Raw genomic sequence first — 56668 nt, 5'->3', positions numbered from 1 at the left:
TCCGCCACCAGATAGGCCATGGGCGTGCGAAGATAGACGTCGAGCCCGGCCTCGCTGTGTACGATGTGAAATACTCGGACGTTCAGGTTCAGCTTGAAATGTGCCCACGCCGCGCCGCTCACGAGCAACGAAAGCAGGGCAAGCGCGGGAATCAGGAGACGTTCCCTATATGACCTCACGTTTTGATCTCCGCACTCAGAATGGTCAGGCCGTCGAGGTACCAGCGATCCTGCTGCCGGGAGACGTCCACAAGCCCGCGATACGTGACCTGACGGCGGTGAAGGTGGCCCCAGTGGCCGCCGCTCACGGACGCGGCCCAGGTAGCAAGGATCTGGCTGCCCGTGCCGTTTTCGGCCGGGTCGATGCGCTCCACCTTCAGGTCCACGATCTCGTCAGTTCGGGCCATCGCCCCTGAGGGCAGGGTGACCGCGAGGCCCCGATGCAATTCCGCGCCGACCTCGGTAATGCGTTCTGCAGGGACGAATTGGGTCAGCGCTTCGGCAAAGGCATCGGATCGGGTCTCCAGCATCGCGGTGCCGGCATTGTTCAGCAGACCGGACATGAGCTGCTGCGCCGCTTCCGCGGTCGGCTCCGGCTGTCCTGGCAGTGAAATACGGGTGCTTACTGGCGCAGCAACAACCGCCGCGCAAAGGGCCATTGCCGCACCTGCCAGCAAGCCGAGTCTCCGACCACCCCGCTGGCGAAACGCTGACCATGCGGCAGCCAAAGCGCCAATGACGAACGCGCCTGCAAGTATCGGCAGGCTGATGATGGTTGCTGTGGACACGGTGACGGGGCGGGCCTGCGGCTCGGTCCAGTCCCTCAGGTAATTGGTCCAGCGCACCACTGGATTGCCGACACGCACCTGTGCCGGAACACCGCCCGCCGGATCGGTGAGGGTGACAGGCACGGAGGTCAGGCTGTCCGGGAATAGCTCCCAGGTCATCTCGACATCCTGGGCGAGGCTCTCACGGGGATAAGACAGGATGACGCCGAGCAGAGTTGTCGCACGATCGGATTGCTGTGCCTCTTCCACCACCCGCAACCCCTCCGCACCGACCGCGACGCGGGACACGCGGATGTCGGCCGGCACCACCCGTTCGCCGTCGATCGCTACCGGATTTCGGTGCCGTAGGAAGTCCGCCGCCCGCGCCTCGACCCCGGCCATCTGCGCCGGCCCGAGGGAGGCGGCGTCGCCAAGGCCGAGGTCGACCCATCCTTCGAGATCCCGCAGGCGCAAGATGATCTCGTGTCTGACTTCTCGTGGCTCCATCGACAGAAACGACATCAGCGGGGATTTGTGGTGGCGAGTCAGATTGGGGTTCTCGAAAGCGCTGAACCAGGGGTCGTCCCAGTCCGGCATCAGCGTTTCGGTGCGGGACAGATAGCGGTAGTCCGTCACAGGCACGCCAAGGTGGTCCACCAGCAGCCCGAGTGACGCCAACGGCATACCGGTGGTATCGAGCGGCGGCGTGAGGGTAATGCGCTCCGGTCGATCGTCGAAAGGAAACTCAAGTTCGGCGAAGACGACGTCAGCGCTGCGCGGTCGCGGCGGCACGATGGCGGTGGCGGCCGTGATACGTGGCTTTCGTGGGCGCAGGTCGACCGTGCGGATCACCGGCACGAGCGGCTGGCCATCGGCCGCGACGGACAGCGTCAAGCCCGTGCGTTCGGAGAGGGGCAGGCCGGTGCCGTCATCGGGCCTCACGAAGAAGGGAAAGTCCGCCGGATCGATTTCCAGCGCGACCCGTACCCGGTCTGGCAACACGGAAACCTCGGCAAAGTCCGGTGCCGTTTCGCCTCCGTAGGGTGAAACCAGATCGGCCCGCGCGACGGCCGTCCACGAGGCTGTGGCGAGGATGGTGACGAACAGGCGAAGCGGGAGGACCATGGCGCGACCTCGGGCAGGGGTGACGCCCCGGCGCAAGAAAACGCCGGGGCAGAGCGGCGTCATTCGTCGCCGGGGTACGGGAAGTCGCGCCCGAGAGCCTCGGAGGCTTCCTTGAAGATTGGGCGTAGAGCGTCGTCGACGTCCCAATACCCACTCTTCGTGAACTCCGAGAAACCAATGTCGGCGATGTCGATGCCCACCTGTTCCGCGAAGGCGGTGCGGTCGTCCAGTGTGGGCGGCTCGGCGGGCGCTCCGAGTGGCGGCGCCCATGTCCGCTCCTCCGTCACGGCCATTCTCACGCGGATGTCTTCCTTCGTAACGTTCCAGGCCATGAAGTCGTCCGCCATGCTAAGCGGACCATCGTAGGTTTTTCGAATGCGTTCGTAGACGGCCGTGCCGGTGTCGAAGTCGTTGAAGAAGTGATAGGCGACGGCCAGTCGCGGCTGGATGTCGCTCATGACCTTGCCGAACGCTTCCGGCGCCGTGTGAACCTGCGTGCCGACCAGAAGCGCAGATTCCGGGCTGAACCGCATCTTGTTGACGAGGTCCGGCACCGCGATGAAGCATTCGTGGATCGCGAGGTCGGCATCCTTCGCGTATTCGATGAACCACTTGTTGGGATACGTGTCTGAACTGAAAACGAACTTCAGATCGTTCCATTCGAGCGCATAGCTGACGGCACCATCGATGGAATGAATGGCCGGAAAAGTTCGGATGACGACGCCATTCTCCTCGTAGATCACCTCGTTCTCGAGTTTGTAGTCGAACTCGTTCACCTCAAGGCGGTAGCCGCGAAAGTCGACGTTTCCAGCGCGCCCTGCCATGTCCCAGGTGAGCATCTGCATCATGCCCTCGAGAGCATGTGCCGTGCCGAGCTCCGGCGTCGCGCCGCTCGGTCCCCAGACTTTCAGCGGAACGTTTCGGCCCATCAGGGCGCCACCTATGAAAATGTCATGAAGCGCGCCGAAATGGTCCGTGTGCAGGTGCCCGATGAAGATCTTGTCCAGAAAATTGTAAGGGATCTGAAGTGACGAGATCCGCTCCGCCGAACCTGAGCCGATGTCGAACAGGAACTTGTCGCCGTTACCAAGTTCCACGAGGAAGCAGGCGGCGGCCTGCGCAGCACGGGTCGTCGGCATGCCGGTGCCGCAGGCGATCACGCGCATCTCGTCGGGGGCAAGGTCCTCGGTGTTGGGATAGTAGGCGTCGCGATTGCGGTCGCGCACCATCGTGGGTGAAACCTCCGCCTCCTGCGCATAAGCCGCGCCCGCAATCGACAGGCTTGGCGTATCCGGCTGTGCCATCCAGGCGCCGAATGCAATGCCGGCCACGAAAGCGGCCGTTCGCCGGATCGCAGTGTCTCGATCTGCCATCTTAGGGTCCTCCCTTGGTGTTGGCTCTCCGGCCCGCGCGCTGCCGGCGTGGCGGCACCAGGTGGCCGGAACGGAATGAGCCTTGCCCAATGGTTCCCGATCAATGCGCCGCATGTAACGGAGTCACGGTGACTCCTTGCGTGACTCACGCGTGAAACAAGGCAAGAATGGGCGGGCAACTTTGCCGAGGCGGGCGACGATGAAAGACGACCGGCCACAATCGGCGATACCGCCGGACGCCAGGAAGTCCGCGCTGGAGCGGATCCTCGCGTCGCCCGGATTCCAGAGCGCGGGCAGGCTCCGCGATTTCCTGACCTATGTCGTGGAGGAGGACCTCGCCGGGCGGGGCGGTGGCATTCGCGGAAAGACCATCGCCCAGGACGTCTATGGCCGGAGCACTGGGAGCGATGGAGACCCCGAAAACATCGTCCGCGTGGATGCGCGCCGCCTGCGTCAGCAACTCGACCAGTATTACGCAACGATCGGTGCATCGGATCCGGTCCAGCTTGTGCTCGACCCGGGCAGCTACCGACCGCGTTTCGAGACGCACGCGGTGCCGCACTCCTCACCCCTGCGAAGCACGACCGCGCGGGCGGCCATCTATGCGGGCCTCTTCGCGCTCGGCACGTTCGTCGGCGTGGGGCTGATGCTGGTCTTTTCTCCGGACCCTTCCAAAAAGGTGGCGTTACTCGACCCCGCCATGATCGGTGGGTCTGGGCAGGCGACATCCAACGGCAAGAAGGCCCAACGTTCGGCCATCTTCGAAAAGTCTCCCGCCGCGCTTGAGGCGATGACCCTCGCCGAGCAAGCGCAGAGCATGATCTTCCCGATCTTCGACCTTCCCCGGCAGACCTTGCTCACGTCCGTCTTCGAGCGTGTCATAGAACTCGATCCGGACTACTACGGCGGCTATGCCGGGCTTTCTTACGTTCTCAGCACCCGCGCGATCCTGTCGCCCGATCCCGAAAGCCGGGCGGCATTGGTCTCGCGGTCGCGGGAGGCGGCCGACACCGCTTTGCGTCTTGCGCCCGCGCAGGCCTGGACCCAGTCCGCACTGGCTTGGACCGCCTTCGCCTCGCGGGATTTCGACGAAGCCATGAGGCTGGCCGCTCTGGCCGAGCAACTGGACTCCGACAACGCTCAGATCCTCGATCTCGTCGGTACCATTGCCCTGTTCACCGGCGACTTCGAGCAGGCCTTGAAGGCCGTGGATGGCGGACAGGCGCGGGTCGGCAGCCATCAGCGTTTTGCGAACCGCAACATCTTCGCGGCGGCGAACTATCATCTTGGCAACTATCGGGTCGCCTACGATGCTTTTGTCGAAGCGGCAGCGATGGGCGATCCCCTGAGCGCGCCCTCGCTGGCGTACCAGGCAGCCTGCCTTTCGGCGCTCGGCGATGACAAGGGAGCGCTCCGTAAACTCAACGAGTTGGACCGGGCCTGGCCGAATGCGCCGGTCGCGTCGATGCTGTATGGAATCCACAGCGAAAAGGCCAATGCCGATGCGGTCCTCGATCGGCTGCGGAGCCTCGGTTGGAGCGGGGGTCAGGCAGAGCAGTGAAGCACGCCGCCGCGCTGCCAGGAGCGCGCACCAGTGGAGGGATCGTTTCCCTCACAGCGGGGCACGCCTGGCACGCAGCGTTCGGTATTGGCGACAGCGCCGCAAAGGTCAGCGTTTCAGCTTCAACCTCTCCAGTTCCGGCGTGATCGGGATGAACTCCGAGTCGTCGCCCGGGGGCAGCTTGAAGGGTCCGTCGGACCAGTTCGCCTCCTTCCAGGCGGCCTTCGCCTCCTCGATCCTGTCCGGAGAAGACGAGACGAAGTTCCACCAGATGTAGCGCGGTCCGTTCAGCGTTTCGCCACCGAGCGCCATGAGGCGCGCGCCCTGTGCCCCCGCGCGAACGGAGATACGGTCCCCGGGGCGGAACACCATCATCCGGCCGGCTTCGAAGGTCTCGCCGGCAATCTCGATCTCACCCTCGGTGACATAAATCCCGCGGTCCTCATGATCGTCGGGCAGCGGGAAATGCGCGCCCGGTGTGAGCGTCACGTCGGCGTAGAAGATCTCGGACTGCATCGTGACGGGCGACCGCTCGCCCCACGCCGACCCCAGGATCAGCCGAGCGCTGGCGCCATTCTCGGAAAGCAGGGGCAGGGCCTCCTGCCGGTGATGCTCGAAGTCGGGCGCCATGTCCTCCCGGTCCTCGGGCAGGGCGACCCATGTCTGAATACCGAACAGCTTGTGACGGGTTGCCCGGGTCTCGGCACTCGTACGTTCCGAATGGGTGACGCCGTTGCCTGCCAGCATCCAGTTGACCTCGCCGGGGTAGATCATCTGATGCGTGCCGAGGCTGTCACGGTGTTCGAACTCGCCCTGGTAGAGGTAAGTCACCGTACCGAGGCCGATATGCGGATGCGGGCGGACGTCGATGCCGCCCTCGGTGATGAACTCTGCCGGACCCACCTGGTCGAAGAAGATGAACGGCCCCACCATCTGCCGCCTGGGTGAGGGCAGGGCGCGGCGCACTTCAAAGCCACCGATATCGCGGGCACGCGGGATGATCGTGGTTTCGATCGCATCCAGGCCCACGCTGTCGGGGCAGTCGGGCGCAAGGGTCGGGTTCCAGCTCATGGCGAAGCCTCCTTAGGCTTGTAGGGGCACAGGCAATCAGCCCATCTCGCGCCCCCACCCCGTCATCCGGAGTTGGGCGCATGTGGTGACGACGTTCCTATCGACTCGCGAGATGATCTACCACGACTACCCGCGAATACCTGTCACCGGACCTTCCCGATATCGGGACTCCCGGCCCCCGATACAACGGCACGATGTCGCGAGGCCCTGTGCGCTTTGTTTGGGGTTTCCGATGCAGGCAAAGGTCCTATGGTTTCGGCATGACTGCAAACGACACACCGCGCGAGTCCAACGTCCTCTGTGACCGCGATATTGCCGACCTGACGGAGTGGCGCCGCGCGCTTCATCGCCGCCCCGACCTGTCCGGCGAAGAGGCCGAGACCGCGCGGCGCGTGGCCGACATGCTGGGCCACACGGAACCGGACCGGGTCATCACGGAACTGGGCGGCCACGGAGTCGCCGCCGTCTTTGAGGGCCGCGCCGATGGTCCTTGCATCCTTCTGCGTTGCGAGTTGGACGGGCTGCCAATTGAGGAGCTTGGCGAGGTTGCCCACCGCTCGAAGGTCGCCGGCAAGGCGCATCTATGCGGTCACGACGGCCACATGGCCATTCTGGCGGGGGTCGGTCGATGGCTGGGTCGGAACCGTCCTGCCAGGGGGCGGGTCGTCCTGCTCTTTCAACCGGCCGAGGAGGATGGGTCGGGGGCGGAACGGGTGATTGCCGATCCGCGTTTCCGTACCCTGTCGCCGGATTTTGCGCTGGCGCTGCACAACATGCCCGGTGTTCCGCTGGGCCATGCGGTGCTGGACGAAGGCATCATGAATTGCGCGTCGCGTGGGATGAAGATCGTGCTGAACGGGCGGACCGCGCATGCGTCCCAGCCAGAAACGGGCCGCTCGCCGGTGCCCGCCGTGGCTCGGCTCATGTCGCTGCTGACTGACCTCGGGACCGGCGGGTCGCAAGCCGATCCCGACTTTTCGCTGGTGACCGTGACGCACGCGCGGGTCGGGGAGCCGGCTTTCGGGGTCGCTCCCGGGAGGGCAGAAATCTGGGCGACGCTGCGCACGCAGCGGGACGCTGGCATGGACGCACTTGTCGCACGCGCGGAGCAGGCGGTTGCCGAGGCTGCGGACGGGGCAGGACTGACGTGGAAGGTCAGCTATCACGACGTGTTCCGCCATTGCGAGAACGCGCCGGCGGCGACGCGCCTGCTAGCCCGCGCCCTTGAGGCGGAAGGGGTTCCCACGGGAAAGGCCGGACTGCCCATGCGCGCCTCGGAGGATTTCGGCCGCTTCGGGGATGGCGCGAACGCGGCCATGATGCTGCTTGGGTCGGGCGTGGATTGCCCCGCGCTGCACAGTCCCGACTACGATTTCCCGGACGCACTCATTGCGACCGGCGCCGGTATTTTCATCCGATGCCTGCGCAGCGAATTGTTCTGACGGCGCGCACCGCAGAATGGGCCACGCTGTCCGTTCCGTCCAGGTTCGGCTGATCTACACCATATATTCGAAAATGTTGTTCTTGACCCGAGGGCAAGAGTCCGGACAACCTGTCGTGGGAGACATTGAGGGAGGAGAACGCGCCAGGGCCCGGGCATCGGCGCGGCGTTGGGAGGAATTCGGCGCACGCGACGGTCACTGGCAAGTCGGACCGGCCAGACGGGCGACGCCCTCGCGAACCGGGTGAGAGGCATCAGCTAAGAATAAAAAGAGCACAGGTCGTCTTCGGCACCAGACGTCGCGCGCGCTTGGCAGTTGCTCATTCGCAGCACGCAGCTCCGGCCGAGAGACCGTTCACAGGGAGGACCGTACGTGCGTGTTTGTGCGCAGCACCGGGCGAAAAGACCGACATTGATCAGATAGGAGACAGCATTCCGATCAGGCACGACATGGGGGCGTGCCGTCGGAAGAAAAGCGGTTCGGCGTCGTTCAAAGCGGCCGAACCCTGGCATCAAGCCCCCCAAGAAACGGAAATTGGCAAGTCATCCAGGGAGGAAACAGATGACGGACACCAAGACTTTCGGCCGCCGGTCGTTTTTGAAGAAATCCGCAATCGCCGGCGGCGCAGTGGCCGGCAGCGCGCTCGCGGCGCCCGCGGTGCTGGCACAGGCCCCCATCGTATTGAAGATGCAAACGTCGTGGTCGGCCTCCAACATCTGGCAGGAATTCGCGCAGGACTACGTGAACCGTGTCGAGGAAATGTCTGGCGGCCGGCTCAAGATCGACCTTCTGCCGGCGGGCGCGGTCGTGGCCGCGTTCCAGGTGATGGACGCCGTCAACGACGGTATTCTAGACGCCGCGCATTCTGTTTCGGCCTACTGGTACGGCAAAAACAAGGCCGCGTCGCTATTCGGCACGGGGCCCGTCTTCGGGGCCTCGTCGACCGCGATGCTCGGCTGGTTCTACGAGGGCGGCGGGGCCGAGCTTTACCGCGAACTGACGCAGGACATCATGGGGCTGGACGTCATCGGCTTCCTCGGCTTCCCGATGTTCGCGCAGCCCTTCGGGTGGTTCAAGGGTGAGGTCAACTCGGTCGCCGACATCGAGGGCTTCAAGTACCGCACGGTGGGCCTCGCGGCGGACCTGTTCCAGTCCATGGGCATGTCCGTGGCGCAGCTCCCCGGCGGCGAGATCGTGCCGGCGATGGAACGCGGCGTGATCGACGCCTTCGAGTTCAACAACCCGTCGTCGGACAAGGATTTCGGCGCGCAGGACGTGGCCAAGAACTACTACCTGTCCTCCTATCACCAGGCGGCGGAGCAGTTCGAATTCCTGTTCAACCGCTTCAGCTTCGAGGATCTTGACCCTGATCTTCAGGCGATCCTGAAGTACGGCGTCGAGGCATCGGCCACGGCAAACACGTCCAAGGCGATGCGGCGGTACTCCGCGGATCTCCAGTGGCTCCAGAACGAAGCCGGGGTCACCGTGCGTCGTACCCCCAAGGAGATCCTCGACGCCCAGATCAACGCCTGGTCGGAACTTCTGCCGGGGCTGGAGGAGGACGACTTCTTCAAGCGCTGCGTGGCAAGCCAGCGCGAATGGGCCGAACAGGTCGCGTTCTACGAGCTGATGAACGCGCCGGACTACGCGCTCGCCTACGAGCACTTCTTCCCGGGCAAGCTGAAGCTCTGAGGTTCAGGCCACTTCGGATGACCCCCGGCGGACCTGCGCCGGGGGCACCGTGATCCTCGAAGGAAATCCCATGATCGGTTTCATCCGGTTCGCGGATAATCTGTCGGCGTGGTTCGGCAAGGCGTTCGCGTGGCTCATCATCCTCATGTCGGTCGGCACCGGCTACGAGGTCTTCGTCCGCTACGTCCTGAATTCGCCAACTGCCTGGGCGCTGGACGTCTCGTTCATCATGTACGGAACGCTGTTCATGATGGGCGGGGCCTACACGCTCTCTCGCGGCGGCCATGTCCGGGGGGACTTTCTCTATCGGCTGTGGAAACCACGCACGCAGGCAAAGGTAGACCTCGTGCTCTACCTGATCTTCTTCTTCCCCGGCGTGACGGCGCTGATCCTGGCCGGGTGGAAATACGCTGCGCGGTCCTGGCAATACGGCGAGGTTTCGGTGAACAGCCCGGCGGGCGTTCCGATCTATCAGTTCAAAACCGTGATCGTCGCCGCCGGCATCCTGCTGTTCATCCAGGGGATCGCGCAGGTCATGCGCTGCATCATCGCCATTCGCACGAACAAATGGATCGAGGCCGAGGAGGACGTCTTCGAAACCGAGGACCTCCTGATGGAACAGGCCAGCCGGGCCGAAAAGGACAGCCACCCATGACGGACCCACAGGTCGCCCTGATGATGCTGGGGCTCTTCATTGTCTTCGTCTTTCTCGGCTTCCCGATCGCCTTCACGCTCATGGCGATGGGGATCGGATTCGGCTATTACGCCTATTTCGACGCGCGTCGCATGTGGCGGGACTTCGACCGGCTCGATGAGGCCGCCGGGACGTGGGATCAATGGTCCACTTGGTTCGAGGGGTTTTTCAACAACCGAATATTCGACCTCTTCGTGAACCAGACGTTCACGGTCATGTCGAACGAGGTGCTGACGGCCGTTCCGCTCTTCCTGTTCATGGGATACATCGTGGAGCGCGCCAACATCGTCGACCGACTGTTCTCGACGCTGAATATCGCGTCGAAGAACGTTCCCGGCTCGCTCGGGGTCGCCGCCCTTATCACCTGCGCGCTGTTCGCGACGGCCACCGGCATTGTCGGCGCCGTGGTGACGCTGATGGGCCTGCTGGCGCTGCCGGCGATGCTGAAGGCGCGCTACAAGCCGTCCTTCGCCAGCGGCATCATCTGCGCGGGCGGGACGCTCGGCATCCTGATCCCGCCGTCGATCATGCTCATCGTCTACGCGGCGGCGTCGAACGTCTCCATCGTGCGGCTCTATGCCGGGGCACTGTTGCCGGGGCTCACGCTTGTCGGGCTCTATCTCGTCTACGTGGTCGGGCGGGCGATCCTGCAGCCATCGTCCGCGCCGCGCCCGTCTGCGGACGAGGTTCCCGACGTGCCGCTTGGCAAGCTGCTGGTGATGATCCTGACGTCGTTCCTGCCGCTCGCCTTCCTGATCCTGTCCGTCCTCGGGTCCATCCTGTTCGGTCTCGCAACCCCGACGGAGGCCGCCTCCATCGGAGCCCTGGGAGGGATGCTGCTGGCATTCCTCTACCGGGCGATGACATGGCAGCGGCTGCGGGAAAGCGTTTACCTGACGGTGCGCACCACGGCGATGGTCTGCTGGCTCTTCGTTGGCTCCTACACGTTTTCGGCCGTGTTCTCCTATCTTGGGGGCGAGCATGTGATCTCAGAATTCGTTCAGGGCATGAACCTGACGCCAATTCAGTTCCTGATCATGGCGCAGTTCATCATCTTCCTGCTGGGCTGGCCGCTGGAGTGGTCGGAGATCATCATCATCTTCGTCCCGATCTTCCTGCCGCTGCTGGCGTACTTCGAGATCGACCCGCTGTTCTTCGGCATCCTCGTGGCGCTCAACCTCCAGACCAGCTTCCTGACGCCGCCAATGGCCATGTCAGCTTATTATCTCAAGGGGATCGCGCCGCCGGAGGTGCGGCTTACGCAGATCTTTGCCGGCGTCATGCCGTTCCTGTTCTGCGTGATCGTCTCTATGGTGTTGATGTACGTCTTCCCTGAAATCGTCTTCTATCTGCCGGAGTTGTTCTATGGAGGCTGATGTCATGAGACCCCGTCGGCGGGAGAGCCAGCCGGCAGACCTCGGCACCGTGGCGCTCCGGGACCGCCTCGCGTCCGGCGCGCTCAAGGCGGCCGAGCTTGCCGAGATCTGCCTCGGCCGGATCGAGGAGCGGGAGGCCGACGTGGGCGCCTGGGCCTGGCTCGATGCGGAGTACGTGCGCGCCCAGGCCAAGCATCTGGACGCCCACCGCGCCTCCGGCCGCCCGATCGGGCCGCTTCACGGTCTGCCCGTGGGCATCAAGGACATCATCGACACCGCCCGCATCCCGACGGAGAACGGCTGCCGGCTCGACGCCGGGCGGGTGCCCCTGAAGGATGCGTATGTGGTCGAACGCCTGCGGCAGGCCGGCGCGATCATCATGGGCAAGACGGTGACGACGGAGCTTGCCTTCATGCACCCCGGAGGGACCCGTAATCCCCACAACCTCGCCCACACGCCCGGGGGATCGTCGTCCGGATCGGCAGCGGCGGTTGCGGACGGGATGGTGCCCCTCGCGGTCGGCACCCAGTCCGGCGGTTCGGTCATCCGCCCGGCGTCTTTCTGCGGCATCGCCGGGTTCAAACCCACCTTCGGCGCCATCCCGCGCCGGGGGGTGCTGATGCAATCGCAGTCCCTCGATACCGTTGGTGTATTCGCTCGCGACCCGGAAGGTGCCGCGCTGATTGCAGAGGTGCTGTTCGGCCACGATCCTGCCGATGCCGCTACGAGCCTCGCCCCGTCGCCACGGTTGGTGGAGACGACCCGCGCCGCGCCCCCGCTGGCGCCCGTCTTTGCCCTGGTCAAGCCGCCGGGATGGGAGGAGGCGGACCCGCAACTGCATGCCGCCTTCGCAGAACTCGCGGCGGCCCTCGGCGAGCAGGTCTTCGAGGTCTCCCTGCCGGCCGTCTTTGCGGAAGCGGCTCCGCAGCGGGCCCGGATCAACCACGCCGAAATGTCCCGGAACTACTATCGCTACGGGAGAGATGGCGCGGACGTGCTTGGCGCCAGAACGCGGGACGCCATCGAGACGGGCAACGGCATATCGGCCCGCGACTACCTCGCGGCGCTGGATTGGCGGAACGTCCTGAATGCGGGGCTGGAGGAGATCTCCCGGCGCTGCGACGCGATCCTATGCCCGGCCGCGCCCGGACCGGCGCCGGAAGGTCTCGGCTCGACGGGCGACTCGATCTTCAACGGCCTCTGGACGCTCTGCGGCACGCCGGCCGTGACCGTTCCGATCCTGACGGCGGAGAATGGCCTGCCGATGGGAGTGCAACTCGTGGCGGCGCGTGGAGAGGACGCGCGGCTTCTGCGGACCGCGAACTGGCTCTTCAGATGGGCCGATCCTTCAGACCCTGACGGGAGCATGACATGAAACGCTTGCTTGCCCTGATCGCCTTCCTCACGCTCGCGGGGTTCATCGGGATTTTGGTCGTCAAGATCCCCAGTCCCGACCTGATCCTCGTCGCCCTGCTGACCGTCGGGCTGGTCGCCTACGATTTTCTGACATCCACCGGCAACTCGGGGGACTGAGCGCCGACCCCTGGTGCCGCCCGAGAGGAAGAGACGCCCCATGCATCCGTCCCACGTTCCCGAAACGGTCTTCCACACGCGGGTCAGAAACGACGCGCTCGGCGGGGCGAACCCGTTCGAGTGGCGGGACCTGTCCTCCGGCACCATATTCGCCAACCGGCGCATCGTGCTGTTCGCTGTGCCGGGCGCCTTTACACCGGCGTGCTCGGAAACCCATCTGCCCGGCTACGAAGCGCTGCACGGTGAATTCCTGTCCCTTGGGGTGGACGAGGTGATCTGCCTCGCGGTCAACGACGCGTTTGTCATGTTCCAATGGGCGCGCCTGCTCGGCGCTGGCAAGGTCTCCATGTTGCCCGATGGCAATGGCGACTTCACGCGCGGCATGGGCATGCTGGTCGCGCGCACGGATCAAGGGATGGGGAGCCGAAGCTGGCGGTATTCCATGGTCGTGGAGGATCGAAAAATCCGCAAGATTTTCGCCGAGGCCGGGATGCGTGACAACCCGCCCGGCGTTCCGGTGAACGTGTCGGGCGCCCCGACGATTCTGGACTACTTGAAATCCACCTGATCCCCATGCGGCGAAGGCCGCTTTGCACGCGCCCCGCGGCGGCCAGCCCCGCGACACGGGCGCGGATTCGGTGTATACTGTCACCGGGAATTGGCATGGCGACGGGGCTGGTCGCACGTCCTCACCAAGAAGGATTTCGCGGCTGGCTTGCACGGGTTGCGAGGGGAGAACGAAGCCATGAAATCCATTCTTCAAACGATGATGCTCGTGGGGGCAGGGGTGTGGGTGGTCTCGGCACAAGCCGAAACAATGACCGAAAGCCTTGGCCGGTTCGAGTTCGTGAACAGCTGCGCCGCCTGCCACGGGCCGGACGGCAAGGGGGAAGGGTCCATCGCGGCCTATCTCAACACGGCCCTGCCGGATCTGACCAAACTTCAAGCCGACAATGAGGGCGTTTTTCCGGTGACGAAGGTCTTCCAGACCATCGAGGGCGGCCCCGAGGTCGGACCGCACGGAACGCGGGACATGCCCGCATGGGGGCTCCGCTACAGGCAACGCGCCGAGCGCGATCCCGACTTCATCGAGGACAGCGCCGCCTACTCGAAGCTGCGGGTTCTGGCTCTGATCGAGTACCTGTCGACCATCCAGGAAGAATGATCCCAATCGCGATCGGGCGGGGGTAAGACCGCCGCCCGATCATGCGCATCACGGGAGAAGCGTGCCGACAAGGGAGAGGCCGGCGGCACCCCGCCGGAGCCGGATCAGCGGACACGCGGCACCGGAGACGAGCCTTCCCACACCAGGGCGCTGTCGCCCGACGCCGGCGGGAACGGAAGTCGCCATGCAAAGCGCCTGCGTGAGGTCGAGGCCGACCTTCTCCACCAGAACATTGACCGCGGTGGTCAGGTCGAGGTCGGCGCCTGCGAGCGTTCCGTCCGCCAGCAAAAGTCGCCCATCCGCCCGTTCGATCGTCCGGCCGTTGAGGGTGAAGCTCCGGTCGTCCGTCCCGGCGGGCGCCATGGAGTCGCTGACCAGGAAGATTTGCCCGGGTCCGGACTTTGCCGCTATGGCGGTGCGCATCGCCGCGGGGTGGACGTGGATGCCGTCTGCGATCAGGCCGCAGTCGAGCCCACCGTCCGCCAGGGCTGCGCCGGCAAGACCCGGCGTGCGGTGCCCCAATTGGCTCATCGCATTGAACAGGTGCGTGACACAACGCGCGCCTGCCGCCGCGTACCGGCGGGCCGTGTCGAAGTCCGTATCGGAATGCCCGAGCGAGACGATGGCCCCGGCCTCCGCCAGGGTGCGAACCTGATCTTCGGTCGCATTTTCCGGCGCCACCGTGACCATGAGCGCCGGTAGGCGACGGGCGGCGTCGCACAGGATATCAAGGTCGCGGTCGGTCATCGAGCGGATCAGGCTTGGATCATGCGCCCCCTTTCGGGCCAGCGACAGGTGCGGCCCTTCCAGGTGCAGGCCCCCGATGCCCTCCACACCCTCGGCGACTGCGGCCTCCACGCCCGCAATGGCAGCAAGGGTCCGGTCGGGTGTGTCCGTGATGAGCGTCGGAAATATAGTCGTGGCCCCGAGGCTGGCATGGGCTTCGGCCATCCGTCGCAGGGCGCTCACCGACTGGTCGTCGTTGAACATCACACCGCCGCCGCCGTTGACCTGCAGATCCACGTATCCGGGGCTGAGGATGTCGCCCTCAAGGTCCGCAACCGTCCCGTCGGGCGCCTCCGCTTCCGGGAGAATATCGGCGACGTGCCCGTCCTCCAGAACCAACACGGAATCCTCGAGCAGCCGGTCGCCGTCGAAGATCGGACCGCCGCGGTAGAGCGTACGAGCGTCTGTCATAGCGTTTCGGTGACCTTGTTGAGATGTCGCGGCATGTCCGGGTTGATCCCCCGCATTTCGGCGACCTTTTCGACCATCGCGTAGAACGACACGATCAAGGCGACCGGGTCGGTCAGCCAATGACCGGTGCGCACGTGTTCGATAACGGTCGCATTCTGCGCCTTGTGGGACGTGACGAAGACGTTTGCCCCCTTGGCGGCGAGGGCATCCGCCACCTCCGACACGGCCTGTTCTGCGGCGTCGGCGGCGGCGAAGGCGATCACCGGAAAGCCGCGGTCGACGATGGAGACCGGGCCATGCATCACCTCGGCCGAGGAGAAGCTTTCGGCATGGAGCTGGCAGGTTTCCTTGAATTTCAGTGCCGCCTCGTTGGACATCGCCCAGCCCGGACCGCGGCCAAGGGTGTAGATCGACCTGTCGCCGATTGCAGCGGTCACGGGCGACCAGTCGGTCGCGACAGCGCGCTCCAGGTCGGCGGGCAGTGCACGGATCGCCGCGAGGAGAGCGTCGTCCCGTTTCATGCTGGCAATCAGCCAGAGCCCTGCGACGGCGGACGTCACGAAAGTCTTTGTGGCGGCCACGCTGAGCTCCGGGCCAGCCTGAATATCGAGCGTGGCATTCGCGGCCTGAGCCAGCGGCGACGCCGTGTCGTTGGTCACCGCGATGGCAAAGGCGCCGCCATCCCTTGCCGACCGGGTCATTTCGACGATATCGGGGCTCTTGCCGGACTGGGAGACCGCAAGGCAAAGCGCGTTCTTCAGCTTCAGTCGCGCGCCGTAGATCGACGCGACTGACGGGCCGACTGAGGCCGTCGGCAGCCCGAGCAGGATCTCACTGGCGTATTTCAGATACGTACAGGCGTGGTCGGACGAGCCGCGTGCGACCGTGACCAGCACCCCCGGATCGAGCGCATTGGCCTGCTGCGCGATCTCGCGCACAGTGGCTTCGCCGGCATGGAGCAGGCGGTCGACGGCGGCGGGGATCTCCTCCACCTCCGCGCGCATCAGCGTTTTCCTCGTCATTGCCGGCGGTCCTCTACATTGGCCAGACGCAGTTCCGCCACGAAGTCGTAGGCGTCTCCGCGATAGGTGGATTGCGTGAATTCGACGACGCGGTCGTTCTCGAGGTACGACGTGCGCCTAATGCTGAGTCCGGCGGCGCCCGGCTCGACACCCAGCAACTCGGCTTCCCGATGCCCGAGATTTACCGCGGTGATCCGCTGGATCGCGCGTACCGGCAAAGTGCCGGAAGCTTCCAGAACCTCGTAGAGAGACGAGGTGACCAGCAGGGGGTTCGGCAGGATGTCCAGCGGCAGGGCCGCGCGTTCCAGGGCCATCGGCTGCCCTTCGGCCTGTCGCAGCCGGTAAAGACGCGCGACGGAGTCGCCGGCCGACAGCCCCAGGGCCACGACCTCCTCGGGGGAGGGCAAGACGACGCCGCGCTCCAGCCAGGTGGAGGTCGTTTCCATCCCGCGTCGCTTCATGTCGTCGGAGAACGAGGTCAGCCGTGACAGGGACTGTTCCACGCGCTGGACCTTGTCGCGCACGAAGGTGCCCGAGCCTTGCCGCTGGATCAGGATGCCGGAATCCACGAGATCATGGATCGCCTTCCGCACGGTCACCCGCGACAGGTCCGTCAGCTCAGCGATCTCGCGTTCCGGGGGCAGGGAGCTGTTCGGCTGCAGGATTCCCTGTTCCACCGCCTGTTCGATGCGGCGGCGGAGCTGGACGTAGCGCGGCCCCGCGCTCTTGCCGAGCCAGTCGCCGGGCTTGAGGAACTCCGTGACGTTCACGGTCGCGCCTCCTCTCGGAAGTCCGCTGCCAGGGCCAGCGCGCCGTCCAGTGCGGAGCCGCGAGGGGGCTTTACGGACGCCACGATCTCCTCCGGCAGGCGACCCCGATAGGCCGCGGTGGCGCCGCCAAGCAAGCAGATCGGCTCGCCCTTGCGCCAGCCGATCGCGTTCAGGATGCGCCGGATGTAGGCCACACCAGCGTCGAGGATCTCGATGCCAAGCGGATCGCCGTTCGCGGCGGTGTCGGCCACCAGAGGCGCAAGGGCCGCAATGTCTCCCGGCGTCGCGGCGATGCTGAAAGCGACGATGCCGCGGGGGGTGCCGCCGAACCGGGTGAGAATGGCATCCGACAGGCCGGTCTGTGGGCGCAGTCCGTCGGTCACGTCCAGAGTTCGCGCCAGCGCCTCGCGCCCGATCCAGAAGCCCGACGCTTCGTCCCCCAGCCGCGAGCCCCAGCCGCCGACGAGCCGGATCGCGCCGTCCGTCTGCCGGCCGAAGAACGAGCCGGTTCCGAGCCCCGCAATCGTGCCGTCCCCGGCACCGAGCGCACCCCGAACGGCCGCGCAGCGGTCGTCCTCGATCCGGACCCGGCGGAGCGGCAATCTGTGGGCGAGACCCTCCGCGTCTTCCGATCCGATCACGCCGGCGAGGCCGAGATAGGCGGGCAGGGCGCACAGGGTGGCGTGGTCCACCCCGGCCTCATGGGCAAGCTGATCGAGGCCCGCTCGGATCGTCTCCGCAGCTCGCGCGATATCGGTGGACACGTTGGCAGACCCCAGAGTGACCGCTTGCACGGCATCGCCCGACTTCAGGGCCAGGCGGCAGGTCGTTCCACCGCCATCGGCGGCCAGCACGGCAGTATCCGGGTCAAATCTCATGTGAAACCTATATAATACCATTTAGCGAACTAAAAGACCTTTGTCATTCCAAATGGCCCATCAGGGCTGTGTCCTCGCGAATTTCAGGAAAGTTTTGAACCAATAGGCGCCGCAGTAGACAAATGGTATTATAAAGGTATGATAATCCGAACCGAGGGGATTCGCATGATTCTGCCGAAAACCGAGATGCTGCACGACGACGCTCGCGGGCTCGATTCCGGGCCGCTTTCCAACGCCGCGCGCGTATTGGCCGATGCCCAGGCCGAGGCCGCCCAGAGCGTGGCGGCGGCGTCGGAGGCGATCTGTGATGGCGCCCGGGCAATGGCGCGGGCAATTGGCGCGGGTGGGCGGCTTGTCTACGCCGCAGCGGGGTCGTCCGGGTTGATGGCGGTGGCCGATGCGCTGGAACTCGGCGGAACCTTCTCGATCAATCCGCAGCAGGTCCGCATCCTGATGGCCGGCGGCATCCCGACCGGCTCCGAAATGCCGGGAAACGTCGAGGACGACACGAGCGGCCTGTCCGGCGACTTGGCCGACCTGACAGCGGCGGATTGCGTGATTGCCCTCTCGGCCAGCGGGACCACGCCTTATGCCCTCGCGGCGGGCGAGGCTGCCCGGTCCATGGGCGCCACGCTCATCGGCATTGCCAACAATCCGGGCACACCACTTTTGGAGATGGCAGACCACCCGATCCTGCTCGCCACCCCGCCCGAGGTTATCGCAGGCTCGACGCGGATGGGAGCCGGCACCGCCCAGAAAATCGCGCTGAACATGCTTTCGACGCTGATGGCGGTGGAACTCGGGCACGTCTACGATGGGATGATGGTCAATTTGGTGGCCGACAACACGAAGCTGCGCGGCCGCGCCGCCCGAATGGTTGCGACGATCGCCGACTGCCCGCCCGAGCGCGCGGAGGCCGCTCTCGAAACAGCGGGCGGGCGGGTGAAGCCCGCCGTGCTGATCGCGGTTTCCGGGGTGACGCTGGAGGCCGCGGAAGAGATACTTGCCGAAGTGCAGGGAAACCTGCGCGCCGCGCTGGCGCGCATCTGACGGCGACGAAAATGTATCGCCGGAATTCCAACAGGAGGACGACAATGAAGAAGACACTGACCGCAGCGACGCTGCTCTCCACAACGCTTCTCGCGCAGGGAGCGCTCGCCCAGGATGTCACGCTGACCATCGAAAGCTGGCGCAACGATGACCTGACCCTGTGGCAGGACCAGATCATCCCGGCGTTCGAAGCCAGTCACCCCGGGATCAAGATCAAGTTTTCGCCCTCCGCCCCGGCGGAGTACAACGCGGTGCTGAACTCCAAACTCGACGCCGGTTCGGCGGGCGACCTCATCACCTGCCGACCGTTCGACGCATCGCTCGCACTTTACGAGGGCGACAAGCTGGCTGACCTGTCGGACCTCGACGCGATGGACAGCTTCGCGGACGTCGCCAAGTCCGCCTGGCAGACCGACGACGGCTCGGCCACGTTCTGCGTGCCGATTGCCAGCGTCATTCACGGATTCATCTACAACAAGGACGCCTTCAACGAACTGGGGATCGAGCCGCCGAAGACCACGGACGAGTTTTATGCCGTGCTCGACAAGATCCAGGAGGATGGCAGCTATATTCCCATGGCGATGGGCACCAACGACCAGTGGGAAGCGGCCACGATGGGCTATCAGAACATCGGCCCGAACTACTGGAAGGGCGAGGAGGGGCGGCAGGCCCTGATCGCGGGCGAGCAGAAGCTGACCGACGAGCAGTGGGTTGCTCCGTTCCGTGAACTGGCCAAGTGGGCGCCATACCTCGGCAACGGGTACGAGGCGCAGACCTATCCGGACAGCCAGAACCTGTTCACGCTGGGACGGGCGGCGATCTATCCGGCCGGGTCCTGGGAGATCTCCGGATTCAACCAGCAGGCCGACTTCGAGATGGGCGCGTTCCCGCCGCCGGTTCCGGCAGAAGGCGACGAGTGCTATATCTCCGACCACACCGACATCGCGATGGGCATGAACGCCGCGACGGAACACCCGGAGGAGGCGAAGGCCTTCCTGGAGTGGGTCGGCTCGGAAGAGTTCGCGACGATCTATTCCAACGCGCTGCCCGGGTTTTTCTCGCTGGCGAGCTTCGACGTCGAGATGTCCGATCCGCTGGCACAGGAATTCGTGAGCTGGCGTCAGTCCTGCAACTCGACGATCCGCTCGACCTACCAGATCCTGTCGCGCGGCACTCCGAACCTGGAGAACGAGACCTGGGGCGCGTCCGCCGCCGCGATCAAGGGCACCTCGACCCCGGAAGAGCTGGCCCAGAAGCTGCAAGACGGTCTTTCGAGCTGGTACGACCCGCAGAAGTAACAGGCCTTCCCAATTTGCGCATAGTCCCGGACGGCCTCTGCCGTCCGGGAGACACGCGAGGACCGCCCAATGCAGAAATCCCGCATCCGCTGGCATATCGCCGTTTTCCTGGCGCCGGCCGTCCTGGTCTACACGGCGGTCATGATCTATCCGCTGTTCAACACCCTGCGGCTCGCGCTCTTCAACGAGGTCGACGATCAGCGCCTGTTTGTCGGGCTGGCCAATTTCCGGACGCTGTTCCTCGATCCCCTCTGGTCGGACGCATTCTGGAATGCGCTCGGCAACAACTTCTGGTTCTTCCTCATCCACATGCTGGTCCAGAACCCCATCGGCATCGCGCTGGCCGCGCTGCTCAGCCACCCGCGCCTGCGCTTCGCCGCGTTCTATCGAACGGCCATCTTCGTGCCGACCATCCTCTCCTTCGTCATCGTCGGATTTGCTTGGAAGCTGATCCTGTCGCCCATCTGGGGCATCGCGCCGTCGCTGCTGGACGCGGTGGGCCTGGGTGGTCTGTTCCAACCCTGGCTCGGCAAGGAGGAATACGCGCTGACGACGCTCGCGCTTGTCTCCGTCTGGCAGTTCGTGGGCATACCGATGATGCTGATCTATGCCGCGCTCCTGTCGATCCCCGAAGAACTACTGGAAGCGGGAGAAATCGACGGCATCACCGGAATGTCCGCCTTCTGGAAGATCAAGCTGCCGCTGATCCTGCCGTCCATCGGGATCATTTCCATCCTGACCTTCGTCGGCAATTTCAACGCCTTCGACCTGATCTATTCGGCGCAAGGCGCGTTGGCCGGCCCGGACTTCGCGACCGACATCCTCGGCACGTTCCTCTACCGGACATTCTTCGGCTTCCAGCTCCAGCTGGGCGATCCCTACATGGGCTCCGCCATCGCCAGCGCGATGTTCGCGATCATCCTGATCGGTGTCTGCATCTACCTCTTCGGCATCCAGACCCGGATGCGCCGCTACCAGCTCTGAGGTGCTTCGACCATGAACCAGGCCCGCAGAAACCCGCTCAACATGGCCGCGATGCACGGCGCGCTGATCCTCTACACCGTCATCGCCCTGTTCCCGGTCTTCGTGATCCTCATCAACAGTCTGAAGACGCGAAAGGGCATCTTCCGCGAACCCCTGAGCCTTCCGGATGCCGAAACCTTCAGCATGATCGGCTACCAGACGGTCCTGCGGCAGGGGGATTTCTTCCTCTACATCCAGAACTCCCTGATCGTCACCGTCGTGTCGCTGTTCCTGATCCTGCTGTTCGGCGCGATGGCCGCCTTCGCGCTGAGCGAGTACCGCTTCCGTGGCAATACCGTCATGGGGCTGTATCTGGCGCTTGGGATCATGATCCCCATCCGGATCGGCACCGTGGCCATCCTGGAGATGATGGTGCAGGCGGGGCTGGTGAACACTCTGTGGTCCCTGATCCTCGTCTACACAGCGCAGGGCCTGCCACTCGCGGTCTTCATCCTCAGCGAGTTCATGCGACAGGTCTCCGACGATCTGAAGAACGCCGGCCGCATCGACGGTTTGTCGGAATACACGATCTTCTTCCGGCTCGTCCTGCCGCTGGTGCGCCCGGCCATGGCCACGGTGGCGGTGTTCAACATGATCCCGATCTGGAACGATCTCTGGTTTCCGCTGATCCTCGCGCCGGCGGAGGAGACGAAGACGCTCACCCTCGGCTCCCAGGTGTTCATCGGCCAGTTCGTCACAGACTGGAACGCGGTTCTCTCGGCCCTGTCCATGGCGATCCTGCCGGTGTTGATCCTCTACGTGATCTTCTCGCGGCAGCTCATTCGGGGCATCACATCTGGAGCAGTGAAATGACGCGCGTTCTCGTCGCAGGACTCGGCAACATGGGGCGTTCCCATGCGCTGGCCCACCACAGCCTCGGCTCTGAGATCATAGGGCTGGTCAACCGGTCTGATGTCGCGCTGCCCGACGCGCTCTCCGAATATCCGCGGCTGGGAAGTTTCGAGGCCGGCTTGGCCGAAAATCCGGATCTTGTGGTCATCGCGACCTACTCAGACAGCCACGCCGACCTGGCGTGCGGGGCGATGGAGCAGGGGGCCCACGTCTTCGTCGAGAAGCCGTTGGCGACGACCGTAGCCGATGCCGAACGCGTGGTCGAAACGGCGAAGCGGACGGGTCGGAAGCTGGTGGTCGGGTATATTTTGCGCCACCACCCGTCCTGGCAACGGCTGATCGCCGAAGCGCGCGCGCTTGGTGGGCCGTACGTGTTCCGGCTGAACCTCAACCAGCAATCCACCGGTGCGGAGTGGGAAACCCACAAGGCATTGATGCAGACCACCTCGCCGATCGTGGACTGCGGTGTGCATTACGTCGACGTCATGTGCCAGATCACCGACGCCGCGCCTGTCCGCGTGAACGGCATGGGACTGCGGCTGTCGGACGAGATCGCGCCGGAGATGTACAACTACGGCCAGCTCCAGGTCACCTTCGCCGACGGCTCCATAGGCTGGTACGAGGCCGGCTGGGGGCCGATGATGTCGGAGACGGCCTTCTTCGTGAAGGACATCGTGAGCCCCAATGGTGCCGTCTCCATCGTGGATGCCGAGAAGGGCGCGTCCTCCGACATCGACGGCCACACGCGTGTGGGCGGTCTGCGGGTGCATACGCTTGAGGGCGACCGCCTGATCGACCTTGCCGACGAGCCCGGCCACCAGGCGCTCTGCGACGCAGAACAATCTTTCATGCTCCGCGCCATCGCCGAGGATATCGACCTGACGCGCCACATGGACGACGCCTTCCAGTCGCTTCGTATCTGTCTTGCCGCCGACGAAAGCATCCGCACCGGCCGCGCCATCGACCTCCGGGAGGACCCCAGATGACTGCCCTGACGCTCAGCCATGTGTACAAATCCTTCGGCAAGGTCGAAGTGCTTAAGGATATCAGCCTCGACGTCGACGTCGGCGAGTTCGTCGTCTTCGTCGGCCCCTCCGGGTGCGGCAAGTCCACCCTGCTGCGGGTCATTGCCGGGCTGGAGGACGCCACGTCCGGCGAGATACGCATCGCCGGCGACGTCGTGAACCGGACCCCGCCAGCAAAACGCGGCATCGCCATGGTGTTCCAGTCCTACGCGCTCTATCCGCACCTGACCGTGCGCGACAACATGGCGCTCGCGCTGAAGCAGGAACGGCAACCGAAGGACGTGATCGCCGACCGCGTCGCCGAAGCCGCGCGCATGCTCAATCTGGGTGACTACCTGGACCGCCGGCCGGCGGAGCTGTCCGGCGGGCAGCGCCAGCGGGTCGCCATTGGCCGGGCCATCGTGCGCCAGCCTAAGCTGTTCCTGTTCGACGAGCCGTTGTCGAACCTCGACGCCGCGCTTCGCATGAACACCCGGATCGAGATTGCGAACCTTCACAAGACGCTCGGCGCCACGATGATCTATGTCACCCACGACCAGACGGAGGCGATGACGCTGGCCGACAAGATCGTCGTGCTGCGCGACGGGCGGATTGAGCAGGTCGGCAGCCCGATGGATCTCTACAACAATCCCGCCAACCAGTTCGTCGCCGGGTTCCTTGGCGCGCCGTCGATGAATTTCCTTCCTGCTGACCGCGTTGGCCGCGACGGTGGCCGCACCTTCGGCATCCGTCCCGAACACCTGACGATCGACCCTGCCGGCCCTCTGTCGGGCGAGGTGACTCACGTGGAGAAACTGGGGGGCGACACCAACGCCATCGTCGATCTGGGGGGCGGGGAGGCTGTGACCCTGCGCTTGTTCGGCCAGCATCCCATCAGGGCCAACGAGCGGGTGACGCTGGGCTTCGACCCGGACCGCGCCTACTTCTTCGAGCCGGACGGGAGCCGATCCCGGGCGGCGTGATCCGCCACCGCCGCGTTTGGCCTGCGGGCCGCCTGCCCGCGGCTTGATCCGGCTGAAATTGTCTGCTTAATGGATGCCGCAACAGAATGGGCGCTGAGCGCGGTCCGCTTCGGGCAACCGCGGCGCTTCGGCCCCTTTCGTGTTTGACGTTGCCGCGAGTCTGCAGGGCCGACATGAGGAGCCCTGAGATGAAGACAATCATCGAACCCTTCCGCATCAAATCGGTCGAGCCGATCCGCATGACGACGCGCGAGGAGCGTCGGGAGCTGATCGAGAAGGCCCATTTCAACCTGTTCGGGTTGCACTCCGACGATGTGCTGATCGACCTTCTGACCGATTCCGGCACCGGCGCCATGAGTTCCGCCCAGTGGGCCGCCGTAATGCGCGGCGACGAGAGCTATGCCGGCTCGCCGTCGTTCTACAGGTTCGAAGCGGCCGTGAAGGACCTGATGCCCTTCACCCATGTCATTCCAACCCACCAAGGACGGGCCGCCGAGGCGATCCTGTTCTCCATGTTCGGCGGGCCGGGCCGGCATATCCCGAGCAACACGCACTTCGATACCACGCGCGGCAACATCGAAGCCTCCGGCGCCAGAGGCGACGATCTCGTGATTGCCGAAGGGCGCGACCCGGCCAGCGACCACCCGTTCAAGGGCAACATGGATCTGGACAGGCTTGAGGCCTACCTGGAGAACCACGGCGATGCCGTGCCTTGCGTGATGCTGACCATCACCAACAATGCGGGCGGGGGGCAGCCGGTCAGCCTCGACAACATCCGCGGCACGGCGGCGCTCGCGCGACGGTTCGGCAAGCCGTTCTTCATCGACGGGTGCCGGTTCGCGGAGAATGCCTGGTTCATCAAGCAACGCGAATCGGGGCAGGGCGACCGGTCCATCCCCGACATCGTCCGCGATTGCTTTGCCGAGGCCGACGGTATGACAATGAGTGCCAAGAAGGACGCCTTCGGCAACATCGGCGGCTGGTTGGCGCTGAACGACGACGCACTGGCCGAGCGAGCGCGGAACCACCTGATCCGCACGGAGGGGTTCCCCACGTACGGCGGCCTCGCCGGGCGCGATCTGGAGGCGCTGGCGCAAGGCCTGAGCGAGATCGTGGACGAGGACTACCTGCGGTACCGGGTCCGGACCATGAGCTACATCATCGAGCATCTCGACCGGCTCGGCGTGCCGGTGGTGAAGCCAGCGGGCGGGCACGCGGTCTTTGTCGATGCGCGGAGCTGGCTGCCGCAGATTCCGCCGCTCGAATACCCGGGGCAGGCGCTCGCGGTGGCACTCTACGAACTCGGCGGGATCCGGAGTTGTGAGATCGGGACGGTTATGTTCGGCATGCAGCCCGATGGCACAGAGCAGCCTGCGGCAATGGATCTGGTCCGGCTTGCCATCCCCCGGCGCACCTACACCCAGAGCCACATCGACTACGTTCTTGAAGTCTTCGAAGAAGTGGCCAGCATGAAGGACAGCCTGACGGGCTTCGGCATCACACGACAGCCGGAGTTGATGCGTCACTTCACATGTTGCTTCGAAGGTATTGAAAAGTAGCTTGGATCAGCGCCCCTCGGGCAAATCGAGGGGCGCTGTCTCGGCGTCTCCAAAAGATCGCCTTGCGCCGAGTCCGTGTCGCATCAGCATATTGATATAAAGCCCCGGTCCACTTGAATAAATTCTCCAACCGGCCTCCACGGGGATCGTCCCGCGCTTGACACGATCCCATTCCGCGCTGGCTTGGTACCGATCTGCGAAGGCCGCATCGCTGCTGCTGAAATACGCATTGCGCTGGCGCAGCGCTGCGTGCTCCAGCCGTTCCGTCACCAGGATCGGGTTGATGACCGCGAGCGCGTCCCAGAAACCGGCCGCGTCGTCCAACTCTGACAGCATCTCCGCGTAGCGCAGGTGGGCGTGGACGTACATCAGCCCGATCTCGCGCCCGAAGAAAGCCGCGGATTCCGCGCGCCGGAACAGCTTTTCGACCCCACCAGTGTAAGCCACAGGTTTGTCCATCAGCCGGACGCCGTCCGGGAAGGACAGGTGGTCGCGTAGTACGTTCAGGTGATGCTCCGTCTGTTCAGGTGTGACAAGCCCCGCCACCACGGCCTGCGTGATCGAGATCAGGGAGCAGGAGACCCCTGTCGTTTGATCCGCCGGGTGCAGCAGCACCTCCGGCGCCGCGTCCTCCGCGTCGAATACGGCGTAGCCTGCAACGGTGCCGTCAAGAACGAGGTGGCGATGAAAGTCCTCTCGCATTTGCGTGGCCAGGGTTTCGCACCGCTCTGCGGGTGTGCCGCGGCCGGCCTTCTCAAGAATCCTCTGGTAGCGGCGAAGTTGCTGGTAGAGCAGGGCGACGGTCCAGCTGCTTACCATCCAGTCCCGCTTCGCACGGTCGACCGGCTGGAGCGAGTCATTCCAGTCGCCGTGGCCGTATTGAATGAGTGCCGTGCCGGGCAGGAATCTGCTCTCCACCGCCGCCAGCAATCGCTCTAGATGGTCGACGACCGGGCTGCTTTGGTCCGAGGCCGCGAGTCCGCCCTCCCGGCGCCAGCCCACCGACGAGTCGAGAAACGCGAAATCGCCCGTTTCCTCCACGTAGTCGCAGACCGCCTTCAACGGCCAAATGATGACGTCGCCATGCGCCCCGCTGTCCCGGATGAAGGAATAGGGTTCGAGCATGAACCATTGCGGCCAGTCGCCCCGCACCTCGTCCTGCTGACTGAGGACCTCGATAAGGATGTCCCGGACCGTCTCGTCCTTTCGCAGCGACAGGAGCAGTTCGACCGGGCCCTGGCAGACGTCACGCGTTCCCCAAGCGGCCCCGGTGTATTGCTCCAGCCCGTGGGGCACCGCCGCGTGTACCCTGCCGTTGTGCACAAGCCATGGCAGGAGCGTTGTCATGGCCTCCGCGGTCTCGCCGCCGCCCCCGAATGCCAGCTCGGGCGTGACCGACTGCCAAAACGGTGCCGTCTCCTCGCGAATGGCTTCGTCTCCGACGCCGCGGGAATACCGCTCGGCCAACGCGTCCGCCTCCTCCCTGGAGGTCAGCGAGCCGACGATGGACAGGCAGAAATCCGTCGTGGCATGCGATCGGACGGCGATAAATTCGCCCGCGCGGTCGACTGGGGCGTCCTGAAGCAGCTCGTCAGAGCCTATGGCGTCGATGCTGTCGGGCGTGCTGCTAACAAGGTGAAAGGCGGCCTGTGGGTAATGCGTGTGCCAGATCTGCCCTTCGGCGGGGCGGAAGGTGGCCCGCAGGCTCTCGGTGTCGATCTCCACTGGCGCGGCCTGCATCAGTTCGCGCTCCCCCATGACGAGGTGGCCAAAGGCAAGAAACCTGCACGCCGGCCCGTCGACGGACACCCGAACCTGCGCCGCGGCCTCGCCGGCGACCGTCGTGGACACCGTGATCGTCCGGTCCGCGAGCTGGTAGATCCATCGACAGTCTTGCAGGCCCATTTCAAAAAGTGTCGGGGTGGTCAGGTGGCGCCAGCCGTCGCCAAGGTCCACCAAGATCCGAAGGCCGGTCGACCGCACGATGTTGTAGGGATCCCGCGCCACAGAGAATAGCTTGTGGAGCGACGTGTTTCCGAGCGTCAGTTGGGCACCGAAAACGCCATGCATCCAGCAGGTTAGAGAAAGTACATCATCCGTCGGCAGCCAGCTTTCCCCGCTGAGGAGGATCGTTCCGTGTCTCCGGGCCACCCTACGGTCCTTGGCCGCGGCGACCACGTGGCGGTTCCCGACCGCGGCGGGAACGAAAAACGAGAGGAGCTCTTCCCCATCGCGTTCTTCATGGGTCCGTTCCGGGTAGCGGTCTGCGATGTCCGCATCGCTCATCGGCAGAACCTCGAGCGGCTGGGCATCTTCCACCACGCTCCGGGCGATCGGATTCAGCGCAACGTGTCGTGGCTCAAAAGCCTGACTCGCCAGGCGCACGTCCTCCAGAGAGGTCATATCCGCTTCCCCCGACGCGGCCGGGTGATCCGGGGAATACGAGCCGAAGAATGTCCGCGACACCGTTTGGCCGGGTGCAATCTCGCACGGAAGGGACTGAAGCGCGGCAACCGCGCACTCGCCTTGAAGCCGTTCCGAGCGCAGATTTGCGCCATAGGGCAGGTCGAACCCAGCGCGGTCCCGGTGATGCGGGCCGAGGATCTGTCGGAAATCGGTGGCAAAGCCGGCAACCCCGTCGAGGCATCCGTGCGCGACCCATGGGTGCGCGTCTCCCTGGGCTAGGTTCTGGCGCATTAGGATCACTGGCCCGGCTGCGGGGAGCGGTGCAACGTGGTGGTCGAGGTACTGGCAGGCATAGGCCTCGTTGTTGGCTAGGAATCCGCGATCGCCAAGCCCAATGTCTTGCATAAATACGGTGTCGCAATGCGCTGGTATGTCCTCATTATTCGTCAATTCGATGCGCCAAAACCAGAGCGGTTTGGCCGGATGGAGAGACAGTGTCACCCGGTGCGCAACGCCGCCGGTTGCGCCCTGCCAGACGATGCGGTCACGGTCGCCACCGAGCATTCCACGGGCACCCGAACCCGCAATGATGCCTATTGCCGGATTGGGATCGCCGACTCGCAGCACCAGGCGGCCCAGTCCGCCGCCAATGCGCGAACCGAGCACCTGATTGATCATGATCCGCCGACCGTCCGTCGTGTGCTCGAGGGCAAAAATCGCGCCGTTCGGAAGCACGCTGACCTCGATCCCGGCCTCATTGCGTATCCGGATCAAGTCCAGATCTGCTTCCGTTGCGGTGCGCAGTGTCTCGGTCGTGTCGCGTGTCATTGGTGCAAACCTCTGGCAGTCGGAGCACCCGCCGCACCCGGCCCGAAAGGCCAGTGGTGCGTCTGCGGGAGCTAAGCGTTCTGGTGCGGACCGATCATGACACGCATGTGTCTTCCGCCCGGTCCGAGTCGGTCAGACCTGACCCGATCGGGCGCTCGGGGTCAAACGCATATCCGCCAGCCGGTCAGGAACTCGCCGACCGGGCATAAGGCTGCCTGCGCGCCTAGGCAAATGGCAGACCGATAGAGCCTCAGGGGGTTTGAACGACCTTCGTCAGGGTTGCCGTGCGAGATGCGTCTTCGATTTTAGCAAGAATGGCAGCAGAAACCGTGCGGATACCGTGATCCCGGCCCGCTCCAGTTTGCGGCGCGTCGCAGGCAACCTCGATGTCGCCAGCGTCAGCCTTGGTGTGCACATGATTGAGGCCCCGGCCAATCACATTCACGCGCCATCTGGTGGCCGGGTAGCGCGCACGAAGCCAGAATAGGTTCTGCGCACCCGGTGACAGCATCGTACGACTGCCAGGAACCGTCTCCGTTGCCGCGTGGCGCGCTACTGGATCGAGATCGTGTATGTCCGGATGGATGCAGGGCACCAGAACCAGTCGCAGAGCGTCGAGCGTATCCCGGACGGTCCTGCGCGGGCACCTGTAAGAACCATAGTGCAGCCCGTGACCGTCCGAGACCGCGCCCAGAAGATCGGCCGCAACGGAGACGATGCCATCCGAGGCGAGCCAGTCACCCGCCCGCCAGCCGCCTGAAACGATCATGGTTGGGGCGTCGGCCGCGCACGGCGTGCTGATCAGGAGCGCATAGCCGAAGCGGCCTCGCGGGCTCAGGTGGGGCAGTCGGATCGGGCGTGCGAGATCGGAATGCCGGCGGGCCAGGTTATGGACCGCGGTAATAATTTCATCCTGATTGTAGTACATTACACGGCGGTTCTCACGCCGAGCCCGATCGGGCTCGTCCCGTCGTGAAACCGGTTGCCGAGGTTTACGAGGTCCAGGCGGTCTCGCGGGTCGGTGAAGATGTCGAGGAACGTGAGGCGCCGTTGCGCCGTGCGGCGGGACCGCAGCGCCTCGACGACGGGCTCCTCCGCGAGAACCACGGTTGCCACGCCATGAAGGTCCGGCAACACGATGGCTCCTGGCCCCATATCCGTACCGCTTTCCGACAGGAAGTCCTGCAGGTCGGAAATATCGGACGCATAAACCTTCACCCGTCTCGTCATTTTGTGTCTCCCTGCAGATTTCCTGAAATCGGAGCGGAGCGCCCCTGCCGTTCAAGATGGTGCCAAGTGCGTGAGTCCTCCGTGAAGGCGAGAAGGTGCCAGAGCTGCCGAGCCGCTACATTCGCCCGACGCGCCGAGGTTGGGGGAGGCGCGCACGTCCCTTGCCCGTTTTTGCAATGGTCCGTTCGCCTGCGTATCCCGAGTGGCTTTCGTCGTCCTCGGCCTGATCGGACAAGATCTCATTGCCGGAACGGGTCGTGTTGCCGCTGAGCCGGCGCAGCGCGATCAGCCGCGTGGCCTGTGGCGCGGCGAAGCTGGTGCCGCGCATCGGAACGACGGACCCATCGGCCGCGCCAGCGGCGAGGATGCCGAAGTGGGCGTAGCCGTCATCCGTGGGGAAGGCGGCAGTGGGCGCGCTCCGGCCGTCATCGGAGAGCGGCACGCCGGTGCCGGTGGACGAATAGGGCGCTTCCCTGCCATCGGAGCGCCTATAGCCCCCTGCGCAGACGACGAGCGCGCTGGAGGCGGTGGCGTTGATGGTCCCGTGTCGCCGGACACACGGGTTGGCCTCGGGATCGAAGACGGGGTCTTGCGGTCCACGCGCTTCGGAACCCCTTGCGACCGTATCGTTGCCGAGCTCCGAGGCCCAAGTGTCGAGCGGTCGGCCCCCGGAGTCGAACCTGCGATAGAACGGGCTGTCGAGATAGGACCGCCGGCCGGCGGTGCTTGCGGGCAAGATGGATTGGTCGGTCTGGATATTGAGGTCCACCTCCACCGGGCTGTCGCTCACGTTGCGCAGTCGGATCTTCCAGGCGCCGGACGGCGCACAGGCGCCATGACCACCCGGCCGACTTGTGGGGGCCACGCACAGGAGGAGCCGGTAAAGCTGCGTGTTACCTTCGCGGTCGGCCGGCAGCATCCTGCAATAGATCGCCGCGAACCTGCCAAGCTCGGATCGGGCATTCACCGGGATCGGCCGGGGGCAGGGCGCCGCGCCAGGGGGACTGAGGTCGATCTCGATAGGCGCATGGGGCGAGCTAGCCTCGCTCGGGGCTTCGAAAAGGATCTCGACGTAGTTGGAAGACTGGTCTTCCGGCTGTATGCGCCAGTCGATCTCCGCCACCGCCCCGGGGCCGTCCACTCCCGGCTCGAGATTGGCGACGGCGTACATCCGCTCCAAGTTGTCGTTTCCCGCCGGCATCACGATGTCCAAAGGCGCGCGGCTGTCGTCCCGGAGACCGATGAGCTGCGACAGGGCGCTCGCAAAGACGCCGCGACTGTCCTTCACGCCTGCTTGGCGGCCGAAGGACAGGTTGATGATCGTCGGGTAGCCGATGGGGCCGTCCGTCGGCTCTGGGTGGTTCTTCACCCAGATTGCGTCGCTCAAATCGACGATCCGGCGTAGCGCATGGACCATGTAGTAGTCGAGAAACTCACCCGACGCGCCAAATGCGGCGCGGGGCGGCAGGTTGACGGCGATGACGCAGGTTTTGCCAATATCCGCCGCGGCCGAACGCTCGCAGCCCGCCGCAACGTCCAGAACGTGTGCGCCATGCGCCGAGCGGCCGGCCAACGCCCGACGTCCGAAGCGGGTGGTCATATCCACCGTTCCCGTCCGCAGATCGAAGGCCAACTGGTCGATCCGCCCGTCCGAACCCGTTTTGCACTCTCGCAGATGCCGGTCGATGTCGGCCTGGTAGAGCTCATTGCCGAAGGGCAGATAGTCCGGCCCGGTCGGTTGCCCCATCTGCCACGCGGCGGCAATCCGCGAGTTGCCCGACGCATCGCGCAACCGGGAATGGCCCAGTGGAATGTCGGCGTCGATCACGCCGACGATCACCGAGCCGTCCGGCAGGTCGGGCAGGGTGGAGAGCGGGGGGAGCCAATCGCCTTGTGCCTTCAAGTGATGCTCAAATTTCGATCTCCAAGTCATTGGCATTTCCGGCGCTGTCAGGTCATCCCCCAGCCGGAGGCGGGGTTTAGGCGCCGTGCCATGGTCCGGCAATTCGGGGTCGATAGCGCGGAGCGGGACGACGTCCCGCATCAGGCCGTGGGGCTTCGCATGGCCGTCCAGCGCTTCCATCCTGTGCCACCAATCTGCGTAAGGCGATGCTTCAGGGTCCTCCAAAGGGGCCCAATCCGACCATGGTACCATGGCTCACCACTCCTCCTTGGCGGCCTGAACGAGGGCGGCGATCACGGGGATCGGGTCGGTCGCCGTCGTTTCATCGGTCGAGGATGGATGGCCCTGCAACTCCGAGAAGCTTTCGGCCAGCCAGTGCAAATCGAAGTCGGCGGTTGCTTTGAGCTTGCACGACCCTTCGCTGTCGCCCCCGTACCCGCGTTGTCGGACGGCCTCGCCGCTCGCCGCAGCCAGGACGATCTCGCCGATCGTGCACCCCAGAACCGCTCCCGCAGCCGAGTCCACAGGGTAATGCACGCCGGCGACGGTCCGGTTTACGGCGATCCGGTGCGCGACCAGGTAGGCCATGTGCGCCTCCGCTGGGCCGGTTTCGCCGGTTTGAAGATGATGGAGGACGGTGGCGACGGCGAAGGCTTCCGTGGCATGACCGGACGGAAAGCTGGAGTGATCCGGGGTTTGGATGATCGGCTGCACCTTGTCGCTCCGCTCCGCGGGGCGGGCGGCCCAACAGAAGTGCTTCACTTGCATTTCCAGGGCGATGGCAACGGATTGGGTTAGCGTCAGAAGTTCCAATGTCGATTTGCGGCATGTGTCGTTGAGGTGCGTCAATGCGCCGAAAAAGGGGATGATTGTCGCCGTCTGTGCAACGATTTCGGGAATACGGTCCACGCGGAGGTCGGCGTAATTGCGCAGGAAGAGCATCTGTTTCTCGAAGTCAGCCTCGTCCGGCCTCCGAATTTCGCACACATCGGCGCCGCCAACGCGGAGCGTGGCGCGGCCATCTCCGTCACTACGAACCGACAGCCCGCCGAGCATCTGGCCAAGCAGCACCTCCGCCCGGCGCCCGGCAGAGAGGTACCCGAGATCGTCGCCAACGCCGCTGCGCGGGGGCGTGGCGAGAGCTGCGTCGTCGTTCCAGTAGCCGGCGAGGGCGTCGTGGGAGGTCATCAACGCGGAGGCGAGCAGCGGCGACGCCGCTCCGGCCGCACCCCCGAAGCCGCCTCCAAACCCTCCACCGAAACCACCACCGAACCCGCCGCCGAAACCGCCACCAAATCCGCCGCCGAACCCTCCGCCGGCTGCCAGTCCATGTGCCATTGCAAATCCCTCTCCCTTCTATGAAATGTTAACACTTTGGCCCATATCGCCCGTTGCACAAAGCGCTTTGCGGGTGATTCACGCTGGGTTCACGGGACGGCGCGAATTGATTAACCTTGGCAAAGGCACGCTGACTGCGCACGGTCGATCGGATTTGCAATGACCACGGAACCGGAACTGACGATCCATCTGAACGGCCGTTTCCGCATCGACACCCGGACGGGCGCGGAGGTCACGCCCGTCGGCCGAAAGGCCCAAGGTCTACTTGCCTTGTTGGCCACGGAGCCGAACTTCACCCGCACCAGAACCTGGCTTCAGGACAAGCTGTGGGATGGGGATTCCAAGTCCAGCCAGGCCAATCTGCGGCAAACCCTTCGGACGATCCGCAGGTCCTCGGACAGCCTCGATGCGGTGATCGTCTCCGATCGCGTGAACATCGGCTTGGACTCCAGCCGCGTTGTGGTGCGCGATGCCGAGGAGTCGGACGCGGACTTTCTCGAAGGCCTGGACGTGGACAGCCCGGAGTTCAACGACTGGCTGACGACGATGCGGAGTCGGCGTCAGCGCCCCGCACACGAAACCGGTGCCCTCCCGATCTCCGCCCCGCGGGCCGCCGCCCGGTCCCTGCAACGCGCACAGCGTCAGATCGTTCTGACGCTCGTGAGCCCGGCGCGCTCTCCACTCGGCATGGTGGAAAAGCAGTTCTGCGACCATCTGGCGAAGTCCCTCCGGGAAACCTTCGACATCGACGCGCATCTCGCGGCGCCTCTCACGGCCGAACCGGGCCTGCTGATCGCAGAGGTGGAGGCGTTCGGCTCCGGCGACGAGATCGGTCTACGCGTGTCGATCAACGAAAGCGGCACGCAACGGACCGTATGGACTGATAGCGTGATCGCTCCGCAACCGGCGTCCCAGGCCGTAATCGGAATTGCGCACATGGCGCTGAGCCATCGGGCGGTGGTTGCTGTCATGGGAATGATGAGCCGACCGGCGCGCAATCGCCGCCACGATCTCGACGCGGACGCGCTTGCCAGCACTGCCCTGCGGAAGATGTTCACGATGCGGCGCAGGGACCTCGACGAGGCCAGGATGCTTTTCCTGAAGGCCCGCGAGATCGAGGCGCGTGGCCTGTTCGACGCCTGGCTGGCGCAGCTCGAAGTGATCCGCTACGTCGAATTCTGCGACCGCGACAAGGAAGAGACGGCGGAGGCGGTCCGGCAATTGTGTGCGGACGCCCTGGCGGGGGAGCCGACGAATTCCAACGTCCTCTGCTCCGTGGCGAATGCGCGGCTGGCGCTGGAGAACGATGGAAATGCCAGCCGGGAGCTGTCCAAGATCGCGGTGACGGCCAATCCTTCGAACCCGCTAGCCTGGTGGGCATGGTCCACTGCGCTTCTCTATACCGGCGAGACGAAAACGGCGTATTCTGCGGCGAAGACGGCGCAGATGCTGTCGCACAATGCGTCCTTCCGCTTCTGGTCGGAGTTCCAACTCGCTCTGGCCGCCGCCGTTACAGGCAGGATGGGAGAGGCGACCGCACACCTCGAGACATCCCGGTCGCTCAATCCGGAATTCCGTCCGCCGCTGCGGTATCTCATCGGCCTCTATTCTCTGGCCCGGGACGAAGTGGCGACCCGTCGTTCCATCGACCTGCTCCGCAAGGTCGAACCCGACTTCACCGTGCGCCGCCTTGTCGACGACGGGAAATATCCCGTTTCGATGATGCGTACGGCTGGCCTTGTCGATACCGACTTCCTGCGTGGCCTCGATTGAGGCGGCTCCGCATCACGCTGCACTAACGCTAGGCCTGATTGAGTGCTCTTTGCGATCGCAGGGAGACTGGAATGCCATCACTGGAAAATCAGACGCTGGCTTTGCTGGCGGAATCGATTGCCCTCGACCAGGGGGAATCGAAAGCGACGGGAGACGCCTGGCTGGAGGAACGGCTGGGCCTGGAGATTCTGGCCAGCGCTATCAGCGAAGGGCCGATCGAGGGGCTGGTCAGGGCCGCCCAACCGAATGTCGATCCGAAGAGCCTCGGACGGCAGGTGAGCGGCAGGATCGAGGGCGCGTTGATTGAGCATTTCCGGAAGCAGCGGGGCGGTATCAGCACGTCCGAAGACTTCTTGAACATCCCGAAGGAGGAGGTCTGCTCCACTGTCGCGGCGTTCCTGACAATCGGTCTCGGAATGGGACCGCGTGCAGCCTGTCCCGCCGGCGCATTAATTTTGCGGCGTATGGAGGAGCCGGGCCTCTGGGAGGTTCGGTCGCAATTTCTCGGGGTGGATTGAATGGGTTGTGACCTTGCAGCCAACTCACGCAGTGCTCACGCGTCCAAGACTAAGGTCTGATTATTCGCAGCATACGCACATAAGTACGAGTTCAAACGGTTTTAGAAGCGATTGCATAAAGTGTATTGAGTTCCGGTCCCGGCCACACCCTCCGCGGTGGTCGGGACCATTCTATTTTTACCGCGGTCTCCGACTTTCCGAACAATGCGGTAGTACGGCAAGGGCAGACGTACGTCTGCAAACCGGTGTTGCGGTAAGCACGACCCCCACCTTAGACGCTCTGTTGGTATTAAACGCGCGCCGTGGACCTCAAAGGAATGCCGCGGCGCGCCAATTGATCCGTTATTCAGTTGTGGCCGCGCCCAAGGTGCCGCCCACAACTGCGCCAGCGGGTCCGGCCACGACCGCGCCGCCGATGCCACCGGTCGCGGCCCGTTCGGTCGCGGTATCACCGCACGCCGAAAGACCGAGGATCGCAATTCCCATCACCGCCGTAAGAAAACGCATCTGATACTCCTGTTTCTAAAAGCCATTTATCTTGGGTGACTACGCACGAACTGGGGGTTCGGTTCCCTGCCAAGTGTTGCAAATGGCTATCAAGTCGCCTGTTCGCGAGGCGTTTCGGAGGGTCGAACTCCGATCTCTGCGGAAAGGCCCGCTTGAGGTATGCTTGGCCCGAACAACTCACTTAGGACGACGGATCGGAGGGGCTGAAGAATGAAACCCGGGGTCGCGATCTGGACGAGGGTGGCGCAGCTAAGGTTTGGTTTGAGCCGGCGTGGGGACTTCCTGCGGGCGCCGCTGAGGGGGATACTGGTACTGGCGCTTGCCTGGCAACTGGCCTCCTGCGCGGTGGGTGCCGTCGGCTACACGAAGACGGTTTCAAGGGCACAAACGGACACCGGCGGCACCTTTCTGGCGCGTCGGGCCGACGCGCTCGGAAACCCTCATGACGGGCGGTCCGGCATTCGCCTCGTATCCGACGGTCCGGAAGCCCTGGCCCTGCGGCTGGTGCTTACGGAGAAGGCGCAGCGCTCGATAGATGCGCAGTACTATCTGCTGCATAACGATTCCTCCGGGCACCTCTTCGCCTGGAACCTTCTGCAGGCCGCGGACCGGGGCGTGCGCGTTCGCCTGCTGCTGGATGACATGGACGTCGCCGGCTACGACGCGATGACCGCCGCGCTGGACCGTCATCCCAACATCGAGATCCGTCTATACAACCCTTTCCGGAGGGGATTGGGAAAGAACGTCGCGGCGCTCTTGGACTTCGACCGGGTCAACCGGCGGATGCACAACAAGTCCATGACGTTCGACAACGTGGTGACGATCGTCGGGGGGCGGAACATCGGGGACGAGTATTTCGCGGCCCGCGAGGACAGCAACTACAACGATTTCGACGTGCTCGGCGCCGGCCCACTCGCGCAGGAGGTCTCGCGGACGTTCGATGCCTACTGGAACAGCGAATATGCCGTCCCGGCACAGATCGCCGTCGGCAAGCGGGGCGACGCGCTGACACTGGACGAAGCCCGCGCCCAGCTTGCCCGGTTGGCTGCCGAGGCGCGCCAGACGCCCTATGGCGACGCCCTGAGCCACGCCATCCGCGACGGGGTATCGAAGCGCGACCTCGACCTTGCGTGGGTGCCCGCGAAACTGATCGCCGACCCCGCAGACAAGGCGACCGGGGAGGCAAACCCGGAGGAATTCGTCGCTGCGCAGATGTTGCCCTATCTGAACGCGGCGACGTCGGATCTCTACGTGTCCTCGGCCTATTTCGTGCCGCGCAAGCGTGGCGTGACGCTCCTCTCCGGGATCAGCGAACGCGGGGTGGACGTGACGGTCCTGACGAACTCGCTGGATTCGACCGACGTGGTTCCCGTCTATGGTCACTACGCGCGATCCCGCGAAGCGATGCTGGACGCGGGGATCGCCCTGTGGGAGTTGCGCCCGGACAGCGCCCGCATGGATCGGGAGAGCCTCGGCCTCGGCCTGTCGCAATCGTCTCTCCATACCAAGGCCTTCGCGATAGACCGTCACTATCTCTTTGTGGGGTCCTTCAATTGGGATCCGCGGTCGGTCTGGATCAACAACGAAATGGGTGTGCTGATCGAGTCGGACCAGCTGGCGACGCAGGCAGTCGAGGCGTTCCGGAACAACATCCGCGCCAATGCCTACGAGGTGCGCCTGGACCCCGAGGGCGGACTCGACTGGATTTCTCGCCGCGAGGATGGGACCGTCGTCCTGCACAAGCAGGAACCGGCGAGGTCGTCATGGCGTGTCTTCATGAGCCGTGTCTATGGCGTTCTGCCGATTGGCAGCCAGCTCTAGGCGTGCCCCCTTGGCTTCACCGGTTGCGGCAGGCGGCCGCCCGTTTATCGTGGCCGCACCGAAACTTGCAGGATTGCTCTCATGACGTCCGTCCGCGTACGGCTGCTGGTCCTGGCGCTTGCCCCGCTCGTCCTGCTGATGCCGGCCCTGTTGCTGATTGCGATGACGCGCTGGACGGCGGATTACGACCGGCTTCTGATTGCGAACGTCGAGAGCGATCTGCGGATTGCGGAGCAATATCTGTCCCGCCTCATGGCCGGGACCGGGGAGGACCTGCAGGGGATCGCGGAGTCGGCACAGTTGGCCGTGGTCCTGGGCGCAGAGAAGCCGGCACGGGCGGCGTTCCTGGACCGGAAAAGAGAGGTTCTCGGGTTCGACTTTCTTTATTTCCTGCCCGTGACTCAGGCGGAACCGGCGGCGCAACGCTGGCCCGTGATTGCGTCCGGCCTTGCGGGGCGGGCGGAAACCAGCATCGACCTCTTCCAACCGGAGGATCTGGAGGCGGTCTCGACCGAGTTGGCGGAGCGTGCCCGGATTCCCTTGATCGACACCGAGGCCGCCGTGCCGACCACGCGGACGGAGGAGGAACGGGGAATGGTCGTTCACGCGGCCGCGCCCGTGAGGTTCGGGGGGCAGCCAGGGGTGCTGGTCGGTGGCATCCTGTTGAACCGGAACCTCGATTTCATCGATACGATCAATGCGCTGGTTTATCTCAACGCCGTCACGGGCGGCGAGCGGCAGGGGACGGCCACGCTCTTCCTCGATGACGTGCGCGTTTCCACCAACGTGCGGCTGTTTGAAGACGTTCGCGCCCTTGGAACGCGGGTGTCCGCTGCCGTGCGGGGCGCGGTGTTGGACGAGGGCCGCACATGGCTCGACCGCGCCTTCGTCGTGAACGACTGGTACATTTCGGGATACCTGCCTTTGACCGACAGTTTCGGGGAGCGCGTGGGCATGCTCTATGTCGGGTTCCTCGAAGCGCCGTTCACCGCCGCCAAACGCGCCGCGCTGCTCTGGATGATGCTGGCCTTCGCCGCCGTTCTGGTGCTATTCGTGCCGATCTTCCTGCGGATGGCAGAGGGCATCTTTGCGCCGTTGGAGCGCATGACTGAAACGATGCGCCGCGTGGGCGACGGAGACCTCTCCGCCCGCAACAACCATGCCGGTGCGAAGGATGAGATCGGGCAGGTGGCCGCCCACCTCGACGACCTGCTGGACCAGGTGCAGGACCGCGATCGCAGGCTGCGAGCCTGGGCGGACGAACTGAACCAGCGGGTGGACCAGAGGACGGCCGAACTGAGGGAGGCCAACGAGAAGCTCGAGGCGACGTTCCGGCAACTGGTCATGAGCGAAAAGCTGGCCTCCATCGGCGAAATCACCGCAGGTGTGGCGCACGAAATCAACAATCCTGTAGCGGTTATACAGGGCAATCTTGATGTCATTTATGAAGTTCTTGGACCGAACACGCAGCCGATAGACACTGAGCTTGCGCTGATCGACCGGCAGGTCGCGCGGATTCAGGCCATCGTGGGAAAGTTGCTGAAGTTCGCGCGCCCCGGCGACTATTCCGGCAGCGAGGAGAGTGTCGAGTTGTGCGGGGTCGTGGACGAGTGCCTCGTGCTCGTGAGCCACGTCGTTGCGCAGGGCAAGGCCGTGGTACGAAAGGCGTTCGCACCGGTCCCGGATGTACGGGTCGACCCGGGGGAGATGCAGCAGGTGGTGGTGAACCTGATCGTCAACGCCGTGCAGGCGATGGGGCCGGGGGGGACACTCGATCTGGCGCTGTTGCCCGAAACTCGGGACGGGCGTGATGGGGCCTGCCTGGTGGTTGCCGATACCGGGCCGGGTATACCGGAGGACCGGCTGGCGTCGGTCTTTGATCCCTTCTTCACGACCAAGCAGGCCGAGGGCACCGGCTTGGGCCTCTCGATCTCGCAGACGCTGATCCAGCGGGCAGGCGGGCTGATTACCGTCCGCAATCGGCCAGAGGGCGGCGCGGAGTTCCGGGTCTGGCTGCCCGCGGCGGAGGCTCGGCAGGACGATATCGGCGCGTAAGCAGATCGTTTTTCAGGCGACTTCCGGCGATGCCGTCACCCGAACCGCCGCGAACTTGAACTCCGGGATCTTGCCGAAGGGGTCCAGCGCCGGGTTGGTGAGGATGTTTGCCGCCGCCTCCACATAGGCAAAGGGCAGGAACACCATGTCCGGTGCAACGGCCCGATCTGTGCGCGCCATCACGTCCACTGTCCCGCGGCGGGTTTCCAGGCGGACCATCCCCCCGGGCTCCACGCCGAGTTTGCGCAGCGTCGAGGGGTGCAGGGAACAGTTCGCCTGCGGCTCCATCGCGTCCAGCACCTTGGACCGCCGCGTCATCGACCCCGTGTGCCAATGCTCGAGCTGTCGCCCCGTGGTCAGGATCATGGGATAGTCGTCGTCCGGCAGTTCGTCGGGTGGAACGATATCGGCCGGCGCGAACCGGGCCCGGCCCTCCGGTCGGGGAAATCCATCGCCAAAGACGACCGCCTGTCCCGGGTCCGTCTCGGACAGGCAGGGGTAGGTGATCGCGCCTTCCTTCTCCAGACGATCCCAGGTGATGTTGTCCAGCGAGCGCATGCCCTGCTTCATCTCGGCAAACACCTGGCTGGGGTGGTCGTACGCCCAATCCAGCCCGAGGCGACGGGCCAGCGCGACGGTGATCTTCCAGTCCGGCCGGGCGTCGCCGGGTGGCGATACCGCCGCGCGGCCCATCTGCACCTGCCGGTTGGTGTTGGTGACGGTGCCGTCCTTTTCGTAGAAGGCCGCGGCGGGCAGGATCACGTCGGCGAAATTGGCGGTTTCGGTCAGGAAGATGTCCTGCACAACAAGGTGGTCCAGTTTCGCCAAAGCTGCCCGTGCGTGAGTGACGTCCGGGTCCGACATGGCCGGGTTCTCGCCCAGGATGTACATGCCGCGAATGCGCCCGGCGTGGACGCCGTCCAGGATCTCCGTCACCGTCAGGCCAGCGGCGTCACTGAACCCCGCCGACTCCCAGATGCCGGAAAATCGCTGACGCGCGGCGGCGTCCGTGACGGACTGGTAGTCGGGCAGGAACATCGGAATGAGGCCTGCATCCGACGCCCCCTGCACGTTGTTCTGGCCACGAAGAGGATGCAGGCCCGTGCCCGACCTGCCCACATTCCCCGTCATCAGCGCGAGGTTGATCAGGCAGCGCGAATTGTCCGTGCCGTGGACGTGCTGGCTGATCCCCATGCCCCAGAAGATCATGCCCGCACGCGCGGTGGCAAAGTCGCGGGCGACCTCGCGGATCGTTCCGGCCGGGATACCGCAGAGCGGCTCCATCGCTTCCGGCGAGAACCCGGCCAAATGCTGCTTCTCGGCGTCCCAGTTTTCGGTGAAGCGGTCGATGTAGCCTTGGTCGTAAAGGCCTTCCTCCACGATCACCGACATGATCGCGTTCAACAGGGCCACGTCCGCACCGGGCCGGAACTGGAGCATGTGGGTTGCGTGACGCTTGAGCGCCTGGCCGCGCGGGTCCATCACGATCAACCTGCCACCCCGCTTCGCGAACTGCTTGAAGTACGTCGCGGCAACCGGGTGGTTCTCCGCCGGGTTCGCTCCGATGACGATCGCCGCATCGGCATGTTCGATCTCGTTGAAGGTCGCCGTGACGGCGCCAGAGCCGACGTTTTCCATCAGTGCCGCCACGGAGGATGCATGGCAGAGCCGGGTGCAATGGTCGACGTTGTTGTGGCCGAAGCCCTGCCGGATGAGCTTCTGGAAGAGATACGCCTCCTCGTTTGTGCACTTGGCGCTGCCGAAGCCCGCGACCGCCTCTCCGCCGTGCGCCTCCCGCAGGCGCGCAAGTCCGCCTGCCGCGGCGTCCAGCGCCTCTTCCCAGCTTGCCGCGCGGAAGTGGGTAAACGGGTTAGCCGGGTCGACGTCCAGCGCCTTGGGCGCATCGTCCAAACGAATGAGCGGCCGTGTTAGGCGGTGAGGGTGATGGATGTAGTCATACCCAAAGCGCCCCTTGACGCAGAGCCGCCCTTCGTTGGCGGGCCCATCGATCCCGTCGACCTGTTTGACCCTTCCGTCCTTGATCTTGAGCGCGACCTGGCAGCCGACACCGCAGAAGGGGCAGACGGACGCGACCTCCCGGTCGACGTCCTTGCTGTTGCCGCGTTGCGCCTCGTCCATGGCGCTCGTCGGCATCAGTGCGCCGGTCGGGCAGGCTTGCACGCATTCGCCGCAGGCGACGCAGGTGCTTTCGCCCATCGGGTCGTCGAAATCGAAGACCGGATAGGCCCCGTGTCCGCGACCCGCCATGCCGATGACGTCGTTGACCTGCACTTCCCGGCATGCCCGCACGCAGAGCCCGCATTGGATGCAAGCGTCGAGGTTCACCCGCATGGCGACATGGCTGTCGTCCAACAGCGGAACGGCCTCCCGCTCCAGCGGCGGGAACCGGCTGGTCGTCACGCCCGCCGCCTCCGCCGTGTCCCGAAAATGGGAGCCCGCGTCGTGGGCGTCGTCGTCGTCGGGTTGGTCGGCAAGCAGCAGCTCCATGACCAGCGCGCGGGACTTGCGCGCCCGTGCGCTGTCCGTCGTGACCTTCATGCCCTCGGAGGGGCGTCGCCAGCAGGATGCGGCCAGTCCGCGTTCCCCCTCGATCTCGACCATGCAGGCGCGGCAGTTGCCATCGGGGCGGTAGCTCGTCCGGTCCCCATGGCAGAGATAGGGCAGGGTCTTGCCCTCGCGTTTGGCCACGTCCCAGATGGTTTCGCCCTCGAAGGCGGTGACGGTCTCGCCGTCCATCCGGAAGGTCGTCGTCGCGGGTCCTGTTCCGTCCGCCATCTCAGACCTCATCCGCAAAATGTTTCAGAACCAGCCGGATCGGGTTCGGCGCGGCCTGGCCGAGCCCGCAGATGGAGGCATCCTCCATCACCAGGCACAGATCCTCCAGAAGCCCGCGGTCCCAGGTGTCGTGCTGCATCAGCTTCACCGCCTTTTCACAGCCGACGCGGCACGGCGTGCACTGGCCGCAGCTTTCCGCCTCGAAGAACTTCAGCATGTTCAAGGCGGCGTCGCGCGCGCTGTCCTTGTCGGAAAGGATCACGACCGCGGCGGACCCGATTAGCGTGCCTTGCGCCGTGAGCGTCTCGAAGTCGAGCGGCACGTAGTCCAGGTTCGCCGGCAACAGCCCGGAGGAGGGGCCGCCGGGCTGGAACGCCTTCAACGTATGCCCCTCGGCCATGCCCCCCGCGGCGTCGATCACGTCCAGGATGGTGGAGCCAGAGGGAAGCACGTAGACGCCCGGTTTCGCCACGCGGCCCGAGACCGAGTAGCTCCGCAGGCCCGAACGCGCGTTGCGGCTGACCTCGGAGGTAATCTCCGGTCCCTCGCGGCAGATGCGGGCCACGAAGTGCAGGGTTTCAACGTTGTGCACCAGCGTCGGGCGCCCAAACACCCCCCTCTGCGCCACATAAGGCGGGCGCAGGCGCGGTATTCCTCGTTTTCCCTCGATCGACTCGATCATCGCGGATTCCTCACCGCAGATATACGCGCCTGCACCCCGCCGCAGGTCGATATATCCAGGCGCCACGAGCCCCGCGCGCTCCAGTTCCGCGATCTCCCGCCGGAGGATTTCCAAAACGGCGGCGTATTCATCCCGGATATAGACGAAGCAGGTCTCCGCCTCGACGGCCCACGCAGCGATCAGCATCCCCTCGAGCATCATGTGCGGGGTGCGCTCCAGGTGATACCGATCCTTGAAGGTGCCCGGCTCGCCCTCGTCTCCATTCACGGCGAGGTACCTCGGGCCTTCAGCGTCGCGTACGAACCCCCACTTTTTGCCGGACGGGAAGCCGGCTCCGCCCATGCCGCGCAATCCCGCGTCCATCAGCATATCCTGCACCGCCTGCCAGTCGCCAGTCGCGCGGAGGGCTTCCAGTTTCTCGTATCCGCCGCCGGCGCGATAGGTCGCGAAGGTCTCGTAGTCCGGCATCTCGGGGTGGTAATCGCCGGAGCCTATAACCCGATTCACCGCGTTCTCCGTCGCGTGCGGCACGTGGCGATGCCCGACCTCAACCACCGGCGCGGTTTCGCACCGGCCCATGCATGGCGCCCGCAGGACGCGGACCTGCGCCGGATCGTGGCCCGCTAACAGCGCCTGATAGAGCGCCTCCGATCCCGCAAGCTCGCAGGAGAGCGAGTTGCAGACCCGGATCGTCAGGTCCGGCGGCGGAGCCTCGCCTTCGCGCACCGGGTCGAAATGGGCGTAGAAGGTGGCGACTTCCCAGACCTCAGCCATGGAGAGATCCATCTCCGCAGCGAGCGCGCGGAGGTGGCGGGCTGACAAGTGGCCATAGGTGTCCTGAACGAGGTGAAGGAACTCGATCAACAGGTCGCGCCGGCGCGGTTGCTGGCCGAGCAGCGCGCAAATCTCCTCCAGCGCGGCATCCTCGACCTGCCGTCCCTTCGGCGTCGTTCGCCCGCGCCCGCCGGTGCGCCCAGACGACCATACGCCCCTACGCTCATCACGTCCCATTGAGTTCCTCCCCGGACCTCTCCCGAGCCCACAGGGTGACGGTTGTGCCGGAGCGGGGTCAATATCGAATGCGTCTCGCGCGCGAGCTTTTGTTTGGTGTTCGACGGCATCGACATGGGCGTTTGGGGCGCGTATTCCATGCACATGACGTGGGATCAGGAACTCGACGCAAGCGGCCTGTTGTGCCCGTTGCCGGTGCTCAAGGCGCGAAAGCGGCTGAAGGCGATGGCGCCGGGAGAGGTTTTGCGCCTTATATCGACCGACCCGGCGTCGGTCGTGGACGTTCCACATTTCTGCAACGAATCCGGAAACATGCTGGAGGACTCTCATCAGGAAGGTGAGGTCTTGATTTACCTGATCCGCCGAACCTGATCCGGATGCGCTGACACAATACGCGGGGACTGGTCCGTCCTGTCAGATCCCGAAGCCAGCATAAGGCAGGAACCGCACCGGTTGCCCCGGTTCCACGTCCAGTGGGCCGTCGGGAAGTTCGACGAGCCCCGTGGCCCAACTCAGCCCGCTGATCCGGCCCGACCCTTCTGACGGGAACACTTCAGCGGCGCCCTCGGCGTTCAGCCGGGCGCGCAGGTACTCGCGCCGCCCGGGCTTCTTGGATTTCGAGAAGGCCGCCGGCACGTCGAATCCCAGCGGCTCCACCCAGCCGGCGCCTGCCATCAGCGACAGAGCCGGACGCGCGAATATGAGGGAGCAGACGAGCGCGGCCACCGGGTTGCCCGGCAGACCAAAAACCGGCGTGCCCCGCCACATGGCCAGGGCCAGAGGGCGGCCAGGTTTCAGCGCAATGCGCCAGCTCGACAGGGTGCCGCGCGCGGCCAATAGGGCGGAGACGTGATCCTCGTCGCCCGCCGAGGCCCCTCCCGAGGTCAGGATGACGTCCGCGTCCGCGCAACCGTCGTTGAACCGCTGTTCGATCGTCGCGACGTCGTCGTTCACATGCCCGAGGTCCACCGGCTCGTATCCCCAGGCCGACGCGAGGCTCAGCAGCATGGGCCGGTTGGCGTCCCAAATCTGATGCGGCTTTGCAGGCAGGTCGGGCGATGCGATAATCTCGTCGCCGGTGGAGAGCACCCCAACCCGCAGACGGCGGTAGGCCGTCACCTCCGCGATGCCGAGCGCCGACATCAATGCCAGATCGGGCGGGCGCAGCCTGTGTCCCTCGCTCAGGGCCGGCGCGCCTTCGGCCACATCCTCGCCCGCCTTGCGTGTGTTGGCCCGTAGCTTGACTGGGCCATCGAACACCACGGAGGCGCCATCAGTCGCCGTGTCTTCCTCCAAGACGACCGTATCCACGCCATCTGGCAAGATCGCGCCGGTCAGGATGCGGATCGCGGCGCCTTCCGGCACGTGTGCGTCATATGGCTGGCCGGCAGCGGCGCGGCCCGCCACCAAGGGCAGGCTTTGAGGCCCATTCCCGGTGGCCGCGTGGGCGAAACCGTATCCGTCGACGGCGGAGTTCGGAGAGGGTGGGTTGGATCGCCGGGCGATGCAATCCGCCGCCAGTACCCGTCCAAGGGCGTCAGCGGTGCGGCAGGTCTCCACGGAGGTTATCGGTTTCAGGGCATCACGCAGGCGTGACAGCGCCTCGTCCACCGGCACCCAGTCGACGCCTTGCGGCATCGCAAAACAGTCGTCGCGCAGGCGCGGTGGCTCCAACGAGGAGGGCAGGGCGCGGCGCAGGGCAATCTGGTGTGTGCCACCGATCACCGTTTCAGCCGTGCCCGCGTCGCTCGTCAGCAGTCCCGGCAAATCACCCTGTTCGGACAGGGCAAAAAGCGCCTGTGCCATAAGCCGCGCCTGCGCCTCGGCGGCGGCAGTTCCGGGCATTGCGCGGCAGTGCGCCTCGACCTCAGCGGAGAGCACCGCCGGATCGACACGTACCACGGTTGTCTGCGCGAATCCGTTATTAGATGCGTCATCCAATGCAAGGCGCTCGCGCCATGGTTCCGGCTCGTCGGCAACACCGACCAATGTCTTGGCGGCAGAGAGCGCGGCCAAAGCCCCCACGACCGCTGCCACGTCGGGATAGGTAGCGGCTTGGACGCCGTCCGACGTAGCGATGCCAAGCCAGAATTGCGTGCCATCCGTGGTCACAATAGCCACCCGGTCGAACGTCAAAGGCCAACCTCCCGCAGGATGAAGTCGGCAATTGCTGTGGTGTCATTCAGATCGAAGATCGGAACGGCAACATCCGGCATGGCGCAGTCCGACGCGACGGCGCGGATGGTAGCGTTCTGCCCGGCCAACGGCACACGGCCGTTCGCCTGGCGAAACGCTTCGATTTTGGGGTGCGGCTCCGTCTTGCAGCCTTCGATCAGGATGAGATCGACCGGCGACATCTGCGCCAGCAGATCAGGCAGGGGCGGCTCGGCCGCGCCCCGCAACTCGTGCATCAGCGCCCAGCGATGCGGGGTGGCGAGCAAGACTTCCCGCGCACCGGCCTGACGGTGCCTGTGGCTGTCCCGCCCGGGTTGGTCGACGTCGGCGTCGTGATGGGCGTGCTTGATGGTCGACACACTGTGCCCGCGACTGCAGATCTCCGTCACGATGCGCTCTACCAAGCCGGTCTTTCCCGAGTTTTTCCAGCCAGTTATTCCATAAAGCTTCATTGATGTACCAACAGTAGTTCCGCCGCAGCGATATCCTCGGGCGCGTTGACGTTGAAGAACGGGTCGTGGCCGGTATGGGCGAATTCGGCGAGACCGGCGCCGTGACGGTCCGTCCACAGCACGATCTTGCGCAGTCCATCCAGCAGGGAGGCCCGCAAATCGTCTCTCAGGGCGATCGGCCAGAGGCCGAAGGTCGGGTGCCGCCAGAGCTTTCCGCTCGCGTCGCGTGATGCCGCCAGAGCAAGCCTATCGGGTCCCGCAGCCCGCGTCAGCCCGGCAACCAGATCGGCCGGAAAGAACGGGGTGTCGGCGGCGGCGGTCACGATGGCGGCATACCCTTCGGCGGCTGCCCACTCCAGGCCCGCCAGAACGCCTGCCAGCGGGCCGGGAAAATCGGGCAGGGGATCGGGCAGGACGGGCAGGCCGAATTCGTCGAAACGGGACGGATCTCCGTTGGCGTTGATCGCAAGTGCGCCAACTTGGGGCGCCAGCCGAGCGATGACGTGGTCGATCAGCCGCCGGTCGCCGAGCGGCCGCAATCCCTTGTCGCCGCCCCCCATGCGCGTCGCCCGCCCGCCTGCGAGGATGACGCCGGCGATCTCACCCATCCTGCGCCGCCTTACGCCGATGTTTCGAGGCTTCCTCGGCTTCGTGAGCCGGATCGGCATCACGGATCAGCCGCTCTTCGCCCGAAAGACAGACGAACCTCTGCCCACGCATCCGTCCAACGAGCGTCAGTCCAACACGGCGGGCGATCTCGACTCCCCAGGCCGTGAAGCCGGAGCGGGACACCAGCACAGGAATGCCCATCTGCGCGGTCTTGATGACCATCTCGGAGGTGAGGCGGCCAGTGGTGTAGAGGATCTTGTCCTCAGGCGTCACGCCGTGCCGGAACATGAAGCCCGCGATCTTGTCGACTGCGTTGTGCCGCCCGACGTCCTCCATGTAGACCAGCGGGCGTTCCCGCTGGCAGAGGACGGTGCCGTGGATCGCGCCCGCCTCCAGGTAGAGTGAAGGCGTGGTGTTGATCTCCTTCGCCAGAGCATAGAGCCAACTGGTTCGGACCTCGGCCGCGGGTAGCCGCAGCCCCTCTAGCCCTTCCATCATGTCGCCAAAGACGGTGCCCACCGCGCAGCCGCTGGTGCGGGTCTTCTTGCGCACCTTGTCCTCGTAGGAGGTCTCCCGCGCCGTCCGTACCACGACCGTCTCCAACTCCTCGTCGTAGTCGACGCCGGTCACAGTATCGTCGTTCAGTAACATACCCTGATTGCGAAGAAATCCCAAGGCGAGGTAGTCGGGATAATCGCCGATCGTCATGGCGGTGACGATCTCCTGACTGTTCAGGAAAATCGTGAGCGGCCGTTCCTCGACCACCGAAATTTCAGTGGAGGCGCCCGTGTGATCGGTGCCGGCAATCCGGCGGGTCAGGCGCGGATCTGTCGGATCGGGCAGCATGGGGTAATCCGGCAGCATCGCGCGAGGGGTCCAGTCGGGCTTGTCTTTCCTGTCTGGCGGGCATCTTGTAGGTTGGGTGCGTGAGTTGCAAGGGAAGAGCAAATGCTCGGCTATCTGGTGGCGGAAGGGCGCGGTGCGGCCGACACGATGTTGCAGGAGGTTGCCGCCTGCCTGCTGGACCAGGGCGTCAGGCTGGTCGGCGCGATTCAGGTGAATCTCGAAACCGATCCGCACCGCAAATGCGACATGGACCTGCATGTTCTGGCGGACGGGGCAATCATTCGCATCAGCCAGAACCTCGGCGCACTGTCCGAGGGGTGCCGGCTGGACCCCGATGGCCTCGAACGCGCGGTCGGCCTTGTGGCGGCGGCGCTGGAGAGCGGCCCGGATCTCCTGATCGTCAACAAGTTCGGCAAGCAGGAGGCGGACGGCCGTGGCTTTCGGCCCGTCATCGGCGCGGCGCTTGCCGCCGGCATTCCGGTGCTGACGGCCGTCACTCCCGGTCAGGTGTCGAGCTTCACCGACTATGCGCAGGACCTTGCGGAACGCTTGCCGGAGGATGCGGACGCGGTTCTCGACTGGTGCCGGGCCGAGGTCGAGCAGCGCCGCGCGGACGCGGTTCAGGCTTCGAACGGCTGACCGGGGGTCCTTCGGGTCCCGCTGTCGCGGGCGGTAGTGGACAAATTGGCCGCCGCGCAACGCAGGGTTGCGACCTGTAGGGTCGTTCTGGGACGCACTGAGAACAAACGGAAATTTGTGCTGGCAATGGGCGGGGCGACCTGCAAGTTTCCACCCCAAACAGGGGAGGCGATCGGCGCATGGTCGATCTTTGGAGCGGTCTCGCGCAGGCATTCTGGCTGGTCGTGACGCTGAATTCGGAACTGATCGAGATCGCCCTGCGGTCGTTGCGCGTGTCCATGACCGCGCTGTTGATTGCGTCGCTTATCGCGATGCCGCTTGCCGCGCTTCTGGCCGTAAAGAGGTTCCGCTGGCGCCGGGTCATTATTGCGGTGCTCAACGCACTGATGGGGCTACCGCCTGTGGTGGTTGGCCTTGTCGTCTACGTCCTTCTGTCCCGCTCCGGGCCGCTCGGTGTCCTCGGGCTGCTGTTCACCCCGACGGCGATGGTGATCGCGCAGGTCGTCATCATCGTGCCGCTTATCGCAAGTATCGCCCATCAGGCGCTGCGCGATCTCTGGCAGGAATACCATGACCTGCTGATTTCCATGAACGTGTCGCAGTGGCAGAAGATCCATACGCTTTTGTGGGATACGCGCCGCGCCTTGCTAACGGCCGCGCTTGCCGGGTTCGGCCGGGCCATCGGGGAGGTCGGGGCGATTATGATCGTCGGCGGCAACATTGACCACGCGACCCGCGTGCTGACCACGGCCATCGCGCTGGAAACGGGCAAGGGCGATTTCGCACTGGCGCTCGCCCTCGGCTTCGTGCTGATCGCCATGGCGATTTCCGTCAGCCTTTCGATCCACTGGCTCAGCGGAACCGAGCGGGAGGGGCGGTGGTGAGCGGCTTGTTCCCAGTGGTGCTGGAAGGCGCGGAGACATCGCGGCGCGGCCGCGTGCTGGTCGGCCCGATCGACCTGACGCTGGACGGCACCGGGATCTGCGTGTTCATGGGGCCGAACGGCGCGGGAAAGACGTCCCTCCTGCGGTTGATGCACGGGGCGGCACGGCTGACGGCGGGCAGTATCCGCTGGGCTTGCCCCCTCGCGCAGGCGCGCCGGGCGCAGGCCTTCGTGTTTCAGAGGCCGATCATGCTGCGCCGCTCGGTGCGCCAGAATATTGCCTATCCGCTTCGCGCACGCGGGGTCGCGCGCCGCATCGCGCTGGAGCGCGCGGAGGCGTGGGCGGAGCGTGTCGGACTGGGCGGGATGCTGGAGCGTCAGGCGCCCGTCCTATCCGGCGGGGAGCAGCAGAAGCTCGCACTCGCCCGCGCGCTCATCACGGAGCCGGAGTTGCTATTCCTCGACGAGCCCTGCGCATCCCTCGACGGACGCGCGACGCGGGAGATCGAGGATATCCTGCTGACGGCCCGCGCCAATGGCACGAGCCTGATCCTGTCGACTCACAACATGGGCCAGGCACGCCGCCTCGCCGATGACGTCGTCTTCATGTTGCACGGGAAGGTGCATGAAACCGGTTCCGCGGCGGACTTTTTCGCACGAACCAGAACACACCAGGCAGCAGCCTTTCTGAAGGGAGATATTGTGGAATGATGAAGAAGCTTTTGGGAGCCATCCTCGCGCTGGCCATCGGCAGTGCGGCGCAGGCGGCGGACGTGATGAAGATGGCGGTCACGACGTCGTTCCACAATTCCGGCCTGGCCGACGTCCTGCTGCCGGAAATTCTGAACGATCTGGACCTGGAGGTTCAATTGCTCGTCGTCGGTACGGGGCAGGCCATCAAGTTGGGGGAGGCTGGCGACGTGGACGCGATCCTCGTGCACTCCCGCAAGGCCGAGGAGGCCTTCCTTGAAGGTGGCTACGGCACCCACCGCCGCGAGATCATGTACAATGACTTCGTGTTCATCGGCCCGTCGGACGATCCCGCCGGGGTGAAAGGGGCCGCCAGCGGGGTGGACAGCCTGCAGAAGATCGCGGGCGCAGAGGCCGATTTCGTCAGCCGGGGCGACGACAGCGGGACCCACAAAAAGGAGCTGAGCCTGTGGAAAGAGGCCGGGCTGGACGTGGCCCAGTTCGGCGACTGGTACAAGGCGGTCGGTGCGGGGATGGGCGCGGCGCTTAACACCGCGGCCGGGATGAACGCCTACATCCTGTCGGACCGGGCAAGCTGGCTCAATTTCGGCAACAAGGGCGATCTGGCGCTGCTCTATTCCGGCGATCCGGTGTTGTTCAACCAGTACGCCTATTTGCCGGTGAACCCGGAGATGCACAATCATGTCCGGAACGATCTGGCGATGAAGCTGGAGGACTGGCTGACCTCGGACAAGGCGCGGGAGTTGATCGACAGCTACACGATCGGCGGTGAGACGCTGTTCGTGTTCAACGCGGACACGGATTGACCGAAGGGTGTTCGGGCGGCGCCAAGCCGCCCGCGGCCGGCCGATCTAGTCGTCCAGCGAACCGTGAATGGCGATCTGGTCCAGCCCCGCATCCTCCGGCCGGATCACGCGATAGGCCTCTCGCACACCGGCCGGGGTAAGCTCCCGCGCGACCGTCAGGAGCGTGTTGGGCGCGTGTTCGTCGCACAGATCGGCCATCTGGGCGATCTCCTCAGCTGCAACCGGGCGGGCCGCCTCAGCGGAGGGGGCGCCGTAATAGGTCACGAAGTGCTGCGCGAGGAGGTCGGTCAGCGTTTCCAGTTCCGCCGGTTCGATTCGTGTCACGGCCACGAAGGTCACCCGCCCGCCGGTTTCCAATCCGAACCAGCCATTCGCAAAGGCCTGTCGCGCCTTGCCCGTCAGGTCGCCGTCCGACCAGTTGGAAAACTCGAACCCGCCGGAGATGCACCACTCGCCGGTCCGCGCCGGGGAGGCATAGACCCGCTGGTCGCTCTCGTCGAAATGGATGGCGCGGGCGAGGTTCATGAGGTCGGCTCCAACAGGCGGGTCAGGGGGATCAGGTGGGTCGTGTCGGCATCACGCAGGAGCATTCCGAAATCCTCGTCGATGCCCAGGAAGGTTCCCCGCACTGCACCGACGTCGACGGTCTCGCCAATCCCGTGTGCCAAACCGGACCATTCGGCGTGAAGAGGTGCGGGGCCGTCGTCTTCCCAGCGGGCGATCCAGTTCAATGTGTGGCGGGACCAGGCTTCCAACAGCATCGGCGCGGCAACGTCGCCGCACCCTTCCGCGTAAAGCGCAGTGCGCTCGGGCGTATCGCCGGGGCTGTCCGTTTCCGGAAGCAACGTCAACGTGAAGCCGACGACAAGCCAGTCGGGCACCGCGTCAGGCTCCGGCGTGGATGCGCGGATTCGAAAGCCGCCGCACAGGCCGCCGTTGACGCGTATCCCGCCGTTCCAGTCGAGTTCTACCGCCACTTCCGGCGGGGCCAGGGCACCCAAAGCACTTTGCAGGCCGACCCCGCAGAGGGGAAGCATGGCCACCGCCTTGGAAAGCGGCACGTCAGGGGCCAGTACCAGCGCGGCCTGCATCTGGGCCGCTGTCAGGTTGTGCGCCACGAGCCCAGCGTCACACCCCGCCTGCGCCCGGCGGACGGCGTGGTCGAATGCATCGTCGGGGGCCGCCTCCGCCCACATCAGCGGCGGAATTGCGAGATCCATCGTCTCCGGCATCGTCACGCGACACCCGCCGCGACCAGAGACCGGGCGATGGTCGAGAACGCGGCGGCCTGCGCGCTGTCCGGCTGGCTGACGGCGATGGGCGCGCCACCGTCGGACGCGATCCGGATCTGCAAGTCCAGCGGCACTTCGGCCAGCAACGGCACGCCAAGCTTCGCAGCCTCCGCGGCAACGCCACCATGGCCGAAAACGTGCTCCTCGTGCCCGCATTGGGAGCAGATATGAGTGCTCATGTTCTCGACCATGCCCAGAATCGGCACGTTGAGCTGCCGGAACATGTCGATCCCCTTGCGCGCATCGAGCAACGCCACGTCCTGCGGCGTCGATACGATGATCGCGCCATCCACCTGCGCCTTCTGGCTCAGCGTCATCTGCACGTCGCCGGTGCCAGGTGGCAGGTCCACCAGTAGGACGTCCAGCGCGCCCCACTGCACCTGCATCATCATCTGCTGCAGCGCCCCCATCAGCATCGGCCCGCGCCACACCACGGCCTGATCGTCGTTGGTCATCAGCCCGATGGACATCAGCGTGACGCCGTGGTTGCGCAGTGGCAGGATCGTCTTGCCGTCCGGGCTCGCCGGCCGGCCGGAGACGCCCAGCATCCGAGGCTGGGATGGCCCGTAGACATCGGCGTCCAGCAGCCCGACCCGCCGTCCCATCTGAGCGAGGGCGCAAGCGAGGTTGGCGGCCACGGTGGATTTTCCAACCCCGCCCTTGCCGCTGGCGATGGCCACGATGTGATCCACACCGGGGATCTTCTGCGGGCCTTTCGGCTCAGCGGGCCTGCGCGGACGAAGCTCCGGCGGCGCCTTCTCCGTGTGTCCGGTCAGGACGATGGAGACGTTGGTGATGCCGTCCATGGCCTTCAGCGTGGCCTCGGCCTCTGCCTTCACGACCTGAAAGCGGTCGGCATGATCCGGAGGGATTTCGAGAACGAAACGCACCGCGCCGTCGTCTCCGACGTTCAACGCCCGGACCACGCCGCTTGCAACGATGTCCGTTCCCGCGATGGGATCGCCGATCTGTTTGAGCGCCGCGAGGACGGCCTCCCTGTCAGCGGCCACGGATCACCCCTTGCCCGAAATGGTGCCGGTCACTTCATGGGTCATGTCGAGTTCCTCGATGGTGACAACCGCCTTGATGGCGAACGTCTTGCCGTCGGTCTCGGCGTTGCGCAGTGCGTCCTCGATCGCCTGCTGCGAAGTCACGCCGACCTGCTTGAGGAACTTCCGCATCGACATATTGAAATCGTCGCTCATCGTCTTCTCCCGTTCAGTTGATTGACTGGCCGCTCCATGCGCGCCTAGGCTTGCCCATGGAGCCGCGCATCCTGCTTCTGGTGTTCAGTCTTGTCCTGCTGCCTGTCAAGTCGGTGGCGGAGGGCACAGCGGTGCGTCTTTACGCGCCGGTTGCCCTGATCGAGACCGGGCTGATGACGCATATCCTGCCACGCTTTTCCCTCAAAACCCGGGTCAAGGTGGACCTCGTAGAGGCACCCGGACAGGCGGAAATCGTCCTTGGCACCGATGGCCGCCCGGTGTTCGAGGGCGCGGGCCAGGTCTGGCACATGGCGTTGGGGGCAGACCCGAGCGCCAACGCGAAGAGCTTGGCGGACTGGCTGACCTCCGATGTTGGCCGGCGCACCGTGACCGCGTTCACGCCCGAAGGAGGCGCGCCCTTCACCATTCCCGAGATGCAGGAGGCCGAAGCGGCCGCCCCGGATGTGGATGGCGACGCGGCGGTCGGTAAAGTGGTCTCGCGAGAGAAATGCACGCGATGTCACGCTGTCGACGTGGAAAGCCGTATGGCCGGGATCGGCTCGACGCCCAGCTTTTCGGTCCTGCGCAACCTCTCCGACTGGCAGTACCGCTTTTCGGCATTCTACGCGATCAACCCGCATCCGGCGTTCACCATCGTCGATGATGTCACGCCGCCCTTCGAAATCAGCCGCCCGTCGCCCATCTCCCCGATCCGCATGACGCTGCAGGAGGTCGAAGCGATCGTGGCTTACGTCGCGGAGATGGAGGCCGCCGATCTTGGCGCGCCGCTGTATCAGCGTCATCAGTGATCCCGGCGCTTCTTGAGGTAGTCGTCGGTCGTCCGCGGCCGTGGGCGTTCGCCCAATGTGAACGGATTGTCCTCGGAGTGATACTGCGCATTGACCCGGCAGTCGTCGCACATCTGGATCATCCGCAACTTGTCCCCGCCCGCGAACATCGCGTGGTTTTCCAGCTTGGCGGTGATCCTTTCGATGGTCGACTTCACGCCGAACAGGGCGCCGCATTCAACGCAAGCGAAGGGTTCTTCTTCGTTTAGAACCACTTGTTGAAGGGCATCGTCGCCGAGATTTAGCCTGGGCTGGTAAGTAATTGCATTTTCTGGGCAAACGTTCGAACACAGTCCGCATTGCAGGCAGGCGTCCTCCTGAAAGCGAAGTTGCGGCAAGTCCGGGTTGTCGCCGAGCGCGCCGGAGGGACAGAGCGAGACGCAGGAGAGGCACAGTGTGCAGGCGTCCGTGTCGACAAGCACGTAGCCATAGGGCGCGCCCTCCGGCAGCGGGATCACACCGGCTTCGGGCAAGAGCGCCTTGGCCGCCTGCCGCGTGATCTGACGCCGGGTCCCCATCGGGCGAACCGGGTTGGCGACCGGCGCAGGGGCGTCCTCGGCAAACAGCGCATCGGACATCGCGTCCGGGTCGGAGGTGTCGAGGAGCCGCAGCCGATCCGCCCCTGCAATGGCTTGGGTCAGAGCGACTTGCGCCGTAAGGGCGAGCCTGTCAGCGCCCGGGCCGGGGAGCCAATGCACCGAGGCGAAACCCGCGGCCAGCGCCGCCAGCCCCTCGGCATGGCCAAAGGCGCCGATGGCTGTCATCTCCATCGGCATCACATCGGCAGGCAAGCCGCGCCCGTATCGCGCCGACAGGCGGATCATCTCCGCACCATGGGCGTCGTGCACCAGAAGGCGCGGAGCGGTCCCTCCCGCGTCGAGGTAGGCTTTCGCGAGGGTCTGGATGCGGCGGAATGTGAAATCCACCTGCGGAGCGTCATAGGAAATCGCTCCGGAGGGGCAGACCGCCGAGCAGGCGCCGCAGCCGGCGCAGACCATCGGGTCGACCGAGACATGCTCGCCGTCCGGAATGATCGCGCCCGTCGGGCAGAGGTCCAGGCACCGGTTGCAGCCGGACTGTTCGGCCCGCGAATGGGCGCAGAGGAGGGGCTCCGTCCGCACGTAGAGGGGCTTCTCGAAGGTGCCGACCAGATGCGACGCCGCCAGGATCGCGGCCGCGACGGCCTGAGGATGACCAGGGTCGGCCCGAAGGTAGCCTTCGCGCTTCTCCGGCGCCGGAAAGAGCGGCGTGTCGCCCCGGAGATCCAGGATCACGTCGCATTCCGATTGCCCGCCGTCCCTCGGGGCCGTGAGGGTGAACGCGCCTCTGCCACCGGGCTCGACCTGTTGCAAAGCGTCGATGACAACACGGAATTGGCCGAGCGCACCGCTCGCACGGCGCAGTTGCCCCGCGATTACGTCGTAGGCGCGCGTCTCAGGCAGGTCCGACGGGTCCTCCAGCAACACGGTCACGCCCAGATGGCCGCTGAGTTGATCGGCTGCCGAAAGGGCGACGTGGGCCTTGCCGAGGATCAGGCACAGCCCTTCGGAGGCGACGTCCAGCGTTTTTGCCGGGCGCGCCGGAAGCAGGGCCTCGGCAATGAGGGCGGACACTTTGGGCAGGGTCGAGGCTCGATCCGCCGTCCAGCCGGCTCTGTCGCGGAGGTCCAGCAAAGGCGGCGCAGGCAGGCTTAGATCGGCTGCGAGCTCGTCGAAGACCCGCGACTCCTGGGTGCAGCAAAGAATTGCGTCGCCGCCCCTGATCGCCGCCGCCGCCCGGTCAATCTGGCTGGTACAGAGGGCTTTGCAGGGAGGGCGCACGTCGAGACCCGTCGTGGCTGACAAGCCTTTTGCGTCTATCGCCTGACTGCCTAGGCAATCGCATGTAATCAATGCCTTCG

General features: G+C 65.1%; 51 protein-coding genes (2 of these 51 cut by a window edge). 26 read left to right on the top strand and 25 right to left on the bottom strand.

Translation table 11 applies throughout. The annotated features are described in order from the left end of the window. The 3 genes in view from BM075_RS00785 to gntH are tightly spaced (at most 59 nt apart) and all read right to left on the bottom strand, a layout consistent with a single transcriptional unit that may run on beyond the window. Positions 1-179, bottom strand: the 5' end (the start) of a protein-coding gene (locus BM075_RS00785) for a HupE/UreJ family protein (RefSeq protein ID WP_093358520.1). 1093 nt of this gene lie to the left of the window's left edge; only the first 179 of its 1272 coding nucleotides appear in the window; the start codon lies at positions 177-179; its stop codon lies beyond the left edge, outside the window. Then, the gene (locus tag BM075_RS00780; protein WP_093358518.1) at positions 176-1891 is read right to left on the bottom strand and encodes a hypothetical protein; all 1716 of its coding nucleotides are present in this window, start codon (positions 1889-1891) and stop codon (positions 176-178) included. Before BM075_RS00780 ends, BM075_RS00785 begins: the two co-directional genes overlap by 4 nt. A 59-nt stretch (positions 1892-1950) precedes the next feature. Beyond that, on the bottom strand, positions 1951-3264 hold the full coding sequence (gene gntH, locus BM075_RS00775; protein WP_177208204.1) for a guanitoxin biosynthesis MBL fold metallo-hydrolase GntH: 1314 nt from the start codon (positions 3262-3264) through the stop codon (positions 1951-1953). A gap of 199 nt (positions 3265-3463) precedes the next feature. On the opposite strand from gntH, the gene BM075_RS00770 reads away from it, so the two are divergent. Next, positions 3464-4825, top strand: a complete 1362-nt coding sequence (locus BM075_RS00770) for a tetratricopeptide repeat protein (protein ID WP_093358515.1) — start codon at positions 3464-3466, stop codon at positions 4823-4825. 108 nt (positions 4826-4933) lie between these two features. Here the strand turns inward: BM075_RS00770 and BM075_RS00765 are convergent, their stop codons facing one another. Then, positions 4934-5896 carry a pirin family protein gene (locus BM075_RS00765; protein ID WP_093358513.1) on the bottom strand — a complete coding sequence of 321 codons (963 nt, stop codon included), beginning with the start codon at positions 5894-5896 and terminating at the stop codon, positions 4934-4936. Positions 5897-6156: 260 nt separating this feature from the next. Here BM075_RS00765 and BM075_RS00760 point away from each other — a divergent pair, with 260 nt between their 5' ends. The 8 genes from BM075_RS00760 (at position 6157) to BM075_RS00730 (ending at position 13798) form a co-directional block, all read left to right on the top strand. Next, positions 6157-7338 carry an amidohydrolase gene (locus BM075_RS00760; protein WP_093358511.1) on the top strand — a complete coding sequence of 394 codons (1182 nt, stop codon included), beginning with the start codon at positions 6157-6159 and terminating at the stop codon, positions 7336-7338. 561 nt (positions 7339-7899) lie between these two features. Then, a complete protein-coding gene (locus BM075_RS00755; RefSeq protein ID WP_093358509.1) occupies positions 7900-9030 on the top strand; it encodes a TRAP transporter substrate-binding protein in 1131 nt (376 codons plus the stop codon). Positions 9031-9100: 70 nt separating this feature from the next. Continuing rightward, a complete protein-coding gene (locus BM075_RS00750; RefSeq protein WP_093358507.1) occupies positions 9101-9685 on the top strand; it encodes a TRAP transporter small permease subunit in 585 nt (194 codons plus the stop codon). Further along, a complete protein-coding gene (locus tag BM075_RS00745; protein WP_093358505.1) occupies positions 9682-11100 on the top strand; it encodes a TRAP transporter large permease in 1419 nt (472 codons plus the stop codon). The genes BM075_RS00750 and BM075_RS00745 overlap by 4 nt, the downstream gene beginning before the upstream one ends. Positions 11101-11104: 4 nt before the next feature. Further along, positions 11105-12475, top strand: coding sequence for an amidase (locus BM075_RS00740; RefSeq protein WP_245758702.1), 1371 nt, complete (start codon positions 11105-11107; stop codon positions 12473-12475). Then, a complete protein-coding gene (locus BM075_RS24315) occupies positions 12472-12633 on the top strand; it encodes a hypothetical protein (protein WP_177208203.1) in 162 nt (53 codons plus the stop codon). Before BM075_RS00740 ends, BM075_RS24315 begins: the two co-directional genes overlap by 4 nt. 40 nt (positions 12634-12673) lie before the next feature. After that, positions 12674-13201, top strand: coding sequence for a peroxiredoxin (locus BM075_RS00735; protein ID WP_093358501.1), 528 nt, complete (start codon positions 12674-12676; stop codon positions 13199-13201). A gap of 177 nt (positions 13202-13378) precedes the next feature. Further along, positions 13379-13798 carry a c-type cytochrome gene (locus BM075_RS00730; protein ID WP_093358500.1) on the top strand — a complete coding sequence of 140 codons (420 nt, stop codon included), beginning with the start codon at positions 13379-13381 and terminating at the stop codon, positions 13796-13798. A 48-nt stretch (positions 13799-13846) separates the two neighbouring features. Here the strand turns inward: BM075_RS00730 and nagA are convergent, their stop codons facing one another. The 4 genes from nagA to BM075_RS00710 are packed head-to-tail and all read right to left on the bottom strand — an operon-like array spanning position 13847 to position 17665. Then, positions 13847-14995 carry an N-acetylglucosamine-6-phosphate deacetylase gene (gene nagA, locus BM075_RS00725; RefSeq protein WP_093358498.1) on the bottom strand — a complete coding sequence of 383 codons (1149 nt, stop codon included), beginning with the start codon at positions 14993-14995 and terminating at the stop codon, positions 13847-13849. Beyond that, entirely contained in the window at positions 14992-16017 is a 1026-nt protein-coding gene (locus BM075_RS00720) for an SIS domain-containing protein (protein ID WP_093358495.1), read from the bottom strand. Before BM075_RS00720 ends, nagA begins: the two co-directional genes overlap by 4 nt. Then, complete coding sequence (locus tag BM075_RS00715; RefSeq protein WP_093358493.1) at positions 16014-16787, bottom strand: GntR family transcriptional regulator; 774 nt, start codon at positions 16785-16787, stop codon at positions 16014-16016. Before BM075_RS00715 ends, BM075_RS00720 begins: the two co-directional genes overlap by 4 nt. Further along, entirely contained in the window at positions 16784-17665 is an 882-nt protein-coding gene (locus BM075_RS00710; protein ID WP_093358491.1) for a glucosamine kinase nucleotide-binding domain-containing protein, read from the bottom strand. Before BM075_RS00710 ends, BM075_RS00715 begins: the two co-directional genes overlap by 4 nt. A gap of 165 nt (positions 17666-17830) precedes the next feature. Between BM075_RS00710 and BM075_RS00705 the strand changes: the two genes are divergently transcribed. The 7 genes from BM075_RS00705 to BM075_RS00675 all read left to right on the top strand — a co-directional run bounded on the left by BM075_RS00705 (position 17831) and on the right by BM075_RS00675 (position 25434). Then, positions 17831-18715, top strand: a complete 885-nt coding sequence (locus BM075_RS00705) for an N-acetylmuramic acid 6-phosphate etherase (protein WP_093358489.1) — start codon at positions 17831-17833, stop codon at positions 18713-18715. A gap of 44 nt (positions 18716-18759) precedes the next feature. Next, complete coding sequence (locus BM075_RS00700; protein WP_093358487.1) at positions 18760-20013, top strand: ABC transporter substrate-binding protein; 1254 nt, start codon at positions 18760-18762, stop codon at positions 20011-20013. A 69-nt stretch (positions 20014-20082) separates the two neighbouring features. Next, positions 20083-20997, top strand: a complete 915-nt coding sequence (locus tag BM075_RS00695; RefSeq protein WP_093358485.1) for a carbohydrate ABC transporter permease — start codon at positions 20083-20085, stop codon at positions 20995-20997. 12 nt (positions 20998-21009) lie between these two features. Then, entirely contained in the window at positions 21010-21849 is an 840-nt protein-coding gene (locus BM075_RS00690; protein WP_093358483.1) for a carbohydrate ABC transporter permease, read from the top strand. Next, entirely contained in the window at positions 21846-22874 is a 1029-nt protein-coding gene (locus BM075_RS00685) for a Gfo/Idh/MocA family protein (RefSeq protein ID WP_093358481.1), read from the top strand. Before BM075_RS00690 ends, BM075_RS00685 begins: the two co-directional genes overlap by 4 nt. Further along, on the top strand, positions 22871-23875 hold the full coding sequence (locus tag BM075_RS00680) for an ABC transporter ATP-binding protein (RefSeq protein WP_093358479.1): 1005 nt from the start codon (positions 22871-22873) through the stop codon (positions 23873-23875). The genes BM075_RS00685 and BM075_RS00680 overlap by 4 nt, the downstream gene beginning before the upstream one ends. Before the next feature lie 188 nt (positions 23876-24063). Continuing rightward, positions 24064-25434 carry a tryptophanase gene (locus tag BM075_RS00675; protein WP_093358477.1) on the top strand — a complete coding sequence of 457 codons (1371 nt, stop codon included), beginning with the start codon at positions 24064-24066 and terminating at the stop codon, positions 25432-25434. Positions 25435-25440: 6 nt separating this feature from the next. Here the strand turns inward: BM075_RS00675 and BM075_RS00670 are convergent, their stop codons facing one another. The 5 genes from BM075_RS00670 to BM075_RS00650 form a co-directional block, all read right to left on the bottom strand. Further along, the gene (locus BM075_RS00670; protein WP_093358474.1) at positions 25441-28668 is read right to left on the bottom strand and encodes a GH36-type glycosyl hydrolase domain-containing protein; all 3228 of its coding nucleotides are present in this window, start codon (positions 28666-28668) and stop codon (positions 25441-25443) included. Between the two features lie 250 nt (positions 28669-28918). Next, positions 28919-29596 (bottom strand): M14 family metallopeptidase, encoded by a 678-nt coding sequence (locus BM075_RS00665; RefSeq protein WP_093358472.1) that lies wholly within the window; start codon positions 29594-29596, stop codon positions 28919-28921. Next, complete coding sequence (locus tag BM075_RS00660) at positions 29596-29898, bottom strand: hypothetical protein (protein ID WP_093358470.1); 303 nt, start codon at positions 29896-29898, stop codon at positions 29596-29598. Before BM075_RS00660 ends, BM075_RS00665 begins: the two co-directional genes overlap by 1 nt. 115 nt (positions 29899-30013) lie before the next feature. Beyond that, entirely contained in the window at positions 30014-31981 is a 1968-nt protein-coding gene (locus BM075_RS00655) for a S8/S53 family peptidase (RefSeq protein WP_093358467.1), read from the bottom strand. A 75-nt stretch (positions 31982-32056) separates the two neighbouring features. Continuing rightward, positions 32057-33139, bottom strand: a complete 1083-nt coding sequence (locus BM075_RS00650; protein ID WP_093358465.1) for a phosphatase PAP2 family protein — start codon at positions 33137-33139, stop codon at positions 32057-32059. A 159-nt stretch (positions 33140-33298) separates the two neighbouring features. Between BM075_RS00650 and BM075_RS00645 the strand changes: the two genes are divergently transcribed. Together BM075_RS00645 and BM075_RS00640 are read left to right on the top strand one after the other, a co-directional pair. Beyond that, on the top strand, positions 33299-34912 hold the full coding sequence (locus tag BM075_RS00645) for a hypothetical protein (protein ID WP_093358462.1): 1614 nt from the start codon (positions 33299-33301) through the stop codon (positions 34910-34912). A gap of 71 nt (positions 34913-34983) precedes the next feature. Next, the gene (locus tag BM075_RS00640) at positions 34984-35430 is read left to right on the top strand and encodes a hypothetical protein (protein WP_093358460.1); all 447 of its coding nucleotides are present in this window, start codon (positions 34984-34986) and stop codon (positions 35428-35430) included. A gap of 342 nt (positions 35431-35772) precedes the next feature. Here BM075_RS00640 and BM075_RS24310 read toward each other — a convergent pair whose 3' ends face one another. Continuing rightward, positions 35773-35937, bottom strand: a complete 165-nt coding sequence (locus BM075_RS24310; RefSeq protein WP_093358457.1) for a hypothetical protein — start codon at positions 35935-35937, stop codon at positions 35773-35775. Between the two features lie 210 nt (positions 35938-36147). Between BM075_RS24310 and BM075_RS00630 the strand changes: the two genes are divergently transcribed. Both BM075_RS00630 and BM075_RS00625 read left to right on the top strand, forming a co-directional pair. Continuing rightward, the gene (locus tag BM075_RS00630) at positions 36148-37758 is read left to right on the top strand and encodes a phospholipase D family protein (RefSeq protein ID WP_093358454.1); all 1611 of its coding nucleotides are present in this window, start codon (positions 36148-36150) and stop codon (positions 37756-37758) included. 81 nt (positions 37759-37839) lie between these two features. Continuing rightward, positions 37840-39813 (top strand): sensor histidine kinase, encoded by a 1974-nt coding sequence (locus tag BM075_RS00625; RefSeq protein ID WP_093358452.1) that lies wholly within the window; start codon positions 37840-37842, stop codon positions 39811-39813. 12 nt (positions 39814-39825) lie between these two features. Here BM075_RS00625 and fdhF read toward each other — a convergent pair whose 3' ends face one another. Together fdhF and BM075_RS00615 are read right to left on the bottom strand one after the other, a co-directional pair. Continuing rightward, positions 39826-42609, bottom strand: coding sequence for a formate dehydrogenase subunit alpha (fdhF, locus tag BM075_RS00620; protein WP_093358450.1), 2784 nt, complete (start codon positions 42607-42609; stop codon positions 39826-39828). Position 42610: 1 nt separating this feature from the next. Further along, positions 42611-44302, bottom strand: a complete 1692-nt coding sequence (locus BM075_RS00615) for an NAD(P)H-dependent oxidoreductase subunit E (RefSeq protein ID WP_093358448.1) — start codon at positions 44300-44302, stop codon at positions 42611-42613. A 144-nt stretch (positions 44303-44446) separates the two neighbouring features. On the opposite strand from BM075_RS00615, the gene BM075_RS00610 reads away from it, so the two are divergent. Then, positions 44447-44674 (top strand): sulfurtransferase TusA family protein, encoded by a 228-nt coding sequence (locus tag BM075_RS00610; protein ID WP_093359371.1) that lies wholly within the window; start codon positions 44447-44449, stop codon positions 44672-44674. A 42-nt stretch (positions 44675-44716) separates the two neighbouring features. Here the strand turns inward: BM075_RS00610 and BM075_RS00605 are convergent, their stop codons facing one another. Genes BM075_RS00605 through BM075_RS00590 form a run of 4 tightly spaced genes read right to left on the bottom strand, consistent with a single transcriptional unit; the run spans position 44717 to position 48402 of the window. Beyond that, positions 44717-46438, bottom strand: a complete 1722-nt coding sequence (locus BM075_RS00605; RefSeq protein WP_245758701.1) for a molybdopterin-binding protein — start codon at positions 46436-46438, stop codon at positions 44717-44719. After that, positions 46435-46929, bottom strand: a complete 495-nt coding sequence (mobB, locus tag BM075_RS00600) for a molybdopterin-guanine dinucleotide biosynthesis protein B (protein ID WP_093358446.1) — start codon at positions 46927-46929, stop codon at positions 46435-46437. Before mobB ends, BM075_RS00605 begins: the two co-directional genes overlap by 4 nt. Beyond that, positions 46926-47537, bottom strand: coding sequence for a molybdenum cofactor guanylyltransferase MobA (gene mobA / locus BM075_RS00595; RefSeq protein ID WP_093358444.1), 612 nt, complete (start codon positions 47535-47537; stop codon positions 46926-46928). Before mobA ends, mobB begins: the two co-directional genes overlap by 4 nt. Next, the gene (locus tag BM075_RS00590) at positions 47530-48402 is read right to left on the bottom strand and encodes a formate dehydrogenase accessory sulfurtransferase FdhD (protein ID WP_093358442.1); all 873 of its coding nucleotides are present in this window, start codon (positions 48400-48402) and stop codon (positions 47530-47532) included. Before BM075_RS00590 ends, mobA begins: the two co-directional genes overlap by 8 nt. Positions 48403-48486: 84 nt before the next feature. Here BM075_RS00590 and BM075_RS00585 point away from each other — a divergent pair, with 84 nt between their 5' ends. The 4 genes from BM075_RS00585 to BM075_RS00570 all read left to right on the top strand — a co-directional run bounded on the left by BM075_RS00585 (position 48487) and on the right by BM075_RS00570 (position 51423). Further along, the gene (locus BM075_RS00585) at positions 48487-49023 is read left to right on the top strand and encodes a DUF2478 domain-containing protein (protein ID WP_093358440.1); all 537 of its coding nucleotides are present in this window, start codon (positions 48487-48489) and stop codon (positions 49021-49023) included. Between the two features lie 179 nt (positions 49024-49202). Then, positions 49203-49907, top strand: a complete 705-nt coding sequence (locus BM075_RS00580) for an ABC transporter permease (protein WP_093358438.1) — start codon at positions 49203-49205, stop codon at positions 49905-49907. After that, entirely contained in the window at positions 49904-50617 is a 714-nt protein-coding gene (locus BM075_RS00575; RefSeq protein WP_093358436.1) for an ATP-binding cassette domain-containing protein, read from the top strand. Before BM075_RS00580 ends, BM075_RS00575 begins: the two co-directional genes overlap by 4 nt. Next, positions 50614-51423, top strand: coding sequence for an ABC transporter substrate-binding protein (locus BM075_RS00570; RefSeq protein WP_093358434.1), 810 nt, complete (start codon positions 50614-50616; stop codon positions 51421-51423). The genes BM075_RS00575 and BM075_RS00570 overlap by 4 nt, the downstream gene beginning before the upstream one ends. A 45-nt stretch (positions 51424-51468) precedes the next feature. Here BM075_RS00570 and BM075_RS00565 read toward each other — a convergent pair whose 3' ends face one another. Genes BM075_RS00565 through BM075_RS00550 form a run of 4 tightly spaced genes read right to left on the bottom strand, consistent with a single transcriptional unit; the run spans position 51469 to position 53920 of the window. Next, positions 51469-51948, bottom strand: a complete 480-nt coding sequence (locus BM075_RS00565; RefSeq protein WP_093358432.1) for a DUF6505 family protein — start codon at positions 51946-51948, stop codon at positions 51469-51471. Further along, positions 51945-52655, bottom strand: a complete 711-nt coding sequence (locus BM075_RS00560; RefSeq protein ID WP_093358430.1) for a biotin/lipoate--protein ligase family protein — start codon at positions 52653-52655, stop codon at positions 51945-51947. Before BM075_RS00560 ends, BM075_RS00565 begins: the two co-directional genes overlap by 4 nt. 2 nt (positions 52656-52657) lie before the next feature. Beyond that, positions 52658-53725: an Mrp/NBP35 family ATP-binding protein gene (locus BM075_RS00555; RefSeq protein ID WP_093358428.1), complete on the bottom strand. Its 1068-nt coding sequence runs from the start codon at positions 53723-53725 to the stop codon at positions 52658-52660. 3 nt (positions 53726-53728) lie between these two features. Then, positions 53729-53920, bottom strand: a complete 192-nt coding sequence (locus BM075_RS00550; protein WP_093358426.1) for a DUF6494 family protein — start codon at positions 53918-53920, stop codon at positions 53729-53731. A 56-nt stretch (positions 53921-53976) separates the two neighbouring features. On the opposite strand from BM075_RS00550, the gene BM075_RS00545 reads away from it, so the two are divergent. Beyond that, positions 53977-54729 (top strand): c-type cytochrome, encoded by a 753-nt coding sequence (locus BM075_RS00545; protein ID WP_093358424.1) that lies wholly within the window; start codon positions 53977-53979, stop codon positions 54727-54729. On the opposite strand, the gene BM075_RS00540 is transcribed toward BM075_RS00545, so the two are convergent. After that, positions 54723-56668, bottom strand: the 3' portion of a protein-coding gene (locus BM075_RS00540; RefSeq protein ID WP_093358422.1) for a 4Fe-4S binding protein. The gene runs 4 nt beyond the window's last position; 1946 of the gene's 1950 nt are visible here — the last part of the coding sequence; the start codon falls outside the window, past its right edge — the gene reads right to left on this strand; the stop codon is at positions 54723-54725. The two genes, BM075_RS00545 and BM075_RS00540, sit on opposite strands and share 7 nt — an antisense overlap.

Source organism: Tropicimonas isoalkanivorans (assembly GCF_900112335.1).
GTDB classification, from domain to species: Bacteria; Pseudomonadota; Alphaproteobacteria; order Rhodobacterales; family Rhodobacteraceae; genus Tropicimonas; species Tropicimonas isoalkanivorans.
This window is presented reverse-complemented; position numbering and strand designations above follow the sequence as displayed.

Bases quoted from the DNA above. Each gene is read 5' to 3' on its own strand.
- BM075_RS00780 (WP_093358518.1), bottom strand. From the start codon at position 1,891: ATGGTCCTCCCGCTTCGCCTGTTCGTCACCATCCTCGCCACAGCCTCG.
- gntH (WP_177208204.1), bottom strand. From the start codon at position 3,264: ATGGCAGATCGAGACACTGCGATCCGGCGAACGGCCGCTTTCGTGGCC.
- BM075_RS00770 (WP_093358515.1), top strand. From the start codon at position 3,464: ATGAAAGACGACCGGCCACAATCGGCGATACCGCCGGACGCCAGGAAG.
- BM075_RS00765 (WP_093358513.1), bottom strand. From the start codon at position 5,896: ATGAGCTGGAACCCGACCCTTGCGCCCGACTGCCCCGACAGCGTGGGC.
- BM075_RS00760 (WP_093358511.1), top strand. From the start codon at position 6,157: ATGACTGCAAACGACACACCGCGCGAGTCCAACGTCCTCTGTGACCGC.
- BM075_RS00755 (WP_093358509.1), top strand. From the start codon at position 7,900: ATGACGGACACCAAGACTTTCGGCCGCCGGTCGTTTTTGAAGAAATCC.
- BM075_RS00750 (WP_093358507.1), top strand. From the start codon at position 9,101: ATGATCGGTTTCATCCGGTTCGCGGATAATCTGTCGGCGTGGTTCGGC.
- BM075_RS00745 (WP_093358505.1), top strand. From the start codon at position 9,682: ATGACGGACCCACAGGTCGCCCTGATGATGCTGGGGCTCTTCATTGTC.
- BM075_RS00740 (WP_245758702.1), top strand. From the start codon at position 11,105: ATGAGACCCCGTCGGCGGGAGAGCCAGCCGGCAGACCTCGGCACCGTG.
- BM075_RS24315 (WP_177208203.1), top strand. From the start codon at position 12,472: ATGAAACGCTTGCTTGCCCTGATCGCCTTCCTCACGCTCGCGGGGTTC.
- BM075_RS00735 (WP_093358501.1), top strand. From the start codon at position 12,674: ATGCATCCGTCCCACGTTCCCGAAACGGTCTTCCACACGCGGGTCAGA.
- BM075_RS00730 (WP_093358500.1), top strand. From the start codon at position 13,379: ATGAAATCCATTCTTCAAACGATGATGCTCGTGGGGGCAGGGGTGTGG.
- nagA (WP_093358498.1), bottom strand. From the start codon at position 14,995: ATGACAGACGCTCGTACGCTCTACCGCGGCGGTCCGATCTTCGACGGC.
- BM075_RS00720 (WP_093358495.1), bottom strand. From the start codon at position 16,017: ATGACGAGGAAAACGCTGATGCGCGCGGAGGTGGAGGAGATCCCCGCC.
- BM075_RS00710 (WP_093358491.1), bottom strand. From the start codon at position 17,665: ATGAGATTTGACCCGGATACTGCCGTGCTGGCCGCCGATGGCGGTGGA.
- BM075_RS00705 (WP_093358489.1), top strand. From the start codon at position 17,831: ATGATTCTGCCGAAAACCGAGATGCTGCACGACGACGCTCGCGGGCTC.
- BM075_RS00700 (WP_093358487.1), top strand. From the start codon at position 18,760: ATGAAGAAGACACTGACCGCAGCGACGCTGCTCTCCACAACGCTTCTC.
- BM075_RS00695 (WP_093358485.1), top strand. From the start codon at position 20,083: ATGCAGAAATCCCGCATCCGCTGGCATATCGCCGTTTTCCTGGCGCCG.
- BM075_RS00690 (WP_093358483.1), top strand. From the start codon at position 21,010: ATGAACCAGGCCCGCAGAAACCCGCTCAACATGGCCGCGATGCACGGC.
- BM075_RS00685 (WP_093358481.1), top strand. From the start codon at position 21,846: ATGACGCGCGTTCTCGTCGCAGGACTCGGCAACATGGGGCGTTCCCAT.
- BM075_RS00680 (WP_093358479.1), top strand. From the start codon at position 22,871: ATGACTGCCCTGACGCTCAGCCATGTGTACAAATCCTTCGGCAAGGTC.
- BM075_RS00675 (WP_093358477.1), top strand. From the start codon at position 24,064: ATGAAGACAATCATCGAACCCTTCCGCATCAAATCGGTCGAGCCGATC.
- BM075_RS00670 (WP_093358474.1), bottom strand. From the start codon at position 28,668: ATGACACGCGACACGACCGAGACACTGCGCACCGCAACGGAAGCAGAT.
- BM075_RS00665 (WP_093358472.1), bottom strand. From the start codon at position 29,596: ATGTACTACAATCAGGATGAAATTATTACCGCGGTCCATAACCTGGCC.
- BM075_RS00660 (WP_093358470.1), bottom strand. From the start codon at position 29,898: ATGACGAGACGGGTGAAGGTTTATGCGTCCGATATTTCCGACCTGCAG.
- BM075_RS00655 (WP_093358467.1), bottom strand. From the start codon at position 31,981: ATGGAAGCGCTGGACGGCCATGCGAAGCCCCACGGCCTGATGCGGGAC.
- BM075_RS00650 (WP_093358465.1), bottom strand. From the start codon at position 33,139: ATGGCACATGGACTGGCAGCCGGCGGAGGGTTCGGCGGCGGATTTGGT.
- BM075_RS00645 (WP_093358462.1), top strand. From the start codon at position 33,299: ATGACCACGGAACCGGAACTGACGATCCATCTGAACGGCCGTTTCCGC.
- BM075_RS00640 (WP_093358460.1), top strand. From the start codon at position 34,984: ATGCCATCACTGGAAAATCAGACGCTGGCTTTGCTGGCGGAATCGATT.
- BM075_RS24310 (WP_093358457.1), bottom strand. From the start codon at position 35,937: ATGCGTTTTCTTACGGCGGTGATGGGAATTGCGATCCTCGGTCTTTCG.
- BM075_RS00630 (WP_093358454.1), top strand. From the start codon at position 36,148: ATGAAACCCGGGGTCGCGATCTGGACGAGGGTGGCGCAGCTAAGGTTT.
- BM075_RS00625 (WP_093358452.1), top strand. From the start codon at position 37,840: ATGACGTCCGTCCGCGTACGGCTGCTGGTCCTGGCGCTTGCCCCGCTC.
- fdhF (WP_093358450.1), bottom strand. From the start codon at position 42,609: ATGGCGGACGGAACAGGACCCGCGACGACGACCTTCCGGATGGACGGC.
- BM075_RS00615 (WP_093358448.1), bottom strand. From the start codon at position 44,302: ATGGGACGTGATGAGCGTAGGGGCGTATGGTCGTCTGGGCGCACCGGC.
- BM075_RS00610 (WP_093359371.1), top strand. From the start codon at position 44,447: ATGACGTGGGATCAGGAACTCGACGCAAGCGGCCTGTTGTGCCCGTTG.
- mobB (WP_093358446.1), bottom strand. From the start codon at position 46,929: ATGAAGCTTTATGGAATAACTGGCTGGAAAAACTCGGGAAAGACCGGC.
- mobA (WP_093358444.1), bottom strand. From the start codon at position 47,537: ATGGGTGAGATCGCCGGCGTCATCCTCGCAGGCGGGCGGGCGACGCGC.
- BM075_RS00590 (WP_093358442.1), bottom strand. From the start codon at position 48,402: ATGCTGCCGGATTACCCCATGCTGCCCGATCCGACAGATCCGCGCCTG.
- BM075_RS00585 (WP_093358440.1), top strand. From the start codon at position 48,487: ATGCTCGGCTATCTGGTGGCGGAAGGGCGCGGTGCGGCCGACACGATG.
- BM075_RS00580 (WP_093358438.1), top strand. From the start codon at position 49,203: ATGGTCGATCTTTGGAGCGGTCTCGCGCAGGCATTCTGGCTGGTCGTG.
- BM075_RS00570 (WP_093358434.1), top strand. From the start codon at position 50,614: ATGATGAAGAAGCTTTTGGGAGCCATCCTCGCGCTGGCCATCGGCAGT.
- BM075_RS00565 (WP_093358432.1), bottom strand. From the start codon at position 51,948: ATGAACCTCGCCCGCGCCATCCATTTCGACGAGAGCGACCAGCGGGTC.
- BM075_RS00560 (WP_093358430.1), bottom strand. From the start codon at position 52,655: ATGCCGGAGACGATGGATCTCGCAATTCCGCCGCTGATGTGGGCGGAG.
- BM075_RS00550 (WP_093358426.1), bottom strand. From the start codon at position 53,920: ATGAGCGACGATTTCAATATGTCGATGCGGAAGTTCCTCAAGCAGGTC.
- BM075_RS00545 (WP_093358424.1), top strand. From the start codon at position 53,977: ATGGAGCCGCGCATCCTGCTTCTGGTGTTCAGTCTTGTCCTGCTGCCT.